Origin of the sequence: Halobacillus sp. ACCC02827, assembly GCF_030291935.1 — a bacterium.
GTDB lineage: Bacteria > Bacillota > Bacilli > Bacillales > Halobacillaceae > Halobacillus.
Genome location: NZ_CP128168.1, coordinates 3,211,976 through 3,269,646, shown reverse-complemented (window position 1 = coordinate 3,269,646; position 57,671 = coordinate 3,211,976). Strand labels below are relative to the sequence as shown.

Sequence of the window (57,671 nt, the reverse complement as noted above, 5' to 3'; positions counted from 1 at the left end):
GAACATAAAAAGAAAAATACCGATCAGGGACGGAATGATGAAGCGCAGGTGTGAAGTAAGCTTAAAGTCTCTAGCTTTCATCCGGAATCTCTCCTGTCGTTCAGTGTTGTTTTATTTATAAGCATTTGAGAATAATTATACAGCATTATCTATTCTATTACGTTTTGGGACAAAAACCAATAGGAAATTTGTAGAGGATCGTCCTTGTATGTTTATCTATTGGGGAAATGAGGAATTTCTGCTAATACTACAGACTTTAATTAGAAAAAGGGGGATTATTGTGAAAGAATTCGTTGTTCCCAAAGTTGTCGTGAGCCGCTGTTTGGAATTTGATGAAGTGAGGTACAACGGAGCGGTCATTCCGGATAAAGCAGTCCAGCGGATGGCTCCGTATGTAGAGTTCGTGCCGGTTTGTCCGGAAGTGGAAATCGGGCTTGGAGTGCCCAGGGAGACGATCCGTATTGTCGGAGGAGAGAAGGAAAGACTCGTTCAGCCGAAAACAGGAGAAGATTTGACGACAGGAATGAATGCTTTTACGGAATCTTTTCTGAATAGTATCGGCAGTGAGGTGGACGGGTTTTTATTGAAGAATCGTTCTCCGACATGCGGTATGCAGGATGTGAAAGTCTACTACGATATAGACCATCCGCAAGTGTCTGGGAAGTCGTCCGGTTTCTTTGCGAGGGGAGTCCTAAAGAGGTATCCTGGTCTTGCCCTGGAGGAAGAAGGACGCTTGAAGAATTTCACATTAAGGCATCATTACTTTACGAAATTGTTCACGCTGGCCTCTTTCCGGAAGATGAAAGTACACGGGCAGATGAAGGACCTTCAGAAATTTCATTCTTCCAATAAGTACTTGTTCATGGCTTATCATCCCGGGACGTTGAAAAAGATGGGGAGAGTGGTTGCCAATCATGATCATCTGTCTATACAAGGTGTGTTCCATGAATATGAACCGCTACTTTATGAATTGATGGCAGAGCCGGCAAAAGCTGCGTCACATATTAATGTTTGTCAGCATATCGCCGGGTATTTCAAGAAGGAGCTTTCGGCAGAAGAGAAAGAGGACTTCCAGACGCTGCTCAAACGATACAAAGAAGAGAAGGTGCCGTTGAGTGCGGTGCTGAGCGTATTGAATACATGGACGGTCCGCTTCCGCAGCGGGTATTTAAAAGACCAGACGTATTTTGAGCCGTATCCATCTGATCTCTTGGAAATATCGGATTCAGGAAAGGGCAGGGCCTATTCCTGAATCACCCCGCATAGTGTTTTAATATTCTGTCGACCTGTCCACCGTAGCTCTCCCCGAATATATTCAAATGTACGAGCAGGTAGAAGAGTTGATAGATCGGTTTGGTATCATGGTAGTGTGGCGGAAGGTCAGCAACCTCCCTGTAATGGTGGAGGAATTCAGAAGGGAATCCACCGAACAATTCCGTCATGGCAAGATCAAAGCACGGGTCTCCATACAGGACGGAAGGATCGATCAGGCAGGGAGAGCCGTTTTCATCCGCCATCCAGTTTCCTCCCCAGAGATCACCGTGCAGAAGCGAAGCCTGCGGATGTGCTGGAACCCAGCGGTCAAGGTAGGCAATCAGCTGCTCGAGCCGGCTGCGGCGCTGCCCTGTGATTCTTCCGTTTGATATGCCATATTGCAATTGGCTCTTTAACCGGAAATCCGCATAGTAATCCGTCCAGGCAGAGCACCAATCGTTGGGCTGGTCGAGCTGGCCGACAAAGGTCGGTTCACCGAATCCGTAAGCTTCTCCTGTCTGCTTATGCATTTGGGCAATCTGTCTTCCGAGCTCGGAGGCCGGTTTCAGCTTTCCGGAATGAATCCATTCCATAGCAAGAGCTCCTGGTTCTCCGTTCTCCGGTTCATCAAAATAATACACTTCGGGCACCCGTATCGAACGACTTTCCCGGATCCGCTTTAATCCTTCCGCTTCTACTCGGAAGAAGTGAGAGGGGACCTGTTGATTAAGCTTAAAGAAGTAGTCCTGCTTCTCCGTTTCTACAAAGAGGGCTTCGTTAATATCGCCGCCGCTTACTGTATCAATCGTCATGATGGGAGCGTCATCATCCAATTTCCTTAAGATGTCACCCACGAGTTCCTTCATTCGTTCCCCTCCTGAAACATCATTTTTTAGTGAATGGTTTGCGTTACTGGTTTTGTCGCTTTTTGATAAGCCCGTATCGTATGGATATCCCGGAACCCAAACTGTTCATAAAGCCTGGCTGCTTGTCTGTTATTCGTCCGTACAGAGATAGTGACTACGTCGAGTTCCAGTGCGTAGAAAGCATATTGGAGCGCGTGTTCCATCAAAGCAGTCCCGATTCCGTTCTCACGGTATTCGCGCCCGACGTTGACGAAGCATATTTCCCCTTCCTGTTCTTCGGCAATGGTTTCAAAGTATGTGTACCCTGCAATGGTTCCATCGGCTGCATACCCCCATAAATGATTGCCGTCCTTTTCTGATAAGCGCAGCATCTCTTCTGTCGTATAGTAGGAGGCCGAAGGGTGAAGTTTATCCAGTGCGGTGTAGTCATCGCGAAGAATTTCAACGATCGCTCCGTCCTGTTTGTCGGAAGGGTAATAACTGGATTTGTGCAAAGCCAGAGTGCGTTCTACGTTATAGAGATCGAAGGCGTGTTTCTCCGCAAAATCGACAAGTGCTTCGTTCGCCTCAAAACAAGCTAGTTTGACAATGTCAAAGTGAAGCTGAACAGTAAGAGAAGCTTTGTCCCACAATTTCTCAATGACCAGCTCCTGCTGATGAAGAGCGAACGGACCGAGAAGTCGGCACAGCTTCTGTTCGAAAAAAGGCAGAATCCCAAGGAATCCTATGATTTCATCCCCGTCCCAAGCCACATAAGCGAGCGGTTCCTGAAATTGTGTCAATGTCCATATTTGTTCGAAAATTTCGTTCGCATCGGATGCCATCCAAGCAACATAGTGATGGTCCTGTTCATTCATCCGATGGAGCCACCCGGCGACTTTATGTAGTTCTCTTACTTCCAGTTCCCGAATCTGCATGCTTGCTCCTCCTCCCGTATATAAACAAATTCTTACACATCACCCGTCTTTTTTGCAACTGTGACACTGGTCTTGTCTTTCATCTTTCTTCCATATATGGATGATTGATTCAACAGAGATGGGGGAATGATAAAGTACATAAGAACGGGGGGATGGAACTTGTGGAGCGTATGAAGTACATATCCATATACAGGATTACCGTCATCGTTTGGATGTCCATGAAATTCCTGATTCGCATCTACTGGTTCGAGAAGCGTCACAGGATATGGGATCAGGATACGAAGCGTAAATGGGAAGAAATGCTATCAGATCAGGCAGAAGAATATAGAAGAAAAGCGGTGCATCTTGGTGGGCTTCTGATAAAATTCGGGCAGTTTTTGAGTTCCAGAGGAGATTTGCTTCCTTCTTCTTTCATTAAGGAGCTGGAAGGACTTGTGGACAGGGTGGAGCCCGTTCCATTCTACCGATCCAAAGAAACGATAGAAGAAGACTGGAACGCATCGGTCGATACACATCTGTCTACAATAGAAGAAACACCGGTCGCATCTGCTTCCATAGGGGAAGTGTATAAGGCGTACTTAAAAGACGGCACTCCTGTGGCGGTCAAGGTACAGCGCTATAGAGTGAAAGATACGTTCCGGATGGATTTCCGTGCCTTGAAGATCGTTTTCTGGATGTTGAATAAGTTTACGGTCTATGGGAAGAAAGCCGATTTACCAGCCCTGTACAGGGAGGTCGTCCGAGTCATCAGCAATGAGCTTGATTTTACAATGGAGTTGGAGAATGGCCGTCATTTCAAGAAAAGGTTTGGAGACTTTCCATCTGTCTATATTCCGGAATATTACAGCGATCTTTCGACTAAACGCGTACTTGTGATGGAATGGGTGGAAGGAACGAAGATCACGGACCTTTCGTTCATAAAGAAAAATGGAATAGACCGGGAACAGATTGCTCGTACGCTTTTTGATTTAAGTATCGCCCAGTTTCTTGATGCAGGCATGTTTCATTCCGATCCTCATCCAGGGAATCTGATGCTGAAAGCAGATGGAACGGTCGTTGTCATCGACTTCGGTATGGTTGGTGAAATCAAACAGGAAGATGCTGATGCGCTGAGGACGATGGTGCAGGGATTTATTTTGGATGATTACGACAGAGTAATTGAAGCGTTGCAGGAGATGGACTTTCTTCTCCCTAATGCAGATACCGAGCGGGTGAAGAAGCTGCTTAAGCAGACGACAGAGATGTATTTAGACGGGAACTTTGACAAGTTGGATGCGCATATGATGAATGATATGCTTTCTGATTTACAGCAATTTGTCAAAGATCAGCCGATTCAGCTTCCAGCTGACTATGCATTTTTAGGTCGGGCGACTTCTATTATCATTGGTGTCCTCAGTGCCGTCTATCCGAACATCGACTTGATTCAATGGGGGAGACCTGTCATCAAACAGTGGGTGTCGGGCGACGGATCGAATGCCTCTTTGTACACAGAAGTCATTAAGGAAACCGTTCGTCCTCTGTTATCGTTCCCACGTGCGCTGATCGAGTACTTGGAGGATGGCGACAAGGAAAGAGAATGGAAGAGCTATCATCAAAGAAATCGCCTGTTCCATCAGCTTTATTTGGTTTACACGGCTTTTTCGTTTCTTATATTCGTGTCAGGGGTAGCAGCCCTGTATTACACACTTGTTGTCCCTGTTCTTCCGAGCGTGTGGATCAGCGGCGTTTTTATGGGAGTCGGGTTGCTTGGATTTTTCATTTGTTCCATTAAACATGTCCGGATGTTGAAGGGCATTCATCATAATAGGAGGGATGAACAATGAGCGATTTATTGAAGAAAGGATTCCATTTGGGAATCGGTGCAGCAATCAGTGGGAAAGAGATGTTCGAAAAGATGGTGAACGAAATGGTGAAGCGGGGAGAAATCAGTCCGACTCAGGCGAAATCCATGGTGAATAATTGGATTGCCAAGGGAGAAACGAAAGATAAAGAATGGAATGATCAAGCGAAAGCAAGAATGCAGGATCAATTCAAAGAACTAGGATTTGTTTCGCGGGAAGAATATGAAAAGCTCGAAGCCCGCATTCAAAGGCTGGAAAACCTCCATTTGGATAATAAATGAAACGAGATGCCTGCTCCGGGGAAAGGAGCGGGCATCTCGTTATTTCTGGGAAAGGGAAGCTGTGCTATGATGCAGTCACAAGTAGAAAAGGAGGAGGATCGGGATGGACAAGATCAATTGTTTTAAGTGCAGGCATTTCCGAACGACATGGAATCCGGCCTTTCCCAGATCTTGCAGCGCCTATGAGTTTAAAACGAAGGAATTGCCTTCCGCGTATATACTCCGTACAACCGGGAGCAGCTGCATGCAGTTCCAAGAGAAAATGACGCCTAAGAAAGAGAACAAAGCGCGGCAGGCTTCCAGAATTGATCTGCGCCTGTAAATAATGAGAAATTTCAGAAATCTAGAGGAATTGCCGATGTTTTGTGGTATGCTGATGAATATTTCGACATGCAGAAAAGAAAGATAATAAGGTTCATCCGTTGCAAAAACAGAAGGGGTTGGTTGGAAAATGGTGAGAGAGAAATGGGGCTCAAAGCTCGGGTTTATGCTCGCGGCAATGGGCTCGGCTGTCGGGTTAGGTAATATATGGAGATTTTCTTATGTAGCAGGTAATAACGGTGGGGGAGCTTTCCTGATCCTCTACTTAGCTTGTGTACTGTTGATTGGTGTTCCGTTGCTGTTAACAGAAGTGAGTATCGGCAGAAAGGCGCAAAGTGATGTTGTCGGCTCCTTCCGGAAGCTCGCTCCAGGTACGCCGTGGTTCGTTACGGGCTTTTTCGGAATCGCCAGTGCATTTTTAATTCTTGGATTTTATGCGGTTGTTGCCGGATGGGCGATTTTTTACTTCTGGATGTACGTGAACGGATCGTACTTTACCCAGCCGGATATTGGGTATGATGGTGCGTTTGGTCAATTTATCAGCAATCCTTGGCAGCCAATTTTATGGACGGCCTTATTCATGATGATTACGATCGTGATCGTTCTTGGAGGAGTAAAGAAAGGCATTGAAGGAGCGAACAAAATTTTTATGCCGCTTCTGGCAATCATTCTGATTATTCTTGCTTTCTTCAGTCTTTCTCTGGACGGAGCCATGGAAGGAGTGAAGTTTCTCTTCCAGCCGGACTGGTCGGCATTCAGGGATCCTTCCATTTATTTCGCTGCTCTCGGACAGGCTTTCTTCTCCCTGAGCCTGGGAATGGGCGGGATGCTGACATACGGAAGCTACTTGTCTAAAGAAAATAAACTGCCGGGAGCTATTGTCGGCATTGGTTTGATGGATACCTTCTTTGCGGTCATTGCAGGGTTGGTGATCTTTCCGGCCGTATTCGCCTTTGCCATTGATCCGAGCTCCGGACCGCCTCTGGTCTTCATTACGCTTCCTAGTATTTTCGAACAAATGCCGTTTGGCGGGATGATCGGAATCATATTCTTCCTGGCTCTCATCCTTGCTTCCTTATCTTCTTCCGTGTCTATCCTGGAAGTACCGACTGCCTACTTCATGCGTGCATTCGGCTGGAGTCGCTTTGCGACGAGTATCGTGATGGGATCCATCATGTTCATCCTTGGAATTGCGGTATCCTTAGGATTTGGAATCTGGTCAGGCATCACGCCGATCGGAGATTTGAATATTCTTGACTCCATGGATTACGTAGCCTCTAATATTCTTCTTCCGCTGGGCGGCCTTTCCATGGCGCTCCTTGTCGGTTGGTATTATAGGAAAGCGGACGCTCTGGAATCAACGGATTTGACTGGATCATCCATCGGAGGTTTGTGGTATATCATTGTGAAATTCATAGCGCCGATCATCATCATCCTGATCTTCTTGTATCAGATCGGCATTATACAGTTTTGAAACAACCCCCGATGCATAATCGGGGGTTGCTCTATGTTCTTCTGCTTTAGGCGGGAAGCTATTCTTACAAATTATTGAAACCTTTCATAGATGGAAAGACAGGGATGTTACAGGCGTGTTAAACTACGACAGAGGATCTTTTTTAGAAAAAGGAGTTTGAATATATGGCCATCACGAATCAAACAGTGCTTAAGAAAATGTCGAATGAAATACAGGAAGCAATGCTTCAGTATGGGGACGAGCAAAAAGTACGCGAGCATGTCCGCTCGATCCGCCTGCTGGCCGATTTGTTATTGGAAGAGGAGCCGGTAAGAACGGAAGCACCTGTCCAGGAGCCGACGGCAGAAGAAGTCCGTCGTATGATGGGGGTCGATGCACCAAGCCGTCCGGATCAACAAAAGAAAGTCGATCACGGGGAGGCGAACGGGCCCTCGATTTTTGATTTCTAAGAAGGGATGAATGGAATGAAAATCTTTTTGGTATTAGCGATTATTAATGGTTTTTTATCCGTGGCACTTGGAGCATTCGGAGCCCACGGATTGGAAGGGAAAGTTTCGGAGAAGGGCTTGGAACAGTGGGGGAAAGCAGTCGATTATCAAATGTTCCATACGATGGCATTGTTTGTTACCGCTCTGTTAATGAGCAAAATCCAGACGGGTGCGATGACAGGGGCCGGTTGGTTTTTCTTCATTGGAATTATCCTGTTCTCCGGAAGCCTCTATATTTATGCGCCGACCGGGATTAAGACATTTGCAATGATTACACCGCTCGGCGGGCTGTCATTCCTGATCGGCTGGATTCTGCTCGGGTATGCAGTCATCAAACATGTTTAAAAATAGAGAAGAGTCGTAAACAGAAAAATTATTACAGCACAGGTAAAGTGGATGATCATATTCACTTTCTGCTCGCGTGCTTTGTCAATGAGTGCTTCAAATGCGATGCTGGCGGCAAGAACATAGAACATCAAGAGGAGGATCCAGCGGTGCTCCAGCTGAAACAGTCCGACTACAATGAGCACGACGACAAGTGCCAGCGCACCAAGCTGAGCTCTCTGGTAGCTTTCATATGGGGACTTCATAGCCTCACCCTTTTCGCTTAATAGTTAAAAACTCGCTACGAATAGCGAGTTTTTTTTTGATTGGTTCTGTCATCGAGGGTTGTATTGAGCGAATCCGGCGGAAGAGCCTCCGAATGGAAGGTTATAGTTTATTTCTTCATCAAAGGTGATGTAATCCAGATAAATCGTCAATAGTAAGTATCGCTTGCCTGTTTGTGGATCGCTGAGAATAATGTGATCCCGTCCAGCAGCTTCTATGATTCCTTTGAATACCTTAGCATTCCATTGATCGTTGTTCTCGAATGTCATGTAAACAGTCGCCTCTTTGCCGGCGTTCAAACGGAGAATATTCTCGATATAGGATTCTTCCGACGGCAGCATGTTCGGTGGGTTGATACTGCCTGAATATGTCCCGGGCTGGACCTGCGGAGGCTGCATTCCTCCCTGCCCCTGTTGAGGGTAATAATACATGTACGGATTCTGCCCGTAGAACGGGGCTTGACCCTGACCGTACATCGGTGCACCTTGCCCTGATTGAGGTTTATTCTGTGCCATTTAAACCACTCCTTCATGGATTTAATATACGCTTGGACAGTCAGCCCTTGTCGGTGAATAGAAGCAATGGGACTTATATCTTCCAGTGTTCCATTGACCGTACCACTGAGCAGGGCAGTCTCCTTGAGGTCGGAAGAACCATAAGGAGTTGGTTGCAGGATGGAACCGCTCCCCGCGGATGGTTCGGCGGGCCAGTCGGATATCCTTCTCCCTGGCTCTTTGGTAGAAATAACCCTTTTGGGTGGCTTCAAAGCCGCCCGGGCTCTGGTACACCATGTCCCGGATTGAATCGATATTTGTGAAGTCGATGCAGTCGCCGCGGACACGGTTGACCCCTGTATTTCCCACCATCAGCATGCCTAATTGTCCGTCCCCCTCGGCTTCAGCCCTCATTAATCTCGCCAGTAACTTAACGTCCGCTTCTGTAAAGGGAATGACGGCCATGCTGTCACCTCACTTCAAATAAGGCATGTTTGCATGTTCTTTAACACTATATGACCAGCCCTGAAAAATAATGATGACTTTTCCATGTGGGCCTGGAGAGGGGTTAGAGGTTAGTGGAGGAGGGCATAAAAAATCCGAACCCCCCTTACAAAAGGGAAGGTTCGGATATATCGTTCATTTTTCAATCAAACTTCCAAAAACTGATCAAGCGCTTCAGGCTTGAGGATGTTACCGATATAGAAGGAACCGAAATCGCCGTAACGGGAAGTCACTTCATCAAACCGCATCTGATAGACGAGTTTTTTGAATTGAAGCACGTCGTGTGCGAAGAGGGTGACGCCCCACTCCCAGTCATCAAAGCCGATGGAGCCCGTGATGATCTGACGGATTTTCCCTGCATATTGACGGCCTGTCATCCCGTGTGCGTACATGAGCTTGGCGCGCTCGTCTTTTTCGAGTACGTACCAATTATCGTTGCCCTGACGGCGCTTGTCCATCGGGTAGAAGCAAATGTGGTTCCACTTAGGGAGGGTCGGTTTCAAGCGTGCTTGAATTTCTGGATCTTCTTCGTTGGTATTCCCCATATAATTGGAAAGCTCAACGACCGAAACGTAGGAATAGGCTGGTTTTGTGAATTCAGCCAGCTTCGATTTATTAAAGGCTGTTTCTATCTCATTCAATTCTTCCATTGTCGGTCGCAGGATCATCATCATAAAGTCCGCTTTTTGGCCGACGATCGTATATAAGGCGTGGCTGCCTTCTTTGTTCTGCTCGGTGTTTTCCCATTTGGTGATCAATTCCTGGAATTCGCGGGCAGCCTGTTCCCGTTCTTCGGTGGATGCGTACTTCCACGCTGTCCAGTCGATGGAACGGAAATCATGCAAGCAATACCAGCCATCCATTGTAACTACTGCTTCAGGCATGGGATCAATCGCTCCTTTATAGTAGGGTGTGTGGTGTTTACTTCCTTTCTCAATATAACATAGATGAAAGGTCCGAGATAACGAAACGGTGGATGCTCACGGAATTGTCAAGGTTGCGTATCAATAAGTGACAAATAGGGTAAAGTTATAAAATGAAATCGCTTCAAAAGGAAATTTTCTCTCGTACCACTTTCATTTAAACACAAAAGGTCTTATCATATATAACAGAATGAAAATTGGAGGGACAAACATGAGTAACCTATTTGATACTCTGAAAGCTAAAATTGACGGTAAAGGCATGAAAATCGTATTCCCTGAAGCAATGGACGAACGTATTCTTACAGCAGTAAGCCAGCTTGGTGCAGACGGCCTAGTGAAACCTGTACTAGTCGGAAATAAGGATAAAGTAGAACAGAAGGCTTCTGAAATCAATGTAAATATTGACGGAGCAGAAATTCTTGATCCTTCTGACTACCCGGAATATGATGAAATGGTTGCTAGCTTCGTCGAGCGCCGTAAAGGAAAAGCGACAGAAGAGAAAGCTCGTGAAATCCTGCAGGACGAGAATTACTTCGGAACTATGCTCGTGTACATGGGCAAAGCTCACGGCCTGGTCAGCGGTGCGGCTCATTCTACGGCAGACACAGTACGACCTGCCCTGCAGATCATCAAGACAAAACCAGGAATTAAGAAGACTTCAGGTGTGTTCGTAATGGTAAGGGAAGAAGAGAAGTATGTGTTCGCTGATTGCGCGATCAACATTACGCCGGACAGTCAGGACCTTGCAGAGATCGCCCTTGCGAGTGCTGAAACAGCGAAACTCTTCGATATCGACCCTAAGGTAGCGATGTTGAGCTTCTCTACGAAAGGATCTGCAAAATCTCCGGAAACGGAAAAAGTATCCGAAGCGCTTCAAATTGCTAAAGAGCAGAACAGTGAGTTGGTTATTGATGGGGAATTCCAATTCGACGCAGCCTTCGTTCCATCTGTAGCCGAGAAGAAAGCTCCGGATTCTCCACTGAAAGGCGAAGCGAATACGTTCGTATTCCCAAGCCTTGAAGCGGGTAACATTGGATACAAGATTGCTCAGCGTCTTGGTAACTTTGATGCAGTAGGTCCAATTCTACAAGGATTGAATCAACCAGTTAACGACCTTTCCCGTGGTTGTAATTCAGATGATGTCTACAAACTGGCAATCATTACTGCCGCTCAATCTGTATAATAGAAACAAACAAAAAAAAGCCGGCCATCGTGCCGGCTTTTTTTTGTTGGAGTATTTAGCGAGGTGGCACTTTCCACTAGGAAGGAGATGTCCTCTTTGCAATGTCATCGGGGAAGTCGATGGAAACGATCCATGTGCACCTTGGCTTTGGCAATTTCGCTCTCTTGTGCTTATATGTAATTAGAAAGGAAGAGGAAGGCGGAAGGTATTCATGGACTCGAATAACGAATTAACTTATAAACAATCAGTAAGTAAAAGACACAAGGCCATGGGAATTGGACTTGGAATACTCTCTTGTTTAGGGGGTGCTTTTTTTCTTTACATAACCTTGGGGGTATCCAGAGCGAGTCACTGGTCCATCGGGCTGATTCCGCTTTACCCGGCCCTTCTGTTCCTGCTGCTAGGAGTGGGGATGTTCCGTAACAAGCAGGTAAGCTATACATCTGTCAAAAGAATTACAAAGGAAGGGTTTTATCACTATTTTCTTGTTCCGGAGCAAGAGAAGGAGACGGAACAGCTGATTCCCTATAAGAAAATGACCGCCTTATATTTGGGAAGAGTAGTGGAAATGGTGATGCGGCAGGATCGTCTGACCAAATTTTTTGCTCATCCGCTTCTGGTGTTCCGCTGGGAGGAGGACGGAGTCAGTCATTACCGTGGTGTGGTACTTAAACAGAAGGAGTGGCCGACTGCTCTTCGTCACCTTCCGGCAGGGCTTCCGGTTTACAGCACACCTTATGACCTCACCCAGTATCCCGATGATACTTTGGGTGATCCCTTGGCAGATGCCGAATACTACAGGGACAGCGGAGAACGGTTTCCATATCCGTATGAACTAGGGTATGTGAAGCAGAAAGAGTTGCCCAAGTACATTCCGGACGAGGTTGCAGAAAAGAAAAAGCGCTGTACGCGTCTGCGGGAGATGATGGCGGGGCGTCTCCTGGGGGGATGGCTGGTGTTGAACTTCCTGCTCGCCGTATTATGGATGCCCTCGTGGAAAGTGGTTGATGAATTGTTCGTCGGCCCGTGGCCTGTGGTGCTTATCATCTTGACGATGATACTTGTCGGTGCTGTCTATGCCCGCTTACCTCTTGGATGGAGGAACATGCTGCTTGTCGGTCGGCATATGTTGTTTGTCATCGCCGTGTACGGGGGAGGCGGGTACCTTGGCTATTTGCTGTTTTCAGAAACGCCCCGTCATCTGGACGCTGTCGTCAATCATTCCCTGCTTTCATTCTGGTCGATCCCTGCCGCGTTCCTCCTAAGTAAGTTCTTATATCTTCTTGGTGTATTGATGTATGCGGCTCTCCTTCATTCGGGTTTCTTCAAAGGAAAAACGAAACCGCGCCGTAATATCGATATGGAATGAAACCAATCTATCTATTCCATCGTAGGACAAGAAACAAGGAAAGATTTGAGGGAAGGTGGAAGACATGCAGGAAGAACTGACGTTTAAAAGCGAGATAAATCGCGCATCCAAAGCACTTATGTACATCATGGGTGGGATTTTCGCTCTGTTGGGAACGGCATTATTGAGTATATCTATTTGGGTGTCGAGGCACAGTCACTGGGTTGCCGGGCTGCTCAGCATCTTCGCCGGCAGCATCTGCTTGTTGGTCGGCATAGGAATGCTTCGGGACAAACAGAAAAGGTACACATCGATAAAAAAGGTGACAAAGGAAGGCTTCTATGAGTATTTCCATCTCCCGGAACGAGAAGAAACGATCGAGAAGACCATTCCTTTTGCAGAGATTACAGCTCTATACGCAGGGAGGGCGATCAGGAATATATACAGGCAGGAAGCCCCGTCCCGCAGTATAGCTTATCCTGTACTTGTATTGAGCTGGGAAGAGGAGGGGCAGCAGCAATTCAGGGGAATGGGACTTACACCGGAAGAGTGGAAGGTTGCATGTAAGATCCTTCCTGAGGGTATTCCTGTTTATGAAACAGAATACGAGCTGACTCATTATCCCGATTATGCGCTGGGGGTTGTGTTGGACTCCGCCCGTCCCTATGGTGAAACCGAAAGAGGGCTCGCTTTTCCCCATAAACTCGGGGTAGTGAAGCATGGAGACGTTCCTGTTTTCATTCCAGAAGAAAAGAGGCAGGAGCAGCGTAAAAAAGAGGAAGCTAGGAAAAAGGTCGGGGAGCGCGTATTCAACAGCTGGCTGCTGATCAGTTTCCTGCTCTCCTTGTTCTGGATGCCGTTCTGGGAGGTATCCGGCGCCGTCTTTGCAGGGCCGTGGTCGTATGGGTTCACCGTTGTCACGATGCTCATCCTGGGTGTTTTCCGATATGCCAAGACTCCGTTCGCCTTTCGCAAATTCCTCATGGTTGGACGGGACATGCTCCTTGTCCTTGCGTCATTCATGACGGGAGGGCTTCTCGGTTATCTTCTATTTTCAGAAACACCGAGATATTTGGATGCAGCGGTTAATCACGCCTTCGTAGGTTTTCTCTCTGTGCCTGTGGCTTTCCTCCTGAGCAAGTTTCTTTATTTCATCGGTATTGTCTTTTCTATGATGTTCGACTTTGCGGGTATGACCAGAAAGAAGAAATGAAAAAAAGCGTTCGAAACCTATCAAGTAAGGTTTTCGAGCGCTTTTTCATTCCGTTTGACCATTTGATCGAAGCGTTTATTGAACCATTCGATTTCCACGCCTTCGAGGGGATTGGTCGTCATGGAACCGGATAGTTCATACAGTTTGTAGAGAATTCGGTCTCTTACATCGGATACGGTAAGTTCGGTGCCGAGCAATTCGTTCAAGGATGCCATGACGGAGGGATCGATGTCTGGATAAGTGAATCTTGTTTGTTCTCCGCGTTTCCCGATCTTGTAGAATTCCTTCAGCAGGGAGGCTCTTTCCCGACCGCTTCCACTGACGTCCAAGTAAATTTGGACGGCAGAACCGTTCTTAACCCTTCGCTGGGAAATACCGGCAAACTTCTTGCCGTCAATACTCAAGTCGTACGTACCCGGGCAGTAGGACCGGGTAATTTCATAGGCTTCAATGCGGTCGGTTAAATCCGCAAACAAGAATTGAATGAAGGAAACCATTGCTTCATATCCTTCGTGAATGTTGACCTCTTTGGAATCAGGGAAGATGAGGGAAAGGTTCAAAACCCCGTCATCCAGGACCACAGCCAGACCGCCGGAATTACGGACGATCACTTTATAGCCGTTCTCTTTCAAATAGGCGATTCCTTCCTCGATGTAAGGAAGCCGGGCATCAGGGATTCCCAGTACGACCGTGTCGTGATGGACCCACAGCCGTGCGGCAGTCGGACTCCTCCGTTCACCGACAGAAATGGACAGTGCGTCATCGGTTGCGAAAGACTGAAGGGCCGAAAAGGTGGGGCCGAGATTGCTTTGGTCAATAAAGCGATATGCTTTTGTTTTTAATAATGGATGGATGTTAGTCATTGTAGTTCCGTACTCCTTTTTTGCATTCTGTTCTATTATAGCAAAAGATGAGTGTTGCATGAATCAGCTGGGAAAGGTAAAATCTGCGGAGGATGAAAAAATAATATTGGAATTTAATGTATGTATTCAGGTTTTTTTGTCGGATTTTAAGGTATATAATAGAGGAAAATGTCGTTTAGAAAGGACAAGCAGATGGCCTATCGTGATGAGAAACTAAGCGAAGAAAAAGTGTTCAAAGATCCTGTCCACCGTTATGTCCACGTACGGGACAGGGTGGTTTGGGATTTGATCGGAACCGCCGAATTTCAAAGACTGCGGCGTATCAAGCAGCTTGGGACGTCATATTTAACGTTCCACGGAGCAGAGCACAGCCGCTTCAATCATTCGCTCGGAGTCTATGAAATTGTAAGGAGAATTATAGATAACTTCAAAGATCGGCCGAACTGGGACGACCAGGAACGGCTTCTCTGTCTTTGTGCTGCGCTGCTTCATGACCTCGGACACGGCCCCTTCTCCCATTCGTTCGAGAAAGTCTTCAAGCTCGATCATGAGGCATTCACCCAGGCAATTCTTCTTGGTGATACAGAAGTAAACGAGGTCCTCAGCCGTGTAGAGAAAGGGTTCCCGAAAAAAGTTGCGGATGTCATTAACAAAACATATAAGAATAAGCTGGTCGTCAGCTTGATTTCGAGTCAGATCGATGCCGATCGTATGGATTATCTGCAGCGTGACGCTTACTTCACAGGCGTCAGCTACGGCCACTTCGACATGGAACGGATCTTAAGGGTCATGCGTCCGATGGAAGATCAGGTCGTTGTGAAGGAAAGCGGTATGCATGCTGTCGAAGACTATATTATGAGCAGATACCAAATGTACTGGCAGGTATATTTCCATCCGGTGACGAGGAGTGCGGAAGTCATCTTATCGAAAATCCTTCACAGAGCGAAAGAGCTTTACGAGAGTGACTATACCTTCCGGCTGTCCCCTGTCCACTTCCTTTCTTTTTTTGCAGGGAAACCGACATTAGCAGAGTACTTGGCTCTGGATGAACCTGTGACACTTTTCTATTTTCAGACGTGGATGGAAGAGGAGGACCCGGTCCTTCGTGATCTGTGCCAGCGGTTCGTCAACCGCAGACTCTTCAAGTATGTCGAATTCAACCCTAATTCCCAGATGAACGAATGGATGGAGCTGTATAAGCTGTTCCAGAAGGCAGGACTGAATCCTGACTATTATTTGGTTGTAGATTCAAGCTCGGACCTTCCTTATGACTTCTATCGTCCAGGAGAAGAAGGGGAACGTCTGCCTATTCATCTCCTGCAGCCGAACGATGAATTGAAGGAGCTTTCCCGTCTGTCGGATATTGTGGAGTCTATTTCAGGGAAGAAGCGGACCGACCATAAGCTTTATTTCCCGATGGATCTACTGCGTGATATGTCGAATCGAAGTAAGACGAAGAAGCGGATTATGGAAATTTTGTATGGATAAGGAGTGAGCTTCCATGTTGGAAAACCATGCGAAGTTGATGCAGTTCTTTTCTAGTACCGATGAAATCGTCGGAAGGAAGAAGCTGCAGAAGATGATCTATATTTTGAAGAAATGTGACATTCCTTTCGAAGAGCGGTACCAGTTCCATTTTTACGGACCGTATTCGGAAGAGTTGACGCTGCGTGTAGAAGAGATGTGCAATCTGGGATTTATCAGGGAAACGAGGGAAGAGAAAAAGAATTACTATCAATACCGCTATCAATTGACGGACAGCGGCAGGGAATTCCTCACCCACTATGAAATGAACCTGCCGCCGCTTCACGCACAGATTGCAGAAATGAACGGACGGAGCTCCCGGTTTTTAGAGCTGGTTTCGACGATGCTTTTCTTTGAAGATCTACCGAAGGATGAAATAGCGGAGAAGGTGTTCACAGTAAAAAGCGCTCAAAAGTATATGGAAGAAGACATAGCTGACGCTTGGAAATTTATTGAAAAATTGCGCGCTATTCATTAAACTGGGACTATAGGATCCGGTTGATTATCCTGATTTTTTTTTCCGACAGCGGAAAGGTGTACCACGTGAGTATGCCTTTTCTTTTTTTATCTATATGTCTGATTATTTCGAAAAAAAAAGGTGGGATTGAGTTGTGAAATTAGTGAAGTTCATTGGTTATTATGTGCTGGGGCTGATCGGGATTGTATTGATCAGCGCGTCGCCGGCGCTGTTTTATGAGGGGGCTTTCTTTGATTTGCGCAGCTACGGTCTGCAGTTGCGGGATCTTATTATGAGTCTTGGTCATCCAACTGAATGGACATATTGGTTCAAAGGTCAGCAGGTGCCGATGCTTGATTATATATGGGAGCCGTATCGTTATTCCATGCTTCTCTTCTTTGGAGGCATTCTGCTTGGTGTCGCCCTTGCTTTTTTCGGTGCGTTCTTTACCTTATTCCTGCCGAAATGGATCCGGACCGTAGTCGATCGTATCGTCGGCCTTCTGGAGGCTGTCCCGGATCTTCTGCTCGCTTTTTCTTTACAGCTCTTCATCGTTTGGTTCTTCAAACAGACCGGATGGCTGATAGCCCCGTTCACTTCGCTTGGAGAGGATAAGATTTATCTGCTTCCGATCATCGCCATTGCGGTGCTTCCGATGGTCATGATGTACAGGATTCTTCTGCTGTTAATGGAGGAAGAGATGGCAAAGCCTTATGTGCAGCTGGCGCTGGGGAAGGGATTGACGAAATGGAACATCCTTTCCGTTCATGTGGTGCGAAACATCGTTTCCAGTACCTTTTCCCATTCAAAAATCATCGTCTGGGGAGCGCTTTCCAGTCTATTGATCATTGAATACATATTTAACATCAACGGAATCACAACGGTGTTCATAGACGATTTCCGGCCCATTGTTTCTGCTTTTGTCCTTTTTCTTTTGTTCACTCCATTTTATTTACTGTATCAGGGAACGGAGTCTTTCCTTATCAAGGATGGACGGCGCTTGGAAGAAGAGAATATGCACATGAATTCCTTTATGGGCAAAGGAAAACGTACGGGAGGAGTGCGGTTCTCCTTCATCTGGAGAGAAATACTCGCCCACTTTAGGAATATCAAATTCCTGACCGGCTTCCTGATCATCGTCTCGACGGTTATCGTAAGCATCGTCTATACAATGACTGCCGATCCCCTCGTCGATCAGTACTTTCAAATATACGATGAGAATGATCGACTGGTGAGCGGTGCGCCCCATACACCGGAGTACGTTTTTCTTGGGACGGACGTCCTTGGATTCAGCGTATTTGATCAATTGCTTGTCGGGGCGAAATACACGATCCTTTTTGCATTGGCTATCGCTTTCCTGCGCATCTTTATCGGCTTTATTCTGGCAGTCCCGTATACGTTCTTTCTGCCGTCGAAATGGCAGCAGGGGATCGAGAAGCTGGTGGACGGCATGCACTTCCTGCCGATGACGGTCATCGCCTACCTGCTTCTCCGGCCGGTGTTATGGATGCCGGAGGGAGGGTTTGTGACGACGGAAACCGAGCGGATCCTGTACCAGGCTCTGATCCTTACTCTGCTGGCTGCTCCGCTTGTCGTAACGCTGTTCGGAAAGGAAATGAAAGGGATCATGAAAGAAGAGTTTGTTGTCAGTACCAAAGTACTTGGAGGCAGTTCCGTCCATCTTCTATGGAAGCATCTGCTTCCACATATGAGTGCAAGGATAGGGGTTGTTTTCGGGCAGCAATTCATTCAAACGCTGCTGATTTTCATTCACCTCGGCGTATTTGATATTTACTTCGGCGGCACAAAAGTTACGTACGAACCATATCAGAACGATCCACCGCTGAGTACGACCTACGAATGGTCAGGGTTAATCGGTTCTGCGAAGAATTCTCTCATGACCGGCCGGTGGTGGCTGATCATTCCCGCTCTTCTTTGTTTTGTCGTTATTATCGCCTCTATGCAGCTTATCATCCAGGGAATCAAAGATGTCCAGCAGCGGAGGGTAGGGGTGCCGGTGGAAGGACTGCACCTGCTCCGTGCCCGACGATCTAAGAAAGAGAAGAGACAACCCCGATATAAAGATCCTGCTACGGAGGACTTCACTTTTATGAAGCGGGCGTCCGGCGAGGACTGGAGGCGAGATGAATCATAGGAGACTTAAACAAGCGTTTGATTAATGGGGTGTTCGACGCTTCCTTGACAATAATCCTGCTGTTGTATGTTAAAATGGGACAAAATAGCTGGTGTACACAATGAGGAGGAGCGTTTAAAGCATGAGAGAATTCGATCAGTTCAAAAACAACAAAGACTCGGAAGATAAGAAAAAGAATCAGTTTACCATCATTAAGGACGACTCCACGGACGGCCACGGCGGTTACGGTGTCGGTTCCATAAGCCTGGAGAACATGACGCCTGTCATCGTCGATCCGAATGAAGAAGAGGCCTACGTCGATATGGGAGCTCTTCATGCGAGAAGTAAAGTCGAGAAGCGGATCAAGTTCATTACGGACAGAGAAGTCGTGAAGAACGGTCTGCTGTATTGGATTGCCTGGGTCACGGTGGAGTTTAAAGAAGGCAAACCTTGTTATTATGGAGTGGCAGCGAGCGAAATCGTCGTCGACCGTTCCATCAAGCGTGGCTACAAACTGATGCCTGAGCACGTGAATCATATGGATAAGTCATTGAAAGGGAAGTATGTCGTTGATCACATGGATGAAAAGTCCAAGAAAATTCTCGGTGACTACTTACGGGATTTCAAGCCGGAATTGTGGGAAAATACGACGTCTTCTTTAAAGGAATCGCTAGGAGTAGAATGAAATGTTCCGCTCCCGCATCTGCGGGGGTGGATTTTTTATGTGTCATTCCCTTGAAAACCCAGTATACCTTTTGCTTTTTTGTGTTAAAATGAGAACAAACGTTCGTTTTGGAGGAGAGAGCGAAATGGATAATCGAAATCGTGACCGTGGGACGATCAAGTGGACGTCCTTAATGCTGCCGGAGCATGTAGAAATGATTAAAAACCTGTGGAAAGAGGATGAACGGGTGGAGAAAGGAATCATCGATGAGCAGAAGGCGGCGGAAGTCGATTTTCTGCTGCAGCGGGCATGGAAAGATGATCTTACTGTAAAAGCCAGAGTGCATAACGGTTTTGATTACGAGGATGTCATACTGAAGCTGAAGCAGTTGAACAAAACGGAGCGGCGGGTGAACGCAATAAACTGGAAAACGAAAGAGCCCTACAGCTTCCGTTTAGATGATCTTGCGGATCTGGCTATTTTATAGCAGATAAAGAAAACCCGGACGTCCGTTTATCGGATCGCCCGGGTTTATTTTTAGGAGAATATTGAAATTAGAAGAACCAGTCGACCACATCTTTGAACCAAGGGTCATTCTTGAATTCCTCCTCTACATCCTTGCTGTCATCTCCGCCGCAGACTTCATCAGGAATTGCGGCTTTCTCCATATACACAAGCCGCTCCTTAGGACAGTTCGGTCCGGAGAGGGCCCCGGTGTCAGGGTCGATATAGACGCCTTTCAAGCCCGGCGGTGGAATGAAAGAAGCTTCAGGAAGCGGCTCGTGGACAGCCTCCATCGTATCTGCCCAGATGTTCTTGGCATAGCGATGGTCGTTAAAGTCTTCGAGTACTTTGCCGCCTTCATCATACCCGATCCACACGGCGGACAAATACTGAGGACTGAAGCCGATCATCCAGCTGTCGGTATCCGTTGTTCCTGATTTGCCGCCATACATACGTGTCAGTTTGCCGTTGATTGGTGAACCGGTGACGTCTGCGTAGTTGGCGTTAAGCCCCGAGTCAAACATGCCTGTCATCATATGCGTCACGGCGAATGCCGTTTTCTTATCAATGGCTTTATCCTTATCGTAAACCGGTTCATATTCATACAAAACGCTCCCGTGCTGATCGGTGATTTTGCTCACCGTATGCCCGGAGATCGATTCTGTTCCCTGCACGAGCTTGCCGTAGGCGGTTACCATATCCAAAAGGGATACAGAGGAGTAGCCGAGGGCAAGGGAAGGGTTCGGTTTGAATTGCTTATCGATACCGAAATCCTGCAGCGTCCGGACAAGCTTCTCCGGTCCGATGTCCATATGGGTAGAGACGGCATAGATGTTATCGGATATGGCGAGAGCCTGAGCCATCGTAATCGGTTTATCGGCAAACTTTCCGTTGAAGTTCGTCGGAGCATACGGTTCACTTTTTCCGGACACTTCAAACTCTGTCGGTTTGCTTTCTATCATGGTGACTGGAGAGTAGCCTTCCTGCAGCGCTGCGTAATAGAGGAATGGTTTGATCGTGGATCCAACCGGTCGTTCCGCCTGGGTGGCACGATTATAAGGGCTCTCTTCGTAATCTTTCCCGCCGATCATGGCTGTGATGGCTCCGGTCTGATCATCCATGACCGCAGCAGCGACCTGTATCTCTTCCTCCGCGGGTATATTTTTCTTCACCTTTTCTTCGAGGATATTCTGGTGGTCTTCCTTCAACGTCGTATGGATATGGAAGCCTCCGCTTTCAATTTCTTCCCTGCTTACGTCAAGGATGCCGGCTGCTTCTGTCACGACCTGGTCCTGAAAATAAGGAGCAATTTCCTTCTCCTCGGATTTGTCGGGATCTGCATACGTAATGCTTGCGGTTACGGCCGCCTCTTTCTCAGATGGCGTGATGTAGCCGTTATTCTCCATTTCCGTCAATATAAGCTCCTGACGTTCTTCCGCATTTTCTTCATTATCTAATGGAGAATAATAGCTCGGTCCCTTAGGTATTCCGGCAAGCATACTGGCTTCTTTCAAAGAGAGCTCTTCCGCATTTTTATCGAAGTAATACCTGCTTGCTGCTTCTACTCCATAGGCACCGTGTCCGTAGTAAATCGTATTTAGGTAGCCTTCCAGAATTTCATCTTTATTGTAGAAGATTTCGAGACGTAGGGCATACATTGCTTCATGGAGCTTCCTCGTCCATGTCTTGTCATGGGAAAGGTACAGGTTCCTGGCGTATTGTTGTGTGATCGTACTGGCTCCTTCCGCCATCCTCATCTGCTTCAAATCTGTGAGAGCCGCGCCTGCGATTCGCTTGAAATCGAAGCCGAAATGGTTATAAAAGCGTCTGTCCTCAATGGCAAGGGTGGCATCTTTCAAGGACTCCGGCATGTCATCGATGTCGATCCAGTAGCGTTCTTCGGCTCCTTGATCCTCGCCGATAATTTCTCCGTCCGATCCATAGAAGACCGTATTTTGTTCAGTCGTCAAGGAAGGAGGCCCTTGGATGACGGCTGCAATCAATACACCGATTGTGAGGACAACTCCGGCAATCAAACCGAACAAAGCCAGCTTGAACCCTCGCTTCCCCCATTTATACGTACGTTTAAATAATGAGCGCATCTTTTTATACTCCCAACTGTTAAGAATGTATAAAGACTGCTATTATTATGTGAGAATACGTAGTAAAATAAACTTCTTGTGAAAGTTTATATACAATGGAACTACTTATAGATGAAAAAGGAGAATGAAACATGGGTACATGGTTTACCGAGAAACAAACCGAGAATTTCGGTATTACAGCGAAAGTCAATCGTTCGCTTCATAAGGAAAAGACAGATTTTCAAGAGTTGGAAATGCTGGAAACGGAAGAATGGGGGAACATGCTCGTTCTTGATGACATGGTCATGACGACAGAGAAAGATGAATTCGTCTATCACGAAATGGTTGCCCATGTACCGTTGTTTACTCATCCAAATCCGAAGAACGTCCTTGTTGTCGGCGGCGGAGACGGCGGTGTGATTCGTGAGGTCTTAAAGCATGAAGGGGTGGAGAAGGCGACGCTTGTCGAAATCGACGGCAAAGTCATCGAATACTCCAAGGAATATCTTCCATCCATTGCCGGAGCGCTGGATGATCCGCGTGTGGAAGTCAAAGTAGATGACGGCTTCATGCATATTGCGACAAGTGAGCAGGAGTATGATGTGATCATGGTCGACTCCACCGAGCCGGTGGGCCCTGCCGTGAACTTGTTCTCTAAAGGGTTCTATGAAGGGATTGCCAAAGCGTTGAAAGAAGATGGAATCTTTGTTGCGCAGACGGATAATCCATGGTTCAAAGCAGATTTAATCCGTCAGGTGTACGGCGATGTGAAAGAGACGTTCCCGATCACGAAAGTGTACACGGCGAATATTCCGACGTATCCGAGCGGTCTTTGGACATTCACGATGGGAAGTAAAGTGTACGATCCACTTCAAGTGAAAGAGGAGCGGTTCACGTCTATTGATACGAAGTACTATACAGAAGAGATTCATAAAGCGAGTTTCGCTCTTCCGAAATTCGTAAAAGATTTGACGGAGGAGTGACAGGCCATGATTTTTGATGAGTCGTATTCCGGCAAAGTGTTCATTATGAGCAGAGCGACAGAAGAAGAGGCGGATGCTGTCATCTACGGCATGCCGATGGATTGGACGGTGAGCTTCCGTCCCGGATCCCGTTTCGGTCCCAACCGGATTCGTGAAGCTTCGATCGGGTTGGAAGAGTACAGTCCTTATCTAGACAAGCATTTGGAAGAAGTACGTTACCATGATAAAGGGGATATGCTGCTTCCATTCGGGAACCCGGCCCGGAGTCTTGATATTATCGAAGGTTTTATGGATGACTTATTGGAGAAAGGGAAGTATCCACTTGGACTTGGTGGAGAACATTTGGTTACATGGCCTGTGATTAAGGCAATGTATAAGAAGTACCCCGATCTTGCCGTCATTCACATCGATGCCCATGCGGATCTGCGGGAAGAGTACGAAGGGGAGACGCTTTCCCACTCCACACCGATCAGGAAGACGTGCGGACTTATCGGTCCTGAGAATGTGTACTCATTCGGAATCCGTTCCGGCATGAGGGAAGAATTTCAGTATGCCGAAGAGTCCGGGATGCATATGTCGAAATTCGAAGTGCTTGAGCCCTTGAAGGAAGTGCTTCCAACCTTGGCAGGACGTCCGGTCTATGTAACGATCGACATCGACGTGCTTGACCCCGCTTTTGCACCGGGCACAGGTACGGCGGAAGCCGGCGGTATTTCCTCGAAAGAGCTGCTTGCCAGCATCCATGCGATGGCAGCGAGTGACATGAATATCGTCGGTTCGGATCTCGTTGAAGTAGCTCCTGTCTATGACCCGACAGAGATGACACCGATCGTCGCGAGTAAATTCGTCCGTGAAATGCTTTTAGGGTTCGTGAAATAAATGATAGAATAGAACAAGCCACTGTGAGCGGATCATAGTGGTTTTTCTATTTGATTTTTATACAAAGGAGCGGCTTTGTTTTGAATAAAAAAAGAAGAATTATCATGATCATCTATGCGGTCGTGATGGTCGGGCTTTTACTCGTCACGTTTGTCGGCCAATGGAATCCGTCCAACTACAGCTATACCTGGAATGAAGGGACGTTGACAATAGAGCAAGGTCTTACGAAGGATAAGGTAGCGGGACTGGACGTGGAAGAGCAGATCGATGATGTGCTGAAGTTCACACTGGCTGTTTCGGAAGAGCAGTCCCAATGGAATGTGGATTTGCTTGCTGTCGGTATTCTGCTTCCTTTTCTGCTGCTTGTTTTCGTTCCTGATCAGCGCCCATTCCAAAAATATCTCTCCAAAGGATGGTATCGCACCCTCGTTTTGGCTATCCTTATCTTATATGGGGCTTATACGATACCAGGACATATCGTGCAGATCGGCGAGATAAAGGAAATGGTGCGGCTGCTTGCGGGCTGAGGGGCGGCTTGCGTTTTTTTATATGAATTCTTATAATAAATAAGTTATATCTTGTACGTAAATCAGAGAAACGAAGGTGGAGGGGAATATGCCAAGTAACGGCTGGGACGTCCAGGTGCAGCTCGTCACGGAAATAAGGGATGGAGATCGTGTGGAGAAGATGGAAATCCAAGAGTCCGGACAATTTCTCACGCGCGGCGATACTCAAGTGCTCACCTTTATCGAGCATCAGGAGGAAGGCGATCCGGTCCGCACGATGGTGACGGTCAAGCCGGGTCATGTCAGCATTAAGCGGAGCGGAGGCGTGGAGATGCGCCAGGTATTCATAGAATCCGCGGAAACAGAAAACCTGTATCATCACACCTATGGTGATTTCCATATGAAGACATATACAAAGGAATTGGATTTTCGTTCCCCGGCGGAAACCGTTCCAGGACGACTGTTTTTGAATTATACGATGACGTTAAATCACGAAGTGACTCAAGCCCACCGCTTGACGTTGACGTTTGAGGAGGAGAGCGAAACATGAATATCGTTGAACAAATGGAACTGAAATTGAAAGAAGAAATCAGCCGCGCCGTCGTGGCTGCCGGGTTGGCTGCAGAGGAAGAGCTCCCGGAAGTTGTTCTGGAGCAGCCAAAGGACAAAGCCCACGGAGACTATGCGACGAACATGGCGATGCAGCTGGCACGGATCGCCAAAAAGAACCCCCGCGCCATCGCTGCAGAGCTGGTTGAAGCATTCGATCATTCGAAAGCTTCTATCGAGAAGATTGAAATTGCCGGCCCCGGGTTCATCAATTTCTATATGAACAATCAGTATCTGACGGAGCTTGTCCCGGCCATTCTTGAGGCAGGCGATGCCTATGGCCGTACAGACAGCGGCAATGGCCATAAGATACAAGTCGAGTTCGTATCCGCCAACCCGACGGGTACGCTTCACCTCGGCCACGCTCGCGGAGCAGCTGTCGGCGATTCGCTCTGTAACGTCCTGGATGCAGCAGGATATGACGTTTCCCGTGAATATTATATCAACGATGCAGGAAATCAGATGGCTAATCTGGCGTTTTCCGTTGAAGCACGTTATATGCAGGCCCTTGGTAAAGAGTGGGCAATGCCGGAAGATGGTTATCACGGTCAGGATATTATCGGTCTTGGTAATAAGCTTGTAGAAGAAGACGGAGAGAAATGGGTGGACGTCGAGGATGCAGAACGTCTTCAATATTTCCGAGAGTACGGATTGAAGTTCCTTCTGAACAATATCAAGACAGACCTGGAAGAATTCCGCGTTCCGTTCGACGAGTGGTTCTCGGAAACATCCTTGTACCAGGGAGATCAGATCACAGATGCTCTTCAGGTGTTGAAAGACCAGGGGTATGTCTACGAGAAAGAAGATGCTACATGGTTTGAGACGACACGCTTTGATGACGACAAAGACCGCGTACTCATTAAAAATGACGGCTCCTACACGTATCTGACACCGGATATCGCTTATCATAAAAATAAACTGGACCGAGGCTTTGATACGCTGATCAACATTTGGGGAGCGGATCACCACGGCTATATTCCACGTATGAAAGCGGCTATTCAAGCGCTTGGTTACGATAAAGACACACTGGAAGTGGAAATCATTCAAATGGTCAACCTGTTCCAGGACGGAGAGAAAGTGAAAATGAGTAAGCGGACTGGAAAAGCTGTCACGCTTCGTGAGCTGATGGAAGAAGTGGGAATTGACGCTATGCGCTATTTCTTCTCCATGCGTTCCAGCGATTCTCACTTGGACTTCGATATGGACCTTGCACGTTCAGAATCCAACGAGAACCCTGTCTATTATGTGCAGTATGCGCATGCCCGCATTTGTACGATGTTGAAACAAGCAGAAGAGAAAGGGATGAAAGCAGACTCCTTCGATGGAAGTCATCTGGCTTCCGAGAAAGAAGAGGACCTGCTGAAACGACTTGGTGAATTCCCACAGGTGGTTGCTGACGCCGCTGACAAACGGATACCTCACCGTATTACCCAGTACACGTTTGATCTCGCTTCCAATCTCCACAGCTTCTACAACGCTGTCAAAGTTCTGGATGAAGACAATAAAGAAGCGACTGCTGCACGTATTGCCTTGATGCAGGCAGTACGTACGACCCTGCGTAATGCTCTGAACTTGATCGGTGTGTCTGCACCGGAGCAGATGTAAACCCATCAAATGAATGAAAAAACCGGACGATCCCTCTCATTCTGTAAACAGAATGAGGCGGGGGCGTCCGGTTTTTTTGACATCTTTTTATATCCTTACTGATAGGATGTAAGAGAATGCATGAGCTCGCAGGCGGACGTGAAAGCTAAAGGCAGAAACGTCTCTTGTGGAGAAAGGCTGTGGAAATGTGAAAGAAATCATCTTCGCTTTAGTGACAGGGCTGGTGGTCGGTATCGTCTTCGCTCTTTGCAAACTGCCGATCCCGGCACCTCCGGCATTTGCCGGGGTATCTGGAATCATCGGCATTTATTTGGGGTTTAAAATAGTCGGATGGGTTGGTCCTTTCTTTTCTTCCTTAATGAAATAATTCTACAGAAGAGGTCGCAGGAGAACTGCGATCTTTTCATTTATTCTGGTCTTCCAAGAACGATGCTTTAACCAGTGGTCGTCAAAAGGAATCGAATCTTCCATATCCTTAAAAAAGGAATTGCGGACCGTTTGGATAAACACTGGATCGTACAAGAACGTGTTCACCTCTTTATTCAGGAACAAGCTTCTTCGGTCAAAATTAGCCGTCCCGATGTCGACGATCTTTTTGTCAATGATCGTCATTTTTGGATGATAGAATCCGGCGTCGTAGAAATGAACATGTGCGCCCAGTCGGTACAGCCTTTCCAGATAGGGTATGCCTCCTTCTTTGACGAAGGGGTGATCCGCTTTCAGCGGTACCATGACGTGGAGAGTGATGCCAAGCTTTAAGCTCTTCTCCAGCTCGGCCATCAACCGCTCGGTAGGAATGAAATAAGGGGAACCGATCAGAATTTCTTCTTCGGCAGAACGGAAGAGTTCCATGAATGCGTCTTCCAGTTCCACCCCGTCTGTAGGAAAGAGAGTGATCCCACGTTCTTTCTTCCTGCCGGGTGCATTAGGAAGTGGAACCTTGTTTCCTTTCGATATCTGCCAATCGTCTTCAAATATATCGTGGAGTCCTTGGACAATTTCACCGGTTAACCGAAGATGGTAATCCCGCCAGTTTCCGAATTTTGGATTCTCACCAATATAATTCCTGCCAATGTTAAAACCGCCGACATAGCCGATTTTTCCATCAATAACGGTGATTTTTCTGTGGTTCCTTCGGTTCATTTTGTAGAATAAGAAAGGAAAACCGGGAGTTTCGGCGAATTGAAAAATGACTCCATTATTTGTAAGTTCCTTCTGGATGTGTTTATTCATTTTGAAACCGGCGAGGCGGTCGACAAGCAGACGGACGGGAACACCTTGTTCCGCTTTCTCCTTGAGGACAGTAAGAAAGTTATCACTGATGTAGTCGGTTTCTATGGAAAAGAACTGGACATCCACTTGTTTATCAGCATCTCGAATCGATTGAAAAAGGTCCTCGTAGAGGGAAGATCCGTTCGTGTATAATCGGGCATCTCCTGTTCCTTCAAAGAACGGCAGTCTACGGGCGTGTTTAAGGTGAGAGGCACGTCCGAATTTGAAATCGAGAATCAGTAATAAGGCGAAGATGGAAAGGCATAAAATGATATAGAAGACGACCACGAACATTCCTCCTGCAGATCGATTTTCCTAATAGTTTCCCCAGTTCCTTACATTTCAACAGGAAATAGCGAAAATATATTGACTGAATGCTCATTCATAATTTATAGTTGATGTATAAGAGTCAGAAAATTCAACATTCCGGGTGCTGCGGGAATTGCCCGGTGATAAAGAAAAAGGGGGAGAGTTCATGAATCCGTTATTAGTGGCAAACTGGGTCTTGTTCCTTGCTGTCACGGTGTATGGTCTCTACTTGTTCACACGCGTTATCAGGACAAGGGTTGCATACATCCGTTTAGGGAAGAAATTTGAGTATGATAACAAACTGAAAGAACGTTTAAAAAAGATTTGGATTTATGTGTTCGGCCAGAAAAAGCTGTTGAAAGATAAGAAATCAGGAATCATTCATGTCATGATGTTTTATGGTTTCCTTCTTGTCCAATTCGGGGCCATCGATTTTATTTGGAAAGGGTTGGCACCGGACAGTCACCTGCCGTTAGGACCGTTCTATCCAGGGTTCACCTTCTTCCAGGAAATTGTAACATTGACCATTCTGGTAGCCGTTATTTGGGCTTTCTATCGTCGATATATCGAGAAACTTGTCCGCTTAAAGCGTGGATTTAAAGCGGGACTAGTATTGATTTTTATCGGAACTCTGATGGTCACCGTACTTGTAGGGAATGGAATGGGACTTATATGGCACGGTCATGAAGGAGCGTGGACAGAACCTGTTGCGTCCGCTGTTGCAAGCGCTTTCTCTTGGATGCCGCCAGCAGCCGCTGCGACTGTATTTTTTGTCATGTGGTGGATCCACCTGCTTATCCTGCTCACATTTATGGTTTATGTTCCACAATCCAAACATGCACACTTAATCGCCGCACCGGTCAACGTTTATTTAAGCAGAGAAGAACCGCCTGGGAAGCTGAAGACGATCAATTTTGAAATCGATGAAGATGCCGCGGAGGAAGATGTTTCATTCGGTGTCGGTAAAATTGAGGATTTCAATCAGCTGCAGATGATCGATTTCTATGCTTGTGTCGAATGTGGCCGCTGTACGAATGTCTGCCCGGCTGCCGGCTCAGGAAAAATGCTCTCTCCGATGGATCTTATCATCAAGTTGAGAGACCACCTGACTGAAAAAGGTGCTGCCGTTACAGGAAAGTCACCATGGGTCCCAGCCTACGCGTTCTCCGGCACGGAAGGGAATACACTTGCCCAGATGTCGAGGTCGAGTGGGTCCGATGAAGCAGCGGCAACACTGGATGCTGTCCAAAGCAAAAGTTTGATCGGTGATGTCATCACCGAAGAAGAACTTTGGGCATGCACTACCTGCCGTAACTGTGAAGATGCGTGCCCGGTAATGAACGAGCACGTGGATAAGATTATCGACCTTCGCAGATACCTCGTTTTAACGGAAGGGAAGATGGATGCAGACGGACAAAGAGCGATGATGAACATCGAGCGTCAAGGTAATCCATGGGGGCTTTCTAAGAAGGAACGGGAAGACTGGCGCAGCCTTGATGAAGACGCCGCTATCCCAACAGTTAAAGAGTTGAAGAAAGCGGGAGAAACCTTCGAGTATCTTTTCTGGGTAAGCTCGATGGGATCCTATGACAGCCGCAGCCAGAAGATCGCTATCGCTTTTGCGAAACTGATGAACGCAGCGGGCGTCAAATTCGCTATTCTTGGTAACAAAGAGCAGAATTCCGGTGATACAGCGCGACGGATGGGGAATGAATTCCTCTTCCAGGAGCTCGCGGAGAAGAACATGAAAGAATTTGAAAAGCACGAAGTAAAGAAAATCATTACTATTGATCCACACGCATACAACATCTTTAAGAATGAGTATCCGGATTTCGGGTTGGAAGCGGAAGTCTACCACCATACAGAAATGCTGGCGGAATGGCTGAAGGATGGCAAGTTAAAACCGGAGGGTGTCGTTAACGAACGGATCACCTATCATGACAGCTGTTATCTTGGACGTTACAACGAAGTGTACGAACCACCGCGCGAAGTGCTCGAAATGATTCCCGGTGTTGAAGTGGTGGAAATGAAACGCAATCGCTCCAATGGAATGTGCTGTGGTGCCGGTGGCGGAATGATGTGGATGGAAGAGAAATCAGGAAATCGTGTAAACGTGGCAAGAACGGAACAGGCTCTTGCTGTTGAACCGACGATGATTTCAAGCGGGTGCCCATTCTGTCTGACGATGCTGTCTGATGGGACGAAAGCGAAAGAAGTAGAAGAACAGGTAAGTACGATGGATATTGCGGAAATACTTGCAAAATCCATGTTTGAAAGTAAGGAAGAACAGTCCGCTTGATTAAACGTTTGACCAACAGGAAAAAGATCTAAATAATTCGAAAATTGTGGAAAGTGTACAGAATTTTTTGTACACTTTCCTTATGGAGATACATCGAGCGAGCGTTCAATCACTAATTTTGAAAGCGTTATCAAAAATGAGGAGGAACGATCTATGACAAAAACAGTAATCGTAGCAGGTGCCCGTACCCCTTTCGCTAAACTTGGTGGAGGTCTTTCATCTCTTACTGCATCGGAGCTTGGAGGGACGGCGATCAAAGCGGCTTTGAGCAGAGCGGAGATAGATGCAGAGGATGTTCAGGAAGTCATCATGGGGTCCGTCCTTCAAGGTGGGCAGGGCCAGCTGCCATCCCGACAGGCGGCTCGAAATGCCGGCATTCCATGGGATGTAAAGACGGAAACGATAAATAAAGTGTGCGCCTCTGGTATGAGAAGTGTTACGATGGCCGATCAATTCATCCGGTTGGGAGAAGAAGAAATCATCGTTGCCGGGGGAATGGAAAGCATGAGCAACGCTCCGTATATTATGTCCAAAGCCAGGTGGGGGCTTCGGATGGGAGACAGTACAGTGAAAGATATGATGATCCATGACGGACTTACTTGTTCGTTTGAAAACGTCCATATGGGCACTTACGGGAACAGGACGGCGGAACAATTCGATCTCTCCAGAGAGGCGCAGGATGAATGGGCTTATCGCAGCCACCAACGAGCAGTGAAAGCGATCGAATCCGGAGTGCTTGGAGAAGAGATTGCGGCTGTCGAAGTACCACAGCGCAAAGGAAATCCTGTTATTGTCGACCGTGATGAGGCTCCCCGAAAAGATACTTCTGTCACGGCTCTTGCCAAGCTGCGTCCTGTATTCGATCAAACGGGTTCCATAACAGCCGGGAATGCACCAGGCGTCAATGATGGAGCCTGTGCAATGGTCCTGATGTCAGAAGGGAAAGCGTCTGAACTAGGGAAGACGCCGCTTGCTGCAATCATCGCACATGATGAAATAGCCGTTGAGGCGCAGGACTTCCCACAGACGCCGGGGCTTGTCATCAATAAATTGTTGAAGAAAGCAGGGAAGTCGATGGATCAAATTGATCTATTCGAAGTGAACGAAGCGTTCGCGGCTGTAGCGCTAGCGAGTGGAGAAATCGCTGGGCTTGATCCTGAGAAAGTCAACGTTAATGGGGGAGCGATTGCACTAGGGCATCCGATTGGGGCAAGCGGAGCACGGATTATTCTTACCTTGGCTCTTGAACTGAAACGCCGCGGAGGCGGGCTTGGTATTGCTGCTATCTGTTCCGGCGGCGGTCAAGGGGATGCGGTTTTGATTGAAGTACCAAAAGCGTAAGGGGGAGAGCGCGATGACGATGAAACGAATGATGGTGATCGGGGCCGGCCAAATGGGGTCTGGAATAGCCCAGGTATTCGCACAGGCTGGACTTGAGGTGAAGTTCAACGACATCAGTGAAGATGCGTTGATTCAAGGGAGAAAAGGAATAGAAAACCGTTTAAGGCGGGCGGTCGATAAAGGCCGTATCACGGAAGCGGATATGCGGGATGTGCTTGGGAGGATAACGACAACCACAGATTTGAAAGAGGCTTCTGACTGTGACTTGATCATTGAAGCGGTAGTAGAGAAGATGGATGTCAAAACGAATGTATTCCGTCAGCTGGATGAAATTGCACCGGAACACGCGATTCTTGCGACTAATACGTCGTCCCTGCCGATTACAGATATTGCAGCGGCAACCAACCGCCCATCACAAGTGATCGGCATGCACTTTATGAATCCGGTTCCTGTCATGAAGCTTGTCGAAATCATCCGTGCGATCCAAACGAGTGATGCTACTTATGAAGCAGTGGAAGCGATGACGGTCAAGCTTGAGAAAACACCTGTGGAGGTAGAAGATTTCCCGGGCTTTGTATCCAACCGTATTCTGATGCCGATGATTAATGAAGCGATTTATACCGTCTATGAAGGTGTGGCTACCCCGGAGGATGTCGATGCTGTGATGAAGCTGGGTATGAATCATCCGATGGGACCGCTGACCCTTGCTGATTTCATCGGACTCGACACGTGCCTTTCTATTATGGAAGTACTGCATGAAGGATTCGGTGACAGTAAATACCGTCCGTGTCCACTGCTTCGGAAATACGTCAGCGCTGGCTGGCTTGGAAAGAAATCTGGACGTGGTTTCTACATCTACGATTAACCGGTAAAGGGGAGAACGGCGATGGATTTGCGATTCACGGATGAACAGCAGATGATGAGGAAAATGGTTCGGGACTTCGCGGAGAAGGAAGTGGCTCCTGCAGTAGAACGGATGGAGAAGGAAGACCGTTTTCCGGAAGAACTGGTAGCAAGGATGGGAGAGCTCGGCTTAATGGGCATTCCAATCCCTGAGCAATACGGCGGAGCCGCAATGGATTACATCTCCTATATAACCGCCATTCATGAGATTTCAAGAGTCAGTGCGACGCTCGGAGTGATCCTCTCTGTCCACACGTCTGTCGGCACGAATCCGATTCTATATTTTGGAACAGAGGAGCAGAAGGAGCGGTACATTCCTAAACTTGCTTCCGGTGAATACCTGGGTGCTTTCGCGCTCACGGAACCGAGTGCTGGATCGGATGCCGGCAGCCTGAAGACACGCGCGGTCAAGCAGGAAGACCATTACGTATTGAATGGATCCAAAGTATTCATAACAAACGGAGGAAAAGCAGATACGTTTATCGTTTTCGCCCGGACGAATCCGGATGTGCCGGCAGGGAAGGGGCTGAGTGCATTCATTGTGGAACGAGATACCCCTGGATTTACGATCGGGAAAGCGGAGAAGAAAATGGGGCTGCATGGATCCAGTACCGTTTCTTTGAATTTCGATCAGTGTAAGGTGTCGGAAAGCCAGCTTCTTGGGCAGGAAGGAGAAGGGTATAAAATTGCTCTCTCCAATTTGAACGTCGGAAGAATTGGTATTGCTGCTCAGTCATTGGGGATTGCGGAAGCAGCACTGGATCACAGCATCGCTTATGCGAAGGAAAGGGAGCAGTTCGGCCGCCCGATTGCCCATCTTCAGGGGGTGTCATTCAAGCTCGCAGATATGGCGACAAAGGTGGAAGCGTCCAAGCTGCTCGTCTACCATGCTGCCCTCCTTCAGGCGGAAGGCAAGAAATGCGGCAAGGAAGTATCGATTGCTAAACTGATGGCATCCAAGACTGCGGTGGAAGCGGCGATTGAAGCCGTTCAGGTTCATGGAGGATACGGATACACAGAGGACTACCCGGTAGAAAGGCTGTTCCGGGATGCCAAAGTCTGTGAAATATATGAAGGAACAAGTGAAATTCAAAGGATTGTAATCGGCAATCACTTGCTCAGAGATTAGGGAGGCTGTAAGGATGAACTTTACGTTGACAGAAGAACAGGAAATGCTGAGGAAAATGGTGGGCGATTTTGCAAAAAAAGAGGTAGAACCGACAGCAGCGGAAAGGGATGAGGAGGAACGCTTCGACAGGACTATTTTTAATAAGATGGCCGAACTCGGTCTGACGGGCATTCCGTGGCCGGAAGAGTACGGCGGTATCGGCTCGGATTTCGTCAGCTATGTTATTGCTGTGGAGGAATTGTCTCGGGTGTGTGCCTCTACCGGCGTTACATTATCCGCTCATATCTCACTCGCCAGCTGGCCGATTTATAAATTTGGTTCCGAGGAGCAGAAGAAAACGTTCCTTCAAGCCCTTGCATCCGGTGAAAAGCTGGGTGCCTATGCACTCTCCGAGCCGGGGGCCGGGAGTGACGTATCCTCCATGCGCACGAATGCTAAGCTTGAAGGGGATCATTACGTGTTGAACGGCAGTAAAGTATGGATTACAAACGGTGGAGTGGCGGATATCTATGTCGTTTTCGCCAAAACAGATATGGACAAAGGGAACAAAGGAATCAGCGCTTTTATTGTCGAAAAGGATACCCCGGGATTCACGACAGGAAAAAAAGAGAAGAAATTGGGGATCCGTTCATCTCCAACGACCGAATTGATCTTTGAAAACTGCCGGATACCGAAGGGGAATCTGCTTGGTGAGGAAGGGCAGGGATTCAAAATTGCTATGATGACGCTGGACGGCGGCCGTAATGGTATAGCCGCTCAGGCGGTGGGAATAGCACAGGGTGCACTTGACGAAGCCGTTGCTTATGCGAAAGAAAGAGAGCAGTTCGGTAAGCCTATTGCGGCACTGCAAGGCATTTCCTTTAAATTGGCCGATATGGCTACGGAAATCGAGGCATCCAGGTTATTAACGTACCAGGCTGCCTATTTAGAATCGGAGGGTCTTCCATATTCGAAAGCATCGGCGATGGCGAAACTTTTCGCAGGAGATACAGCAATGAAGGTGACAACGGAAGCGGTACAGGTGCATGGAGGATACGGGTATACGAAGGATTATCCTGTCGAGCGTTACATGAGAGATGCCAAAATTACTCAGATTTATGAAGGGACACAAGAGATACAAAGACTTGTCATCGGTCGGATGGTGACGAAATAACCAGGCTGGAAAGGTGAAGGATCATGCACCCACTCGCAGAACGGATACGTAATCAGGATATTCGCGCACTCGCTAAAGCCATCACACGGATTGAAAATGATGATGAAGAGAAGCTGGAATGGATGAGTGACATTTTCTCCATACAGAAAAAGGCGCACTATATTGGGATCACCGGTTCCCCTGGAGCGGGAAAAAGCTCTTTGATCAACCGGCTTCTGTCCTATATCCGCAAACAGGGGCTGACCGTCGCTGTTCTTGCGGTCGATCCTACAAGTCCGTTCAGCGGCGGGGCTCTGCTCGGAGATCGTACGCGGATGAATCAACATTTCCTCGACCCGGGAATATTCATCCGCAGTATGGCGACGAGAGGACATCTCGGCGGAGTGGCAAGAGCGACAAAGGATAGTATCCGCGTATGTGATGCTTGTGGATTCGATGTCGTTCTTGTCGAGACGGTCGGTGTCGGACAGTCGGAGCTTGATATCATGAAGGTAGTGGATACGACCGGGCTGGTTTTGACGCCGAACAGCGGGGACGTTCTCCAGATTTTCAAAGCGGGGATCATGGAGATCGCAGACCTTTTTATCATTAATAAGGCCGATCTCCCTGGTGTGAGGAAGCTTGCCTCTACGCTTGATGAATACAAGATGATTGTCCAGACAAAAGGGTGGGATCCGCCGGTTGTAAAGACGATTGCCACAGAGTCCACAGGATTTGATGACCTATGGGGTGGGATCGAAGCACACCGGACGTATTTACACGAAACCGATGAAGGGCAGCGGCGGCGGAAGCAGCAATTACAGCTCGAAGTATATGATCTGATCAGGGAAGAGCTGTGGCGGGATGTTCGAACGGAAGTCGAGTCCGATTCTCATAAACGCGAATGCTTGAACCGACCTGACGCCGATCCGTATAAGCTTGCCCGTGCATGGGTGGACGAATGGAAAGAGAGGGGTGGAAAGAATGGCCGATAAACAAGTCCCCTCGACGATCAAGGACGAAGCTTTAGTGATGAAGCGGAGAAACCAGATGGTCAAAGGAGCGGTCACCTTGTTCATCGAGAAAGGTTTCCACAAGACGACGACACGGGAGATCGCCAAGGCGTCCGGCTTCAGTATTGGTACGTTATATGAATACATACGTAAGAAGGAGGATGTCCTTTTTCTCGTATGTGACTCTATCTACCAGCGCGTAAAGGCGCGGATGGAAGATGATATCGATCCGGCACAGGTAAGCAGCCTGATCCAGGCGGTCCATTCGTACTTTTATTTAATGGATGAAATGCAGGATGAAGTGGTAGTCATGTACCAGGAGGTCAAATCCCTTCCGAAGGATGCGCAGGATTACGTTCTGCAGAAAGAAAGAGAAATGGTTGCGATGCTGGAAGAGGTGATCCGTAAGCATATCTCAGGCCCCTGTTCCGAAGAGAAGGTTCAATTGATCGCCAATAATATATTCGTGCAGGGCCAGATGTGGGGATTCCGGCGTTGGATATTGCAGAGGACGTTCACGATTGAAGCGTATGCGGATCTGCAGGTTCGGCTTTTATTGGAGGGACTTCCCCTCAAGGAGAAAAGACCATCTGGTAATAAAGAATGAAATGGATAGAAAGGGGAGGAGAAGATGGAACAACCGGCTGTATATCGTCCGAAAAATCCGGTTCGTTTTGTAACCGCTTCCAGTTTGTTTGACGGTCACGACGCGTCCATCAATATTATGAGGCGGATTCTGCAATCAACAGGGGCGGAAGTCATCCACTTGGGACATAACCGCTCCGTAGAAGAAGTAGTGAATGCAGCTATTCAGGAAGATGTTCAGGGAATAGCTATCTCGTCCTATCAGGGCGGACATGTGGAGTATTTCAAATATATGGTGGACCTCCTTCAGCAGAAGGGAGCGGGACATATCCGCGTTTACGGCGGTGGTGGAGGTGTCATCATCCCGCGGGAAATCAAAGAACTGCACGCTTACGGGGTTGCCCGTGTCTTCTCGCCGGAGGATGGAAGAACGCTCGGGCTTCAGGGCATGATCAATAAAATGATCGAAGAGTGCGATTTCCTGCCGCCGCTTGATGTGGAGGAAGAAGTCAAAGGGCTGTCTGCGGGGAATCCACAATCGATTGCGCGGTTCATCACGTATGTAGAGAATAAACCGAAGGAAGAACGGGAGCTTGTGGCTGCTTTTGATACAGCAGTCAAACAGAAAACAGACAGGGAAGTTCCCGTCCTTGGTATTACAGGCACAGGAGGGGCAGGGAAAAGCTCGCTCACAGACGAATTGATTCGTCGTTTCCTGAATGAAATTCCAGATAAGAAAATTGCTATTCTATCGATTGATCCGACGAAAAAGAAAACGGGAGGAGCCCTGCTTGGTGACAGGATCCGGATGAACGCCATCTTCCATCCGAGAGTGTACATGCGCTCCCTTGCAACGAGGGAAGCGCGGTCCGAGCTTTCGACGGCCGTTAGCGACGCTATCCGTGTGCTGAAAGCTTCCGGTGTTGACTTCATCATCGTCGAAACGAGTGGGATCGGCCAGGGGGATGCGGCCATAACAGATGTCACGGATCTATCGATGTATGTAATGACTGCAGAATTCGGGGCACCGTCCCAGCTTGAAAAAATTGATATGATTGACTTCGCTGATTTTATCGTCATTAACAAGTTCGAGCAGAAAGGCTCGGAGGATGCCATGGCCCAAGTGAAGAAACAGTATCAGCGGAGCCGGATGCTGTTCCATGAGAGTGATGCCGAATTCCCGGTCTTCGGAACGATTGCCAGTCAGTTTAATGATCCGGGGACGAACACGTTATTCGCCGCCCTTGTAGATAAATTGAAAGAAACTTATGAGTGGCAGGAAGAAACGTCGTTTTCGAAAACCGGAAAAGTAGAGAAACAGAACGTCATCATCCCGAATGAGAGACAACAGTATCTAAGGGACATCTCGATGACCGTACGCCGCTATCACGAAGAATCGGAGAAGCAGGCAGCTCAAGAACGCAAGCTCTACCAATTGAAAGGATCTTTCCATTTGCTTGAAGAAGGAGCAGGAAAAGAACAGCTGAAACAAAGGATAGACGATCTGGAAGCTTCCATCGATCCGGCAGCGAAGCGGCTGGTCGACGGCTGGGATGATCTCCATGACAAATACAGCGGAGATACGTACACGTTCCAAGTTCGCGGCAAAGAAATTACAATGGATCTGACGACCGAAAGTTTGAGTGGTACGAAAATACCGAAAGTCGCCTTACCGACCTATTCGGACTGGGGGGACCGCCTTCTGTGGCTGCTTCGTGAAAATGTGCCCGGGGCATTCCCGTTTACAGCAGGTGTCTTCCCTTTTAAGCGGAAAGGAGAGGACCCGAAACGACAGTTTGCTGGAGAAGGGACCCCCGAGCGGACGAACAGCAGATTCCACTATTTATCAGAAGGGGAAGATGCCAAACGTCTGAGTACGGCCTTCGATTCTGTAACCTTGTACGGAGAAGATCCGGATGAACGACCGGACATATACGGGAAAGTCGGGGAGAGCGGAGTCAATATCTGTACATTGGAGGACATGAAAAAGCTGTACGCGGGCTTCGATCTGGTTGCTCCTTCCACTTCTGTTTCCATGACAATTAACGGCCCCGCTCCGATTATCCTGGCGATGTTCTTTAATACCGCTGTCGATCAGCAGATCGAGAAGTTCAAAGCAGAGAAGGGAAGAGCGCCGGATCAGTCGGAAGCGGAACGGATTAAAGCGGAGACGATCCACGTTGTAAGGGGTACGGTGCAGGCGGATATTCTTAAAGAGGATCAGGGGCAGAACACGTGCATATTTTCTACAGAGTTCGCTCTACGTATGATGGGGGATATCCAGCAGTACTTCATCGACCAGGATGTGCGTAATTATTATTCCGTATCCATCTCCGGTTATCATATCGCTGAGGCAGGCGCCAATCCAATTACTCAGCTCGCTTTCACACTGGCGAACGGCTTCACGTATGTAGAATATTATTTGAGCAGAGGGATGGATATCAACAAGTTCGCCCCGAACCTTTCCTTCTTCTTCTCGAACGGTCTTGATCCGGAGTACAGTGTGCTCGGGCGGGTCGCAAGAAGGATTTGGGCTGTCGTCATGCGTGATAAATATGGAGCGAACGAACGCAGCCAAAAGTTAAAGTATCACATTCAAACCTCCGGACGTTCGCTTCATGCCCAGGAAATTGACTTTAACGACATCCGTACAACGTTACAGGCGCTGCTGGCCATCCAGGATAACTGTAATTCCCTGCATACGAATTCCTATGATGAAGCAATCACGACACCGACCGAAGAGTCCGTGCGGAGGGCGATGGCGATTCAAATGATCATCAATAAAGAATTCGGTCTGACGAAGAATGAAAATTCTCTGCAAGGATCTTACATCATTAAAGAGTTGACGGACCTTGTGGAAGAGGCTGTACTTCAGGAATTTGAACGCATCAATGATCGAGGCGGAGTACTCGGTGCAATGGAGAGACAGTATCAGCGCGGGAAAATTCAGGAAGAATCACTTTATTATGAAGGCAAGAAGCATTCGGGGGAGCTGCCGATCATCGGAGTCAATACGTATTTGAATCCGCATCCGCCGTCCGAGGAGGAAATTGATGCCATGGAACTTGCGCGTGCTTCTCAAGAAGAGAAGGAGCATCAGATAAGAGAACTGCGCCATTTCCAGAGTCGCCATGAAGATGTAGTGGATGCTTCGCTTCGCCGCCTGAAAGAAACGGCAGCGAATGACGGGAACATTTTTGCTGAATTAATGGAAACCGTCCGAGTGGCAAGTCTCGGACAGATCACCAACGCCCTCTATGAGGTCGGGGGGCAGTACCGTCGTAATATGTAAAGTCGTAAAAATACGCCCTTGCGATGTGCAAGGGCGATATTTATTAGTGGCCTCCGACTTGATCGTCGTCGTGAGGCTGATTGACTTCTTTCACGTAAGGTTTCTTTATTCCATACCATTCATACGTCAGATTATACGTTTCGCCTTCTTCCAGCAGCATCCATGTGCTCGTATCTTTGACGTGGAGCTTCTTATCATCGACGATGACGAAATATCCGTCATCCGTATGGGATTTCCCTGTGATCACCGCTTCCTCCAAATGCTTGGAATGGACGAGGCCGTAGTTCGTGAACAACCAGATGCCTGCAGCGATGACGAAGATGATGGTTGCGATCCAGTTAAATGGGTGTGTTTTCATACTGCGTCTCTCCTTTACATAAATGATGGGGATAGAACGTAACCCGGGGATTGATACGATAGAGAGGTTCCGGTCGCTCAGGGCGCTTCTCAAAGAGGCAGCCCCCATATCGGTTTAATTATAATGGAAATAAAGCGCGAATACCAAGTGTAACTAAGCTTTATCCTGCTTCCAGGGTTTATATTTATGTGAAGTTGGCTACAAAAGGTAATAGATAAAGAGTCATAAAAGCAATTTGATTTTTATACGGGCAAATCATATAATGGATGGTATGATTAAATGTGATTCGTATGCCTAAGAGGTCATTTATTCTATTCTGTCTATTTAAAGGAGTGCTGGACCGTGAGCTTAAAAGACTTTAGCCAAGAGCAAATTGATGAAATATCCATGATTGAACTGGCTACTATTATATTGGAAGAAGAAAGAGAAGCGATCGATTTCAACGAGATGTTCAATCGTATCGCCAAAATTAAAGGATTTACAGAAGCGCAGAAAGAGCAGTACATCGCGCAGTTCTACACAGACATCAACGTCGATGGTCAATTCATGACGATCGGAACGAACCGTTGGGGGCTGAAGCGCTGGTATCCTGTAGAACAAATGGAAGAAGAAATTGCCAGTCTTCCACAGAAGCGTAAAAAGAAGAAGAAAAAGAAACCATCCAAGCTGCTGGAAGATGAGCTTGGCATTTCTGAATTCGATGATAATGAAGAAGATGAAGATTTAGAAGAAGATCTGGAACTGACAGACGAAGATCTAGATTTGGATGAGGACGATGACGATTTCGAAGGCGACTATGAAGAAGATGACCTCGATGAAGAAGAAGAAGAGATTGTAGAGGATGACATCAGCTTCATTGGCGATGAGGATGAAGAAGACGACAGATAAGTGGTTGACTTTTAAAAGTCATATCAGTACAATCTTATTTGGGCTCTTTAATTTCCGAAACGAAATTCCAAACGCTCCCCGGACCGGGGAGCGTTTTTTATTTTTTGCATGGAAAACAACAGAACAGCGGAAGATACCGGGACATGGCATGCTCCCGTATTTTCTTTTTTATACCCCTTATCAAAATCGCTTATTAGTCAATAACTAAAAAGACAAATAGAGAAAGAGGGATTCAACGTGGCAACAAAGTACATTTTTGTAACCGGCGGTGTCGTTTCATCATTAGGGAAAGGGATTACGGCTGCATCACTAGGGCGTCTGCTTAAAAACAGAGGCTTGAAAGTGACGATTCAGAAGTTTGACCCTTATATCAACGTCGATCCGGGAACGATGAGCCCGTATCAGCACGGAGAAGTTTTCGTAACCGATGACGGTGCAGAGACAGACCTTGACCTTGGTCACTACGAGCGCTTCATCGATATCAATCTGAATAAATTCAGCAATGTGACGACTGGTAAAGTTTATTCCAACGTCATTAAGAAAGAACGTCGTGGAGACTACCTCGGTGGAACCGTCCAGGTCATTCCACATATCACCAACGAAATTAAGGACAAGGTCTTCCGTGCAGGGCACGAAACGAATGCAGACGTCGTCATCACGGAAATCGGCGGTACAGTAGGGGATATCGAATCTCTTCCATTCCTTGAAGCGATCCGTCAGATTAAGAGCGATATCGGCCGTGATAACGTTATGTACCTTCACTGTACGCTTGTACCATATTTGAAAGCGGCAGGAGAAATGAAGACGAAACCGACACAGCACAGTGTAAAAGAGCTCCGTTCTCTTGGAATTCAGCCGGATGTCATTGTTTTGCGTACGGAAATGCCTATTTCTGAAGATATGAAGGAGAAAATCGCGCTCTTCTGTGACATTAATAAGAATGCAGTCATTGAAGCAGGCGACGCAGAGACGCTTTACCAAATACCGATTACGCTTCAAGAACAGAACCTTGATCAGCTGACATTGGATCATTTCGGCTTGTCTTGTCCTCCGGCGGATATGAAAGAATGGAATGAGTTGATCGACCGCGTGAAGAATCTGCAGCATAAGACGACGATTGCTTTGGTAGGGAAGTACGTCGAGCTTCCTGACGCTTATATCTCTGTCGTCGAAGCATTGAAGCACGCAGGCTACGGCTATGATTCCGACATTGATGTGAAATGGGTCAATTCCGAAGACTTGAATGAATCAAACGTTGCGGAATACTTGTCGGCAGTCGACGGTATCCTCGTTCCCGGTGGATTCGGAGATCGTGGTATTGAAGGAAAAATTGATGCCATCCGCTATGCTCGTGAAGAGCGTATTCCTTTCCTCGGTATCTGTCTGGGTATGCAGTTGGCTACCGTTGAATTTGCCCGTAACGTGCTTGGTCTTAAGGGAGCGCATTCTGCAGAAATTGATCCTGCTACGGAACACCCGATCATCGACCTGCTTCCAGAGCAGAAAGATATCTCCGACCTTGGCGGCACACTCCGTCTTGGTATTTACCCATCCCGTCTGCAGCCGGGTACAAGAGCAATGGAAGCATACGGAGAGGAAGTCGTCTACGAGCGTCACCGTCACCGCTTTGAGTTCAATAACCATTACAGAGAGCAGATGGAGGCCAAAGGCTTCAAGTTCTCCGGTACAAGCCCGGACGGCCGCCTTGTTGAAATTATTGAGGTCGAAGATCATCCTTGGTTCGTGGCGAGTCAGTTCCACCCGGAATTTAAATCTCGCCCTACACGCCCGCAAGAGCTTTTCCACGGCTTTATCGGGGCTGCAATGAAGACAAATCAGTAAGAGAAAGCTTCCATAAGTCCGAACCCATCCAGGCAAGGGCTCTGGGAATCTTGAAAAACATCCGAACGACCCTCCAATTTTGGCAAAAGAATGGAGGGTCGTTCGTTTTCTTCTGCACAGAAGTATATTTTCTTCTATTACCCCTTGCATGCAGGAAAATGAGCGGGACTTCTCGAATGTACATATCTAGAGAAAATAAAGGAATTAGGGTTAGGCAGAGACTTAAACAGGGAAGGCAGGGAAAAGAATGACAAACAGCATCCTGATCGTGGACGACCAACCAGGAATACGGCTTCTGCTGGAAGAAATATTAAAAGCGGAAGGGTATGCCGTCACTTCCGCCAAAACAGGTAAAGAAGCCTGTGACTGTACGAAGAAGAAAAACTTCGATCTAATCATCATGGACTATAACCTGCCGGTCATGCATGGCAGGGATGTTCTGTCTTATCTGAACGAACGTGAGTACGATTCATCCGTCATGATCATTACAGGTTCTTCCCAAGACAGCGTCGAAAAAGAAATAAATTTCCCATTCGTTACCCATATCATAGAGAAGCCTTTTGACATCCATAATTTGAAAGAATTGGTTAATGGGACCTTGGTTCAGGCGTGATTATGACTTTTTTCTCGATGTAAGCGCTATATAAACCTCCTCCTGTTGCACCATAAGAAGGGTATTGGTATTCTAATACTGTAACCAAACTTACATGGTGTGTTTTCGTATGGAAACAGACTTGTAAATAGGAATGCACGTTATTTAAAGGAGGATATCTTTCATGCCATTAGTATCAATGAAAGAAATGCTAGAAAAAGCTAAGGAAGAACGCTACGGTGTAGGACAGTTCAACCTTAATAACCTAGAATATGCGCAGGCGATTCTTCAAGCAGCAGAAGAAGAAAAGTCTCCGGTAATCCTTGGTGTATCTGAAGGAGCAGCCCGTTACATGGGTGGTTTCAACGTAGTCGTAGACATGGTGAAAGCACTTATGAAAGCTTACGGTACGACTGTACCTGTAGCGATTCACCTTGACCACGGTTCCAGCTTCGAAAAATGTGCAGAAGCAATCCATGCTGGATTCACTTCTGTAATGATCGATGCTTCCCACGATCCGTTGGAAGAAAACATTGCTGTAACGAAAAAAGTAGTTGAACTTGCACACATCCACGGCGTTTCTGTTGAAGCAGAGCTTGGCCGCGTAGGTGGACAAGAAGACGATCTTATCGTAGATGACGCGGAAGCAGCGTACGCGATTCCATCTGAATGTAAGCAATTGGTAGACGAAACAAACGTTGACGTATTCGCACCTGCACTTGGTTCTGTACACGGACCATACAAGGGTGAGCCTAACCTTGGCTTCGAGCGCATGGAAGAAATCATGGGTCTTGTAGACAAGCCTCTAGTTCTTCACGGTGGTACAGGTATCCCGACTGCTGATATCAAGAAAGCTATCTCTTTCGGTACAGCTAAGATCAACGTGAACACAGAGAACCAAATTTCTCAAGCGAAGGCTGTCCGCGAAGTACTTGCGGAGCAACCGGAACAATACGATCCTCGTAAATACCTAGGACCTGGCCGTGATGCAATCAAGGCTACTGTCATCGGTAAAATGCGTGAGTTCGGTTCTTCTCAAAAAGCGTAACAACTATCAGCAAGGAAGCCGCTACGATGTAGCGGTTTCCTTTTCATCATGGATGAAAACGCCATCATTCGACATTGTTTCCTTATGCCCGATCTACTATATAAAGGAAGAGGAGTGGGAATATGAAATTTTTCATCGATACAGCGAATATAGATGATATCCGTAACGCGAACGCTTTAGGAATCCTTGCCGGGGTAACGACTAATCCAAGTCTTGTGGCTAAAGAAGGGGTATCCTTCCATGACCGCCTGCGTGAAATTACGGAAGAAGTAGAAGGATCGGTCAGTGCTGAAGTCATGGCTGAAGATGCGGAAGGTATGATTGCGGAAGGGAAGGAACTAGCCGCCATCGCTCCGAACATCACTATCAAAGTGCCTATGACGCTGGAAGGTCTGAAGGCTGTAAAAGCGTTCAGTGATTTGAGTATAAAAACGAACGTGACGCTGATCTTTTCTGCCAATCAGGCGCTTCTTGCCGCTCGCGCCGGGGCATCTTATGTATCCCCCTTCCTCGGACGTCTGGATGATATCGGTCATAACGGAGTAGAACTGATCGCTCAAATTTCAGAGATATTCGATCTCCATTCCATTGATACAGAAATTATTGCCGCTTCCGTCCGGCACCCTGTCCATGTGACGGAAGCCGCCGAGCACGGGGCTCATATTGCTACAGTACCGTTTCAGGTGTTCCAGCAGATCGTCAAGCATCCGCTTACGGATCAGGGCATCGAGAAGTTCAAGAACGACTGGAATAAATATAATAAATAAGTGTTTTTTGGAAAAACATGCACATACTAAGGTCATAAATCTTTACCTTAAAGCGAGGAGTTTTTCATGCATAAACTACTAGTGGAAGGTGGGACCCGCCTTCGTGGACAGGTGAGGGTAAGCGGAGCGAAGAACAGTGCTGTCGCGCTCTTGCCGGCTGCTATTTTAGCAGAGACGCCTGTGACGATCGAGGGACTGCCTGACATCTCTGATGTTGGGATATTGTCAGATTTATTGGAAGAGATCGGTGGTACCGTCCAACGTCAAGGGCGGACGCTGCATATCGACCCATCTAAAATGGTGGACATGCCGCTGCCGAACGGAAAAGTAAAAAAATTGCGCGCCTCATATTATTTCATGGGCGCCATGCTCGGCCGTTTCAATAAAGCGGTCATTGGTCTTCCGGGCGGCTGTCATCTTGGCCCGCGTCCGATCGATCAGCATATTAAAGGGTTTGAAGCGCTCGGTGCGGAAGTTACTAATGAACAAGGCGCAATCTATTTGCGTGCCAAAGAGCTGCGGGGTGCCCGTATCTATCTTGACGTCGTCAGCGTCGGTGCTACAATCAACATCATGCTTGCTGCCGTAAAGGCTAAAGGTAAAACGGTTATCGAGAACGCTGCGAAAGAACCAGAGATTATTGATGTTGCTACGCTGCTTACGAGTATGGGTGCGAAAATCAAAGGTGCCGGCACGGATGTCATCCGGATTGAAGGGGTGGATCAGCTGAACGGCTGTCTGCATACCATTATTCCGGATCGTATCGAAGCTGGTACGTACACGATTATGGCAGCTGCTCAAGGAGAGGAAATGATCATTGATAACGTCATTCCTCAACATTTGGAGTCGTTGTTGGCGAAGCTGAGGGAAATGGGTGTGACCATTGAGGAGAATGACGAGCAGTTGTATATCCGACCTGGTAAGAAATTGAAAAGTGTGGATATCAAAACGCTTGTCTACCCGGGTTTCCCGACGGATCTCCAACAACCTTTCACGACGCTGCTTACACAGACGGAAGGGACCGGAGTCGTGACAGATACGATTTATCAGGCCCGTTTCAAGCATGTGGATGAGCTGCGGCGTATGAATGCCTCCATCAAAGTAGAAGGAGGTTCGGCCATCGTGACCGGCCCTTCCACTCTTCAGGGGGCCAAAGTCAAAGCGACGGATCTTCGTGCCGGTGCCGCTCTTGTCATCGCTGGGTTGATGGCAGACGGAATTACGGAAATAACCGGTGTTGATCATATCGAAAGAGGATATGAAAATATCACAAATAAGCTGATCGATTTGGGAGCCAAGGTCTGGTACGAAGAAATGTCCGAAGAAGAAATAGAACAGTTCCAAAGTTCATAAATCGAACGACCATCAGAGGGAGCCGTAGGGGTGCGGCTTCCTCTTATTCTACAATTATTTATCCCTCTTTAATATTTCTTAAATTGCCATTGAATCTGTATAATGACAGGAGTACAATAAAGGATGTTTGATAGCGATTAAGGAACTTGATATCAACCTCTGGAAGCTTCTGTGTATGTACGTCTACTTCCTATCACTTCTCCTGCTTCTTCTTTTCATCTTAATCTATTTGAAAAGTCGTTTTCTAAACTGAATGAATGAGCTGCAGCTCGTGGGGATGATCAAGGCCCTTATTCAACTTTTTCCAAATGTTCCGGATCGTCCGGGAACTCGTTATTGATATTCAGGGATCATCTGAAGGAGGGGACCGTTTCCGTGTGAAACCGACCTTATCTCCAGAGGATTCTTGCGAAAGTAAAAATAAAAAAGTGGTGATTACGTGGCAGATTTAACTATCTCCAGCTTAGAAACTATGACACTCAAAGGACTTTATGAGAAAGCCCGCCAATATAAAGTATCCTATTACGCCAAATTGACAAAGCGGGAGCTGATCTTTGCGATTTTGAAAGCCCAGGCAGAGAAAGACGGCTTTCTGTTCATGGATGGGGTATTGGAGATCATCCCTTCGGAAGGTTTCGGATTCCTGCGTCCAATCAACTATTCTCCTAGTGCGGAGGATATCTATATTTCGGCTTCCCAAATCCGTCGTTTCGATTTGCGAAACGGAGATAAAGTATCAGGAAAAGTCCGTCCTCCGAAAGAAAACGAGCGCTATTATGGACTTCTTCATGTAGACGCCGTCAATGGGGAAGACCCTGATTCTGCGAAAGAGCGTGTCCACTTCCCGGCGTTGACTCCGCTGTATCCGGACCGGCACATGAAGCTGGAGACAGATACGAAGAAGCTCTCAACAAGGATTATGGATCTCGTGTCTCCTGTCGGATATGGGCAGCGTGGTTTGATCGTTGCACCTCCGAAAGCAGGGAAAACCATGCTCCTTAAGCAGATGGCTAACAGCATCTCTACGAATCATCCCGATGCCAAGCTGATTATTCTGCTTGTAGACGAGCGTCCGGAAGAGGTTACGGATATCGAGCGTTCCGTCGCTCCTGATGTCGATGTTGTCAGTTCCACATTCGATGAAGTTCCGGAAAATCATATTAAAGTATCAGAATTAGTATTAGAGCGTGCCATGCGTCTTGTTGAACATAAGAGGGATGTCATCGTGCTTATGGACAGTATCACGCGTCTCGCACGCGCCTATAACCTTGTCATTCCGCCGAGTGGCCGGACGCTTTCCGGCGGTATAGATCCTGCCGCCTTCCACCGTCCGAAGCGATTCTTCGGTGCCGCGCGTAATATAGAAGAGGGTGGAAGCTTGACGATTCTTGCGACGGCTCTTGTAGATACGGGGTCCCGAATGGATGACGTCATTTATGAGGAATTCAAAGGGACAGGAAACATGGAGCTTCATCTCGACCGTTCTCTTGCCGAACGCCGGATCTTTCCTGCAATCGACATCCCGCGATCCGGCACAAGGAAGGAAGAATTGCTGCTTCCTAAAGCACACCTGGACAAGCTGTGGGCGATCCGGAAGACGATGTCGGATTCCCATGACTTCGCCGACCGCCTCCTCCGCCGTTTGAGAGCATCGAAGAACAATGAAGAGTTCTTCGATATGATGGATAAGGACATGAAAGGGAAAGCGACGACCCGCCGCTGATTCTCTTTCAAGGTACTTTCTGTCAACAACCAGATAATTGTCATTAGCTGTTGCAAAGGGGTAGTCCCCCTGTTATAATCATTCTATGTGAGTTTCAGTACAAGGTGTTATCACGAACCTTCGACGGCTCTTACAATAACTCTGTTTCCTAAGGATTCAGGGCAAAAAGGAGTGGAAGAACATGAAAGCAGGAATTCATCCAGAATACCGTAAAGTCGTATTCCTAGACACAAGTTCTAATTTCAAGTTTCTAACAGGATCTACTAAGACTTCTGAAGAAACAATCGAGTGGGAAGATGGAAACACTTATCCATTGATCCGCGTAGAGATTAGTTCTGCGTCTCACCCGTTCTACACAGGTAAGCAGAAAGCTGACAAAGCTGGCGGCCGTGTGGATCGCTTCAAGAAGAAATATAACCTTTCATAATTATGATACTCCCTCGTTTCGGGGGAGATTTCATCATTTTGAACAAAAACAGGCAAATTGTCTCAGAGGTTTGCCTGTTTTTTTGTCAAAAAATAGGGGTGTAGGGAGCTTTGTGTGACCTGTATCCGGTTTGATATATAGGAAGGGCTGTCCTTGGTGAAGTATTGCCGCCGATTCATCGGGGCTGATCGGGGTGGCTCTTTTTTTATGGTAGTCGGTTGATACATGGGAATAGAAGGAAAAGCGACACGGGAGCCGGCAGCATCTTTCGGCAGGACGGTCCAGGTGCATGGAAGGTGGATATGCCGTCTGCCGTGGCTTTTTCCTTTTATGGATTTTCTTGATTTATGAGAAGGGAGCGACAGTGACGTGTATGTAATGAAGCAGAGTGGATGGGTGGAACTCATCTGTGGAAGTATGTTCAGCGGAAAGTCTGAAGAATTGATTCGACGAGTGAGGCGGGCGACTTTCGGTCATTTGACCGTTCGTGTTTATAAACCTGCCATCGACAATCGCTACAAGGAGGATGCTGTAGTCAGTCATAATGGTACATCGATCATGGCTCGTCCCATTGAAAGTTCGCTTGCAATCCTGAAGCATGTGACGGATGATGTGGACGTCGTCGGTATTGATGAAATCCAGTTCTTTGATGAGCATATCGTCGAAGTCGTCGAATGTCTGGCGGACCGCGGCATACGCGTCATCGTTGCCGGTCTGGATACAGATTTCAGAGGTGAGCCATTCGGCAAGATGCCGGAATTGATGGCGCTCAGTGAAAGTGTGACGAAGCTGAATGCGATCTGTCCCGTCTGTGGATCTCCGGCAAGCCGTACCCAGCGTCTGATTGACGGTGAACCGGCTTCGTATGATGATCCGATCATTCTGGTAGGTGCATCAGAATCCTATGAGCCGAGGTGCCGCCACCATCATGAAGTTCCGAATAAGCCGCGGCAGCGTGATGTGGAAGCCGTTTATGAAGAAAAAACAATAAATTGACAGAAGAGAAGACAGCTGGAATCCGGCTGTCTTTTTTATAATTGTCGATGTGCTCGCTGTCGTTTATTGTGGGAGGTATTGTGATATTCTGATGGTAGGTGGTCATCATAGGGAGGAAGGGAGATACCATGAGACATCAGAGTAGTTCCATTCTGGTGAAAGCGAATCTGTTGGAAGAATGTATGAATGCCTTCAAGTATGCAGCGGAAGTGGTGGAGAAAGGCAGCCATATGAAAGACGAGCTGTGTCTATCCTGCGCGGAAGTGTGCAGGACCAGTGCGGAAGAATGTCTGTTACTGACAGGCTCGAAGGAGGACCCTGTCTACCGGATGTGTTTGGAATATGCCGACTTATGTGAAGGGCTTCGTCAGCATGTGACAGAACCGAAACGACGAACAGGCATGCGCAGGTCAGGGTGAGACAATTGTTTGTAAAAAATCTACATATCCACGCCTGAACCGGAGAAACTATCGGTAAAAAGAAGGTGAAGGTATGTGGAAGGTATATATAAGTCTCTTGGTTATTCTTGTTGTCGGAGCTGCCTGCGGTCTGCAGCAGGGAGATAAATATCAAGGAATGACAAGCAGAGACGATGTTGAAAACATGGGCATGAACAATGAAGTGACCCGTGATACGGAAAATCCCCGTTCCATCGACAAGGTTGGTTATACATGGGGGTTGAAGCAGGATCGGGAAAACATGAAAGAAGCGGTTCAACAGCTGCCCGGCGTCGATGTGAAACGGATCATCCTTGAAGCGGGAGATGCGTGGGTGACGGTTGATATCGACGGGGAAGCGGACATGAGTGATTCGGAACTTTCGGAATGGAAGAAACAGATACAGGAAGCCGTATTCCAAGCCGTACCAAGATACGATGTTCACGTGAAAATCAAGTAAGAGAAGGAAGACCTTCAAACCCGGTACACATGTGTATCGGGTTTCCTCGTCATGAGGGCGGATGTCCGGTTGTAACAGGGATTACTCTATAATATAATTAGAATGTTATGGAGAAAGAGGTGCATATCATTGATCGAACGTTTACAAACGCTGGAAGATCGTTACGAGAAATTAAATGAATTGTTAAGTGATCCTGAGGTCATTTCAGATACAAATAAACTTCGGGAATACTCGAAGGAACAGTCTGGTCTGCAGGCGACTGTCGATGCTTACCGTGAATATAAAGAAGTGACAGAGCAGCTTGCTGATGCAAAGGCGATGCTCGATGATGAGTCGGATGCGGATATGACGGAAATGGTAAAAGAAGAAATCAGAGAATTGTCCGGACAGAAGCAGGAACTTGAAGAACGCCTGAAAGTTCTGATGCTGCCGAAAGATCCAAACGATGATAAGAACGTTATTATGGAAGTGCGTGGAGCTGCCGGTGGAGACGAGGCTTCTCTGTTTGCCGGGGATTTATACCGCATGTATGCGCGTTATGCGGAATCTCAAGGCTGGAAGACGGAGGTTTTGGAAGCCAACCCGAGTGATGTTGGTGGTTACAAGGAAATCATCTTCATGGTTAATGGAAACATGGCTTACTCCAAGCTGAAGTTTGAGAACGGTGCGCACCGTGTGCAGCGTGTCCCTGAAACGGAATCAGGCGGAAGGATTCACACCTCGACTGCAACGGTCGTCGTCATGCCGGAAGCGGAAGAAGTGGAAGTGGAAATCCATGATAAGGACATTCGTGTTGATACTTTCGCGTCAAGTGGACCGGGAGGGCAGAGTGTCAATACAACGATGTCCGCTGTACGTTTGACTCATGAACCTACAGGGATCGTTGTGTCCATTCAGGATGAGAAGTCACAGATTAAGAACAAGGAAAAAGCGATGAAAGTACTTCGTGCTCGTATTTATGATAAATTCCAGCAGGAAGCGCAGGCAGAATATGATGAGAGTCGGAAGTCAGCGGTAGGAACCGGCGACCGTTCTGAACGTATCCGCACTTACAATTTCCCGCAGACGCGAGTGACGGATCACCGAATTGGATTGACGTTACAGAAGCTCGATCAGGTACTGCAGGGGAACATGAGTGAAATTATTGACGCTTTACTGATGGAAGAACAAGCGAAGAAGTTGGAACAGCTCGGTGAATGATATGCAGCCTGCTTTTACGACGATTCAAGAAGCCCGCCGCTGGGCTTCTTCTTTTTTGCGGGACAGGGACAGAGAAACGAGAGTCGCTGACATGCTGTTGGAAGATTTGTTCGGCTGGTCGCGGGCCAAGCTGATGGCGTTTGAGACCGATCCATTTCCGGAAGAGCACCGGGAGGCATTTGTCCGCTCGGTTCTGGCTCATGCGGAAACGGGAGTACCGGTACAGCACTTGATCGGCACGGCTCCGTTCTACGGCAGAGAATTCAAAGTCGATCGTCATGTGCTCATTCCCCGTCCAGAGACGGAAGAGTTGGTGCATGGGATCATCGGTATTGTGGAAAGCTGCGGCATGAAGAATCCCCGTATCGCCGATATCGGTACAGGAAGCGGCGTTATCGCTGTTACAGCGGCGCTGGAAATACCGGGAAGTACTGTTCATGCAGTGGATATTTCAGAAGCCGCGCTTAAAGTAGCTTCTGAAAACGCGCAGGCGCTCGGAGCGGACGTCACGTTTCATCAAGGGGATTTCTATCAACCATTAATGGATGTAGAAGTGGATATCCTCCTTTCCAACCCTCCTTATATAGCTTGGGAGGAAAAAGGAGAAATGGCTGATACGGTTGTGGATTTTGATCCTGAATTGGCTTTGTTCGCCGATAAGAACGGATTGGCAGCCTACTTGACGATCGTTGAACAGTTATCCACATGTAGACAACTACCGAAATGTATAGCTTTCGAGATCGGTTACCAACAGGGGCCGCAGGTGAAAGAGCTGCTGGCGGCGGCTTTTCCAACATATAATGTTGAGGTGAAAAAAGATATAAATGGCAGAGACCGCATGGTGTTCGCGTTTGCGCCTTGTATGCGTATGTGAAGATCCCAGATTCATAGATCAGCCTGTTTAAAGTTCCGCTCCTCTGACTATACTAGCGACTAGTAGAGTACAGGGGGAATGGAAATGAAAAACGCGTGGCTGCTATTATTATCCTTATCTATCATTCTTATCGTATTGCCATGGGGACAGAGAACGGATGCTGATCAAACAGGAGAGAACTATCAAGTGATTCCGGATGAAGCGATCCGATTGAGAATATTGGCGGACAGTAATGCGCCGGAAGCCCAAGCGTTGAAGCGCGAGGTCAGGGACCGCGTTAATGCAGAGATTACGGAATGGGTGGAAGAATTGACATCAATCGAAGCGGCGCGTCAGCTTATACAGGACCGTCTCCCTGAACTCGAGGCAATCGTTGCTCAGACGTTGGAGGATAATGGGGTGGAACAAACCTATCACGTCGATTATGGAAAGAATGTTACATTCCCGACGAAGCTGTATGGACCGTTCATTTATCCGGCGGGGGAGTATGAAGCAATTCTCATTACGCTTGGAGAAGGGGAAGGGGACAACTGGTGGTGCGTTTTATTCCCTCCGATGTGTTTCCTTGACTTCTCAGACGGCACGAGCGTAGCGGCGGAAGAAGAAACACCGATAGAAGAATCAGAAGCGGATCAGCTGGAAGCGATTGCGGAAGAAGAAACGATGAAAGAGACGACGGAAGAAGAGAAAGAAGTGAAATTCTTTGTCGTAGAAATATGGGAAAATATCTTTTCCTAGCATAGCAGGCACACCCCTTTTCATAGAATAGAAAGCAAAAGGGGTGTGTTTTGTATGTATATTGAGAAAACAGAGAGGGATTCCTACCAGATCAAAGGGCAAAACGGAAGTATCGGAAGCTTCCACATACGCCGGTTACCGGCCGGTATTGGAAAGCTGGAACGCCTGCAGGTCAGTAGAGAGGTAAAGCCTGGACACCTGCTTGCAGTGTTTGAATTGATACAAAAATACGTAAAGGAAACGGATCTTCGAGCGCTTCTCGTAGAAAGTCATTCGGAAACGCTGGATTTCTTGTTGCAGCACCAATCCTTTCAACGGGACTCTGTCGAATCAGGCGTGTGGATTTATGAGGTTAATAACAAGTGACTGTGGGTAAGTACCGCACTTATACACAACGACTCATTTTTCTGTGTATAACGTGTGGATTATTTTTTATTCACACGCTTTCAAACTAACGGATTCTTTGGATATGTGGACAATATTGTGGGTAAGTTGGGGGCATCTTGTGAATAATGTCTATATTTGCGATATTTTGTTGAATTATTCATAATAGAGACTAGTAAATCACGATCGAGTAAGGTAGGAAAAAGGAGTACAGATGAGATGGATACAAAAATGTGGACAATGCCGGAGCAACCGGCGGTAACAGATGAAGCGATCGAAGAGGCGGCACGTCTGCTTCAATCGGGGGAGGTCGTCGCTTTTCCAACAGAAACGGTGTATGGACTGGGAGCGGATGCAACAAAGGAAGCTGCTGTTCAGCGCATATTCGATGCGAAAGGCAGACCTTCGGATAATCCTTTGATCGTCCATGTCGCTGATCGAGCTCAAGTGAAGGGCCTTGTATCTGAAATCCCTCCCGTTGCTGAACGTCTGATGGATGCTTTCTGGCCCGGACCTCTCACCCTGATCATGAAAAGCAACGGCACAGCTGCGGATAACGTGACAGCAGGATTATCATCCATCGGTATCCGCATGCCGGATCATCCGGTGGCTGCTTCGCTTATTAAAGCATCCCGCCTTCCGCTTGCTGCTCCAAGTGCCAACCGTTCCGGAAGGCCGAGCCCTACGCTTGCTGGGCATGTTCGTCAGGATTTAGACGGCAGAATAGCCGGTATTATAGACGGAGGAGCTACCGGAGTCGGTGTGGAGTCCACGGTTGTCGATTGTACGACGGAAGTACCAATTATCCTTCGCCCCGGTGGGATAACGAAAGAGGATCTTGAGCGCATTCTTTCAGAAGTGATTGTCGATCCCGCCTTAGCGAACGAGACGGAAAAGCCTAAATCCCCGGGCATGAAATATACCCATTACGCACCGGAAGCTCCGCTATGGCTTGTGGATGGAGAGGATGATTTCTTTCTTTCCTGCCTTGAAAAGGAGAAAGGGAAGGGGCTTCGTGTTGGAGTCATAGCCAGCCGGGAACTGGCGCAGAAACTGGATCACTCCCGCGTTATTGCTTGTGGGTCGAGAACCGACGTGAAACAAATCGCCGTTCATTTGTATCAGGCGCTTCGGGAATTCAAAGAAGCCGACGTCGATGTCATTCTTTGTGAAACATTCCCGGAAACAGGTGTTGGAGCTGCTGTCATGAACCGGTTGACAAAAGCGTCCACGAAGAAACTCTCTCAGAACTAACATACCACTCCTTTTCTCGGCATACGATGATACAGCATGTCCGAGGAGGAGGATGAACAGTTGGAACAGCTGGTTTCGCTAGTTTTGTTATCGATTGCTTTAGGGTTGGACGCATTCTCTGTTTCGTTGGGGATGGGAATGCAAGCCGTCCGTCTGAAGCATGCGTTCTTTGCGGGCATTGTCATCGGAGCCTTCCATATATTAATGCCGGGACTCGGGATGGTCCTCGGTCAATGGCTTTCTGGAACGGCGAGTGAGTTTGCAGCCTTTGCCGGCGGAGTCATGTTATTTGGTCTTGGAGCCTACACGGTTTTCGCTTCTTTTACCGAAAAGCACTCGGTCTCCTATCGAATCACGGGAGTAGGGTTGTGGTTGTTCGCATTAAGTGTGAGCATCGACAGCTTTCCTGTCGGTTTCAGTCTTGGTTTGAGGGATGCGGAAGTTATCCTTTCCGTATTGTCGTTCGGTTTGTTCAGTATGTTATTGACATGGGCAGGATTCGTGATCGGTCGGAGGGCCGGAAGCTTGTTGGGAACATCCAGTGAATTGCTCGGGGGAAGCATTCTGTGTGTACTCGGATTAAGTGCCATATTTTGACATGTTTTTCGAGTTGCCCATACCTGTGCTATTATGGAGAAAACGGACTATTGGTTAGGAGAAGAATGGCTATGAATATATTATTTGTATGTACTGGTAATACTTGCCGAAGTCCGATGGCTGAAGCGCTGTTAAAGTCAAAATGGGACAAAGGTGAGGTCCGCTCCGCCGGAATATTTGCAGGCAAGGGAGAACCATTGGCGAAGAATTCGGAACTGGTTTTGAAAGAGAAAGATTTGACGATGAATCATCAAGCGGTCAACGTGGATGATGATCTGCTGGAATGGGCGGACATAGTGTTGACGATGACGGATCGCCACAAGCAGACCTTAGCATTGCAGTATCCTTATCACCAAGATAAATACTTTACGTTAAAAGAATATGTGGTATTGGATGAGAACAAGTGGAACCGACTCAAGGATCTTTACAGCAGCTTTGAAGAGAAGCGGTCGATTCTGCTGAGAAATGCTTCTGAAGACCACTCTGATCCCCAAGAGCTTGAGCAGCGTTTATACGAGGAATTGCAGCAGGAGATCGAAGAGATCAAGAGTCTAGAGGAAGAACTGCCGGATCTCAATATATCCGACCCCTTCGGAGGCAGTATCCATATTTACAGATCGACAAGGGATGAGATTGAAAAATATTTGGACCTGCTTGTAGCGAAATGGCAGGGCGACAAGGCTTGAGAGTGCTCAAGTCTTTTTTTGTGGACAAAAAAACAGTAGTTGTGGTGCTGGTCGTCGGCAGGATTGACACCTATAATGGAAACTGGCACGATTAGATATAATATTAATGAAAGATAGGAGTGTCGTAGATGAGAGTAATCCTTGCCTCTGACCATGGTGGAGTCAACCTGCGTAAGGAAGTGGCGGGTGTTCTGGAAGAGTTGGAAATAGAATTCGAGGATATAGGGTGCGACTGTGAAGGTTCCGTCGATTATCCGGATTATGCCATTCCGGCTGCGAAGCGGATTGCGGATGGAGAATTCGACAAGGGAATTCTGATCTGTGGCACAGGAATCGGCATGTCCATTGCTGCCAATAAAGTGAAAGGAATCCGGGCTGCGCTGGTCCATGATCTGTTCACGGCAAAGGTAACGCGGGAGCATAATGATTCTAACGTTCTTTGTATGGGAGAACGTGTTATTGGTCCGGGATTGGCGAGGGAAATCGCAAAAACCTGGGTTTCGACAAATTTTGAGGCGGGTCGGCACAAAACTCGCATAAGTAAGATTGCCGAATACGAAAATAAGTAATACAATGGGATGTAGAAAAGCGGATGCCGTCAAAAGCGGAAGCTGACAAAAAAGAGGAGCGGTATGGTGCTTCTCTTTTTTCATAGTTCTGCCAGGAGGTGGATGAGATGGTAGATGTACATGCTGTGCAGGAAGATGTCCGTAAGACAGCGGAGCAATTGTTAGAGGGTGGTTCCATCCGACGAGGGGTATTTGTCATCGGTTGTTCAACGAGCGAAATCGCCGGGGAACGGATCGGTACATCCGGAAGCGAAGCGATTGCGGAGGTCGTCTTTAAAGAATTACAGCAGTTTCGGCGTGCCGGGGAGTTGGAGCTTGCTTTCCAATGTTGTGAGCACTTGAACCGAGCATTAGTCGTCGAACGTCCAGTTATGGAAAAGTACCGCTTAATGGAAGTCGCTGCGGTCCCGGTTCCTAAAGCCGGTGGATCGATGGCATCGTATGCGTACAAGCATATGGAGGATCCGGTCTTGGTGGAAAGAATCGAAGCTTCAGGCGGACTTGATATCGGAGATACTCTGATCGGGATGCACTTGAAGCGGGTAGCCGTACCGCTCCGGATCGCGCAGAAATCCATTGGCCGGGCACATATTACAGCTGCCACAACACGTCCTCCTCTGATTGGCGGGGCTAGAGCTGTTTATGAGAGGGTTGCAGAAGAAGGTTCTTGTGATTAAA

General features: G+C 47.6%; 60 protein-coding genes (1 of these 60 cut by a window edge). 49 read left to right on the top strand and 11 right to left on the bottom strand.

Annotated features, from left to right (window positions below; all coding sequences use genetic code 11):
* Positions 1-81 carry the start of a YjiH family protein gene (locus tag QRD89_RS17305; protein WP_008632232.1) on the bottom strand. The gene continues 1,272 nt to the left of window position 1, outside the view, so 81 of the gene's 1,353 nt are visible here — the first part of the coding sequence; it begins with the start codon at positions 79-81; its stop codon lies off the left edge, out of view.
* A 199-nt stretch (positions 82-280) separates the two neighbouring features.
* Here QRD89_RS17305 and QRD89_RS17300 point away from each other — a divergent pair, with 199 nt between their 5' ends.
* On the top strand, positions 281-1,252 hold the full coding sequence (locus QRD89_RS17300; protein WP_286095893.1) for a YbgA family protein: 972 nt from the start codon (positions 281-283) through the stop codon (positions 1,250-1,252).
* A gap of 1 nt (position 1,253) precedes the next feature.
* Here the strand turns inward: QRD89_RS17300 and QRD89_RS17295 are convergent, their stop codons facing one another.
* Both QRD89_RS17295 and QRD89_RS17290 read right to left on the bottom strand, forming a co-directional pair.
* Positions 1,254-2,120: a fructosamine kinase family protein gene (locus QRD89_RS17295; protein ID WP_286095892.1), complete on the bottom strand. Its 867-nt coding sequence runs from the start codon at positions 2,118-2,120 to the stop codon at positions 1,254-1,256.
* Positions 2,121-2,146: 26 nt separating this feature from the next.
* Positions 2,147-3,037 carry a GNAT family N-acetyltransferase gene (locus QRD89_RS17290; protein WP_008632235.1) on the bottom strand — a complete coding sequence of 297 codons (891 nt, stop codon included), beginning with the start codon at positions 3,035-3,037 and terminating at the stop codon, positions 2,147-2,149.
* 152 nt (positions 3,038-3,189) lie between these two features.
* Here QRD89_RS17290 and QRD89_RS17285 point away from each other — a divergent pair, with 152 nt between their 5' ends.
* From QRD89_RS17285 to QRD89_RS17260, 6 genes are all read left to right on the top strand, one after another.
* A complete protein-coding gene (locus tag QRD89_RS17285) occupies positions 3,190-4,860 on the top strand; it encodes an ABC1 kinase family protein (RefSeq protein WP_286095891.1) in 1,671 nt (556 codons plus the stop codon).
* Complete coding sequence (locus tag QRD89_RS17280) at positions 4,857-5,159, top strand: phasin family protein (RefSeq protein ID WP_008632238.1); 303 nt, start codon at positions 4,857-4,859, stop codon at positions 5,157-5,159. Before QRD89_RS17285 ends, QRD89_RS17280 begins: the two co-directional genes overlap by 4 nt.
* Positions 5,160-5,262: 103 nt before the next feature.
* Entirely contained in the window at positions 5,263-5,481 is a 219-nt protein-coding gene (locus QRD89_RS17275) for a hypothetical protein (RefSeq protein ID WP_008632239.1), read from the top strand.
* A gap of 129 nt (positions 5,482-5,610) precedes the next feature.
* Positions 5,611-6,954, top strand: coding sequence for a sodium-dependent transporter (locus tag QRD89_RS17270; RefSeq protein ID WP_008632240.1), 1,344 nt, complete (start codon positions 5,611-5,613; stop codon positions 6,952-6,954).
* Between the two features lie 164 nt (positions 6,955-7,118).
* Entirely contained in the window at positions 7,119-7,403 is a 285-nt protein-coding gene (locus QRD89_RS17265; RefSeq protein ID WP_026577843.1) for a YwdI family protein, read from the top strand.
* A gap of 15 nt (positions 7,404-7,418) precedes the next feature.
* Positions 7,419-7,787 carry a DUF423 domain-containing protein gene (locus QRD89_RS17260; protein ID WP_008632242.1) on the top strand — a complete coding sequence of 123 codons (369 nt, stop codon included), beginning with the start codon at positions 7,419-7,421 and terminating at the stop codon, positions 7,785-7,787.
* On the opposite strand, the gene QRD89_RS17255 is transcribed toward QRD89_RS17260, so the two are convergent.
* From QRD89_RS17255 to hemQ, 4 genes are all read right to left on the bottom strand, one after another.
* Positions 7,784-8,032, bottom strand: coding sequence for a hypothetical protein (locus QRD89_RS17255; RefSeq protein ID WP_008632244.1), 249 nt, complete (start codon positions 8,030-8,032; stop codon positions 7,784-7,786). The two genes, QRD89_RS17260 and QRD89_RS17255, sit on opposite strands and share 4 nt — an antisense overlap.
* Before the next feature lie 69 nt (positions 8,033-8,101).
* The gene (gene gerQ, locus QRD89_RS17250) at positions 8,102-8,566 is read right to left on the bottom strand and encodes a spore coat protein GerQ (RefSeq protein WP_008632246.1); all 465 of its coding nucleotides are present in this window, start codon (positions 8,564-8,566) and stop codon (positions 8,102-8,104) included.
* A 21-nt stretch (positions 8,567-8,587) separates the two neighbouring features.
* A complete protein-coding gene (locus tag QRD89_RS17245) occupies positions 8,588-9,010 on the bottom strand; it encodes a cell wall hydrolase (protein WP_026577844.1) in 423 nt (140 codons plus the stop codon).
* 185 nt (positions 9,011-9,195) lie between these two features.
* A complete protein-coding gene (gene hemQ / locus QRD89_RS17240) occupies positions 9,196-9,933 on the bottom strand; it encodes a hydrogen peroxide-dependent heme synthase (RefSeq protein ID WP_026577845.1) in 738 nt (245 codons plus the stop codon).
* 250 nt (positions 9,934-10,183) lie between these two features.
* Between hemQ and pta the strand changes: the two genes are divergently transcribed.
* The 3 genes from pta to QRD89_RS17225 all read left to right on the top strand — a co-directional run bounded on the left by pta (position 10,184) and on the right by QRD89_RS17225 (position 13,716).
* Positions 10,184-11,155 (top strand): phosphate acetyltransferase, encoded by a 972-nt coding sequence (pta, locus tag QRD89_RS17235; protein WP_008632260.1) that lies wholly within the window; start codon positions 10,184-10,186, stop codon positions 11,153-11,155.
* Between the two features lie 211 nt (positions 11,156-11,366).
* Positions 11,367-12,524, top strand: coding sequence for a hypothetical protein (locus QRD89_RS17230; protein WP_286095889.1), 1,158 nt, complete (start codon positions 11,367-11,369; stop codon positions 12,522-12,524).
* A gap of 64 nt (positions 12,525-12,588) precedes the next feature.
* Positions 12,589-13,716 (top strand): hypothetical protein, encoded by a 1,128-nt coding sequence (locus QRD89_RS17225; RefSeq protein ID WP_286095888.1) that lies wholly within the window; start codon positions 12,589-12,591, stop codon positions 13,714-13,716.
* A 20-nt stretch (positions 13,717-13,736) separates the two neighbouring features.
* Here the strand turns inward: QRD89_RS17225 and lipL are convergent, their stop codons facing one another.
* Positions 13,737-14,579, bottom strand: coding sequence for an octanoyl-[GcvH]:protein N-octanoyltransferase (lipL, locus tag QRD89_RS17220; protein WP_286095887.1), 843 nt, complete (start codon positions 14,577-14,579; stop codon positions 13,737-13,739).
* Positions 14,580-14,771: 192 nt separating this feature from the next.
* On the opposite strand from lipL, the gene QRD89_RS17215 reads away from it, so the two are divergent.
* The 5 genes from QRD89_RS17215 (at position 14,772) to QRD89_RS17195 (ending at position 19,845) form a co-directional block, all read left to right on the top strand.
* Positions 14,772-16,067 (top strand): HD domain-containing protein, encoded by a 1,296-nt coding sequence (locus QRD89_RS17215; RefSeq protein ID WP_008632265.1) that lies wholly within the window; start codon positions 14,772-14,774, stop codon positions 16,065-16,067.
* A 13-nt stretch (positions 16,068-16,080) separates the two neighbouring features.
* A complete protein-coding gene (locus tag QRD89_RS17210) occupies positions 16,081-16,581 on the top strand; it encodes a YwgA family protein (protein ID WP_286095886.1) in 501 nt (166 codons plus the stop codon).
* Positions 16,582-16,714: 133 nt separating this feature from the next.
* Positions 16,715-18,715, top strand: a complete 2,001-nt coding sequence (locus QRD89_RS17205; RefSeq protein ID WP_286095885.1) for an ABC transporter permease subunit — start codon at positions 16,715-16,717, stop codon at positions 18,713-18,715.
* A 121-nt stretch (positions 18,716-18,836) separates the two neighbouring features.
* A complete protein-coding gene (locus QRD89_RS17200) occupies positions 18,837-19,379 on the top strand; it encodes a YwhD family protein (protein WP_008632268.1) in 543 nt (180 codons plus the stop codon).
* Between the two features lie 124 nt (positions 19,380-19,503).
* Positions 19,504-19,845 (top strand): YolD-like family protein, encoded by a 342-nt coding sequence (locus QRD89_RS17195; RefSeq protein WP_152413285.1) that lies wholly within the window; start codon positions 19,504-19,506, stop codon positions 19,843-19,845.
* Between the two features lie 67 nt (positions 19,846-19,912).
* Here the strand turns inward: QRD89_RS17195 and QRD89_RS17190 are convergent, their stop codons facing one another.
* Positions 19,913-21,964, bottom strand: a complete 2,052-nt coding sequence (locus QRD89_RS17190; RefSeq protein ID WP_062514883.1) for a transglycosylase domain-containing protein — start codon at positions 21,962-21,964, stop codon at positions 19,913-19,915.
* A gap of 131 nt (positions 21,965-22,095) precedes the next feature.
* Between QRD89_RS17190 and speE the strand changes: the two genes are divergently transcribed.
* The 6 genes from speE (at position 22,096) to QRD89_RS17160 (ending at position 26,892) form a co-directional block, all read left to right on the top strand.
* Entirely contained in the window at positions 22,096-22,926 is an 831-nt protein-coding gene (gene speE / locus QRD89_RS17185; RefSeq protein WP_286095883.1) for a spermidine synthase, read from the top strand.
* 6 nt (positions 22,927-22,932) lie between these two features.
* Positions 22,933-23,805: an agmatinase gene (gene speB / locus QRD89_RS17180; protein ID WP_026577853.1), complete on the top strand. Its 873-nt coding sequence runs from the start codon at positions 22,933-22,935 to the stop codon at positions 23,803-23,805.
* A gap of 80 nt (positions 23,806-23,885) precedes the next feature.
* On the top strand, positions 23,886-24,332 hold the full coding sequence (locus tag QRD89_RS17175; protein ID WP_026577854.1) for a hypothetical protein: 447 nt from the start codon (positions 23,886-23,888) through the stop codon (positions 24,330-24,332).
* A gap of 88 nt (positions 24,333-24,420) precedes the next feature.
* Complete coding sequence (locus QRD89_RS17170; protein WP_286095882.1) at positions 24,421-24,861, top strand: YwiB family protein; 441 nt, start codon at positions 24,421-24,423, stop codon at positions 24,859-24,861.
* Positions 24,858-26,525, top strand: a complete 1,668-nt coding sequence (argS, locus tag QRD89_RS17165; protein WP_286095881.1) for an arginine--tRNA ligase — start codon at positions 24,858-24,860, stop codon at positions 26,523-26,525. Before QRD89_RS17170 ends, argS begins: the two co-directional genes overlap by 4 nt.
* 187 nt (positions 26,526-26,712) lie before the next feature.
* Positions 26,713-26,892, top strand: coding sequence for a XapX domain-containing protein (locus QRD89_RS17160; protein ID WP_008632279.1), 180 nt, complete (start codon positions 26,713-26,715; stop codon positions 26,890-26,892).
* Positions 26,893-26,894: 2 nt separating this feature from the next.
* On the opposite strand, the gene QRD89_RS17155 is transcribed toward QRD89_RS17160, so the two are convergent.
* Positions 26,895-28,091: a phospholipase D-like domain-containing protein gene (locus tag QRD89_RS17155; protein WP_286095880.1), complete on the bottom strand. Its 1,197-nt coding sequence runs from the start codon at positions 28,089-28,091 to the stop codon at positions 26,895-26,897.
* Positions 28,092-28,272: 181 nt separating this feature from the next.
* Between QRD89_RS17155 and QRD89_RS17150 the strand changes: the two genes are divergently transcribed.
* The 8 genes from QRD89_RS17150 (at position 28,273) to icmF (ending at position 39,800) form a co-directional block, all read left to right on the top strand.
* Positions 28,273-30,405 carry a heterodisulfide reductase-related iron-sulfur binding cluster gene (locus QRD89_RS17150; RefSeq protein ID WP_286095879.1) on the top strand — a complete coding sequence of 711 codons (2,133 nt, stop codon included), beginning with the start codon at positions 28,273-28,275 and terminating at the stop codon, positions 30,403-30,405.
* 153 nt (positions 30,406-30,558) lie between these two features.
* Positions 30,559-31,746 carry an acetyl-CoA C-acetyltransferase gene (locus QRD89_RS17145; protein WP_008632282.1) on the top strand — a complete coding sequence of 396 codons (1,188 nt, stop codon included), beginning with the start codon at positions 30,559-30,561 and terminating at the stop codon, positions 31,744-31,746.
* Positions 31,747-31,759: 13 nt separating this feature from the next.
* On the top strand, positions 31,760-32,611 hold the full coding sequence (locus QRD89_RS17140; RefSeq protein ID WP_026577858.1) for a 3-hydroxybutyryl-CoA dehydrogenase: 852 nt from the start codon (positions 31,760-31,762) through the stop codon (positions 32,609-32,611).
* A 21-nt stretch (positions 32,612-32,632) separates the two neighbouring features.
* On the top strand, positions 32,633-33,778 hold the full coding sequence (locus QRD89_RS17135; RefSeq protein WP_286095877.1) for an acyl-CoA dehydrogenase: 1,146 nt from the start codon (positions 32,633-32,635) through the stop codon (positions 33,776-33,778).
* A 13-nt stretch (positions 33,779-33,791) separates the two neighbouring features.
* Positions 33,792-34,931 carry an acyl-CoA dehydrogenase gene (locus QRD89_RS17130; RefSeq protein WP_008632286.1) on the top strand — a complete coding sequence of 380 codons (1,140 nt, stop codon included), beginning with the start codon at positions 33,792-33,794 and terminating at the stop codon, positions 34,929-34,931.
* Between the two features lie 23 nt (positions 34,932-34,954).
* A complete protein-coding gene (meaB, locus tag QRD89_RS17125; protein ID WP_008632289.1) occupies positions 34,955-35,905 on the top strand; it encodes a methylmalonyl Co-A mutase-associated GTPase MeaB in 951 nt (316 codons plus the stop codon).
* Positions 35,895-36,530, top strand: a complete 636-nt coding sequence (locus QRD89_RS17120) for a TetR/AcrR family transcriptional regulator (RefSeq protein ID WP_286095876.1) — start codon at positions 35,895-35,897, stop codon at positions 36,528-36,530. The genes meaB and QRD89_RS17120 overlap by 11 nt, the downstream gene beginning before the upstream one ends.
* Before the next feature lie 24 nt (positions 36,531-36,554).
* A complete protein-coding gene (gene icmF, locus QRD89_RS17115; protein ID WP_286095875.1) occupies positions 36,555-39,800 on the top strand; it encodes a fused isobutyryl-CoA mutase/GTPase IcmF in 3,246 nt (1,081 codons plus the stop codon).
* Between the two features lie 43 nt (positions 39,801-39,843).
* On the opposite strand, the gene QRD89_RS17110 is transcribed toward icmF, so the two are convergent.
* The gene (locus tag QRD89_RS17110) at positions 39,844-40,158 is read right to left on the bottom strand and encodes a hypothetical protein (protein WP_008632291.1); all 315 of its coding nucleotides are present in this window, start codon (positions 40,156-40,158) and stop codon (positions 39,844-39,846) included.
* 342 nt (positions 40,159-40,500) lie between these two features.
* On the opposite strand from QRD89_RS17110, the gene rpoE reads away from it, so the two are divergent.
* The 20 genes from rpoE (at position 40,501) to QRD89_RS17010 (ending at position 57,670) form a co-directional block, all read left to right on the top strand.
* A complete protein-coding gene (rpoE, locus tag QRD89_RS17105) occupies positions 40,501-41,046 on the top strand; it encodes a DNA-directed RNA polymerase subunit delta (protein WP_008632292.1) in 546 nt (181 codons plus the stop codon).
* 237 nt (positions 41,047-41,283) lie between these two features.
* A complete protein-coding gene (gene pyrG / locus QRD89_RS17100; protein ID WP_026577863.1) occupies positions 41,284-42,888 on the top strand; it encodes a CTP synthase in 1,605 nt (534 codons plus the stop codon).
* A gap of 247 nt (positions 42,889-43,135) precedes the next feature.
* The gene (locus QRD89_RS17095; RefSeq protein WP_286095874.1) at positions 43,136-43,501 is read left to right on the top strand and encodes a response regulator; all 366 of its coding nucleotides are present in this window, start codon (positions 43,136-43,138) and stop codon (positions 43,499-43,501) included.
* Between the two features lie 163 nt (positions 43,502-43,664).
* On the top strand, positions 43,665-44,528 hold the full coding sequence (gene fba / locus QRD89_RS17090; RefSeq protein ID WP_008632295.1) for a class II fructose-1,6-bisphosphate aldolase: 864 nt from the start codon (positions 43,665-43,667) through the stop codon (positions 44,526-44,528).
* A 122-nt stretch (positions 44,529-44,650) separates the two neighbouring features.
* Positions 44,651-45,295, top strand: a complete 645-nt coding sequence (fsa, locus tag QRD89_RS17085) for a fructose-6-phosphate aldolase (protein ID WP_026577864.1) — start codon at positions 44,651-44,653, stop codon at positions 45,293-45,295.
* A 66-nt stretch (positions 45,296-45,361) separates the two neighbouring features.
* Positions 45,362-46,648 (top strand): UDP-N-acetylglucosamine 1-carboxyvinyltransferase, encoded by a 1,287-nt coding sequence (murA, locus tag QRD89_RS17080; RefSeq protein WP_008632299.1) that lies wholly within the window; start codon positions 45,362-45,364, stop codon positions 46,646-46,648.
* Between the two features lie 439 nt (positions 46,649-47,087).
* Entirely contained in the window at positions 47,088-48,371 is a 1,284-nt protein-coding gene (rho, locus tag QRD89_RS17075) for a transcription termination factor Rho (protein WP_008632301.1), read from the top strand.
* Positions 48,372-48,552: 181 nt separating this feature from the next.
* Positions 48,553-48,798: a type B 50S ribosomal protein L31 gene (locus QRD89_RS17070; protein ID WP_008632303.1), complete on the top strand. Its 246-nt coding sequence runs from the start codon at positions 48,553-48,555 to the stop codon at positions 48,796-48,798.
* Positions 48,799-49,167: 369 nt separating this feature from the next.
* Complete coding sequence (locus QRD89_RS17065; protein WP_008632306.1) at positions 49,168-49,794, top strand: thymidine kinase; 627 nt, start codon at positions 49,168-49,170, stop codon at positions 49,792-49,794.
* 128 nt (positions 49,795-49,922) lie between these two features.
* A complete protein-coding gene (locus QRD89_RS17060; protein ID WP_286095873.1) occupies positions 49,923-50,213 on the top strand; it encodes a four-helix bundle copper-binding protein in 291 nt (96 codons plus the stop codon).
* Positions 50,214-50,286: 73 nt separating this feature from the next.
* Complete coding sequence (locus QRD89_RS17055) at positions 50,287-50,691, top strand: YhcN/YlaJ family sporulation lipoprotein (RefSeq protein WP_008632310.1); 405 nt, start codon at positions 50,287-50,289, stop codon at positions 50,689-50,691.
* A 129-nt stretch (positions 50,692-50,820) separates the two neighbouring features.
* Entirely contained in the window at positions 50,821-51,891 is a 1,071-nt protein-coding gene (gene prfA, locus QRD89_RS17050; protein ID WP_008632311.1) for a peptide chain release factor 1, read from the top strand.
* 1 nt (position 51,892) lies between these two features.
* Positions 51,893-52,765: a peptide chain release factor N(5)-glutamine methyltransferase gene (gene prmC, locus QRD89_RS17045; RefSeq protein WP_062514864.1), complete on the top strand. Its 873-nt coding sequence runs from the start codon at positions 51,893-51,895 to the stop codon at positions 52,763-52,765.
* Between the two features lie 84 nt (positions 52,766-52,849).
* Positions 52,850-53,503, top strand: coding sequence for a stage II sporulation protein R (gene spoIIR / locus QRD89_RS17040; RefSeq protein WP_008632313.1), 654 nt, complete (start codon positions 52,850-52,852; stop codon positions 53,501-53,503).
* 54 nt (positions 53,504-53,557) lie between these two features.
* Positions 53,558-53,869: a hypothetical protein gene (locus QRD89_RS17035; RefSeq protein WP_008632314.1), complete on the top strand. Its 312-nt coding sequence runs from the start codon at positions 53,558-53,560 to the stop codon at positions 53,867-53,869.
* Between the two features lie 237 nt (positions 53,870-54,106).
* Entirely contained in the window at positions 54,107-55,141 is a 1,035-nt protein-coding gene (locus tag QRD89_RS17030; protein ID WP_286095872.1) for an L-threonylcarbamoyladenylate synthase, read from the top strand.
* Between the two features lie 60 nt (positions 55,142-55,201).
* Positions 55,202-55,738 carry a manganese efflux pump MntP gene (locus QRD89_RS17025; protein ID WP_008632318.1) on the top strand — a complete coding sequence of 179 codons (537 nt, stop codon included), beginning with the start codon at positions 55,202-55,204 and terminating at the stop codon, positions 55,736-55,738.
* 71 nt (positions 55,739-55,809) lie between these two features.
* Positions 55,810-56,424, top strand: coding sequence for a low molecular weight protein arginine phosphatase (locus tag QRD89_RS17020; RefSeq protein ID WP_008632320.1), 615 nt, complete (start codon positions 55,810-55,812; stop codon positions 56,422-56,424).
* Between the two features lie 128 nt (positions 56,425-56,552).
* Positions 56,553-56,993, top strand: a complete 441-nt coding sequence (gene rpiB / locus QRD89_RS17015) for a ribose 5-phosphate isomerase B (RefSeq protein WP_008632322.1) — start codon at positions 56,553-56,555, stop codon at positions 56,991-56,993.
* A 107-nt stretch (positions 56,994-57,100) separates the two neighbouring features.
* On the top strand, positions 57,101-57,670 hold the full coding sequence (locus QRD89_RS17010; RefSeq protein ID WP_286095871.1) for a TIGR01440 family protein: 570 nt from the start codon (positions 57,101-57,103) through the stop codon (positions 57,668-57,670).
* The last annotated feature ends 1 nt before the right edge of the window (position 57,671 follow it).

Excerpts from the sequence above, each read along its gene's own strand:
- QRD89_RS17190 (WP_062514883.1), bottom strand. The coding sequence starts at position 21,964 with ATGCGCTCATTATTTAAACGTACGTATAAATGGGGGAAGCGAGGGTTC.
- QRD89_RS17095 (WP_286095874.1), top strand. The coding sequence starts at position 43,136 with ATGACAAACAGCATCCTGATCGTGGACGACCAACCAGGAATACGGCTT.
- QRD89_RS17170 (WP_286095882.1), top strand. The coding sequence starts at position 24,421 with ATGCCAAGTAACGGCTGGGACGTCCAGGTGCAGCTCGTCACGGAAATA.
- QRD89_RS17270 (WP_008632240.1), top strand. The coding sequence starts at position 5,611 with ATGGTGAGAGAGAAATGGGGCTCAAAGCTCGGGTTTATGCTCGCGGCA.
- QRD89_RS17150 (WP_286095879.1), top strand. The coding sequence starts at position 28,273 with ATGAATCCGTTATTAGTGGCAAACTGGGTCTTGTTCCTTGCTGTCACG.
- icmF (WP_286095875.1), top strand. The coding sequence starts at position 36,555 with ATGGAACAACCGGCTGTATATCGTCCGAAAAATCCGGTTCGTTTTGTA.
- prmC (WP_062514864.1), top strand. The coding sequence starts at position 51,893 with ATGCAGCCTGCTTTTACGACGATTCAAGAAGCCCGCCGCTGGGCTTCT.
- hemQ (WP_026577845.1), bottom strand. The coding sequence starts at position 9,933 with ATGCCTGAAGCAGTAGTTACAATGGATGGCTGGTATTGCTTGCATGAT.
- pta (WP_008632260.1), top strand. The coding sequence starts at position 10,184 with ATGAGTAACCTATTTGATACTCTGAAAGCTAAAATTGACGGTAAAGGC.
- fsa (WP_026577864.1), top strand. The coding sequence starts at position 44,651 with ATGAAATTTTTCATCGATACAGCGAATATAGATGATATCCGTAACGCG.
- QRD89_RS17285 (WP_286095891.1), top strand. The coding sequence starts at position 3,190 with ATGGAACTTGTGGAGCGTATGAAGTACATATCCATATACAGGATTACC.
- QRD89_RS17055 (WP_008632310.1), top strand. The coding sequence starts at position 50,287 with ATGTGGAAGGTATATATAAGTCTCTTGGTTATTCTTGTTGTCGGAGCT.
- argS (WP_286095881.1), top strand. The coding sequence starts at position 24,858 with ATGAATATCGTTGAACAAATGGAACTGAAATTGAAAGAAGAAATCAGC.
- gerQ (WP_008632246.1), bottom strand. The coding sequence starts at position 8,566 with ATGGCACAGAATAAACCTCAATCAGGGCAAGGTGCACCGATGTACGGT.
- QRD89_RS17245 (WP_026577844.1), bottom strand. The coding sequence starts at position 9,010 with ATGGCCGTCATTCCCTTTACAGAAGCGGACGTTAAGTTACTGGCGAGA.
- QRD89_RS17200 (WP_008632268.1), top strand. The coding sequence starts at position 18,837 with ATGAGAGAATTCGATCAGTTCAAAAACAACAAAGACTCGGAAGATAAG.
- QRD89_RS17215 (WP_008632265.1), top strand. The coding sequence starts at position 14,772 with ATGGCCTATCGTGATGAGAAACTAAGCGAAGAAAAAGTGTTCAAAGAT.
- QRD89_RS17155 (WP_286095880.1), bottom strand. The coding sequence starts at position 28,091 with ATGTTCGTGGTCGTCTTCTATATCATTTTATGCCTTTCCATCTTCGCC.
- speE (WP_286095883.1), top strand. The coding sequence starts at position 22,096 with ATGGGTACATGGTTTACCGAGAAACAAACCGAGAATTTCGGTATTACA.
- QRD89_RS17260 (WP_008632242.1), top strand. The coding sequence starts at position 7,419 with ATGAAAATCTTTTTGGTATTAGCGATTATTAATGGTTTTTTATCCGTG.
- QRD89_RS17295 (WP_286095892.1), bottom strand. The coding sequence starts at position 2,120 with ATGAAGGAACTCGTGGGTGACATCTTAAGGAAATTGGATGATGACGCT.
- QRD89_RS17020 (WP_008632320.1), top strand. The coding sequence starts at position 55,810 with ATGAATATATTATTTGTATGTACTGGTAATACTTGCCGAAGTCCGATG.
- QRD89_RS17265 (WP_026577843.1), top strand. The coding sequence starts at position 7,119 with ATGGCCATCACGAATCAAACAGTGCTTAAGAAAATGTCGAATGAAATA.
- QRD89_RS17280 (WP_008632238.1), top strand. The coding sequence starts at position 4,857 with ATGAGCGATTTATTGAAGAAAGGATTCCATTTGGGAATCGGTGCAGCA.
- QRD89_RS17060 (WP_286095873.1), top strand. The coding sequence starts at position 49,923 with ATGAGACATCAGAGTAGTTCCATTCTGGTGAAAGCGAATCTGTTGGAA.
- spoIIR (WP_008632313.1), top strand. The coding sequence starts at position 52,850 with ATGAAAAACGCGTGGCTGCTATTATTATCCTTATCTATCATTCTTATC.
- meaB (WP_008632289.1), top strand. The coding sequence starts at position 34,955 with ATGCACCCACTCGCAGAACGGATACGTAATCAGGATATTCGCGCACTC.
- rpiB (WP_008632322.1), top strand. The coding sequence starts at position 56,553 with ATGAGAGTAATCCTTGCCTCTGACCATGGTGGAGTCAACCTGCGTAAG.
- speB (WP_026577853.1), top strand. The coding sequence starts at position 22,933 with ATGATTTTTGATGAGTCGTATTCCGGCAAAGTGTTCATTATGAGCAGA.
- QRD89_RS17290 (WP_008632235.1), bottom strand. The coding sequence starts at position 3,037 with ATGCAGATTCGGGAACTGGAAGTAAGAGAACTACATAAAGTCGCCGGG.
- QRD89_RS17225 (WP_286095888.1), top strand. The coding sequence starts at position 12,589 with ATGCAGGAAGAACTGACGTTTAAAAGCGAGATAAATCGCGCATCCAAA.
- QRD89_RS17010 (WP_286095871.1), top strand. The coding sequence starts at position 57,101 with ATGGTAGATGTACATGCTGTGCAGGAAGATGTCCGTAAGACAGCGGAG.
- QRD89_RS17255 (WP_008632244.1), bottom strand. The coding sequence starts at position 8,032 with ATGAAGTCCCCATATGAAAGCTACCAGAGAGCTCAGCTTGGTGCGCTG.
- QRD89_RS17195 (WP_152413285.1), top strand. The coding sequence starts at position 19,504 with ATGGATAATCGAAATCGTGACCGTGGGACGATCAAGTGGACGTCCTTA.
- fba (WP_008632295.1), top strand. The coding sequence starts at position 43,665 with ATGCCATTAGTATCAATGAAAGAAATGCTAGAAAAAGCTAAGGAAGAA.
- QRD89_RS17230 (WP_286095889.1), top strand. The coding sequence starts at position 11,367 with ATGGACTCGAATAACGAATTAACTTATAAACAATCAGTAAGTAAAAGA.
- murA (WP_008632299.1), top strand. The coding sequence starts at position 45,362 with ATGCATAAACTACTAGTGGAAGGTGGGACCCGCCTTCGTGGACAGGTG.
- QRD89_RS17110 (WP_008632291.1), bottom strand. The coding sequence starts at position 40,158 with ATGAAAACACACCCATTTAACTGGATCGCAACCATCATCTTCGTCATC.
- QRD89_RS17275 (WP_008632239.1), top strand. The coding sequence starts at position 5,263 with ATGGACAAGATCAATTGTTTTAAGTGCAGGCATTTCCGAACGACATGG.
- QRD89_RS17030 (WP_286095872.1), top strand. The coding sequence starts at position 54,107 with ATGGATACAAAAATGTGGACAATGCCGGAGCAACCGGCGGTAACAGAT.
- QRD89_RS17135 (WP_286095877.1), top strand. The coding sequence starts at position 32,633 with ATGGATTTGCGATTCACGGATGAACAGCAGATGATGAGGAAAATGGTT.
- QRD89_RS17145 (WP_008632282.1), top strand. The coding sequence starts at position 30,559 with ATGACAAAAACAGTAATCGTAGCAGGTGCCCGTACCCCTTTCGCTAAA.
- QRD89_RS17140 (WP_026577858.1), top strand. The coding sequence starts at position 31,760 with ATGACGATGAAACGAATGATGGTGATCGGGGCCGGCCAAATGGGGTCT.
- QRD89_RS17070 (WP_008632303.1), top strand. The coding sequence starts at position 48,553 with ATGAAAGCAGGAATTCATCCAGAATACCGTAAAGTCGTATTCCTAGAC.
- QRD89_RS17210 (WP_286095886.1), top strand. The coding sequence starts at position 16,081 with ATGTTGGAAAACCATGCGAAGTTGATGCAGTTCTTTTCTAGTACCGAT.
- lipL (WP_286095887.1), bottom strand. The coding sequence starts at position 14,579 with ATGACTAACATCCATCCATTATTAAAAACAAAAGCATATCGCTTTATT.
- QRD89_RS17130 (WP_008632286.1), top strand. The coding sequence starts at position 33,792 with ATGAACTTTACGTTGACAGAAGAACAGGAAATGCTGAGGAAAATGGTG.
- QRD89_RS17120 (WP_286095876.1), top strand. The coding sequence starts at position 35,895 with ATGGCCGATAAACAAGTCCCCTCGACGATCAAGGACGAAGCTTTAGTG.
- QRD89_RS17035 (WP_008632314.1), top strand. The coding sequence starts at position 53,558 with ATGTATATTGAGAAAACAGAGAGGGATTCCTACCAGATCAAAGGGCAA.